The 47,549-nt window shown below is 63.8% G+C and carries 37 protein-coding genes and 3 pseudogenes; 18 read left to right on the top strand and 22 right to left on the bottom strand.

Annotated features, from left to right (window positions below):
• Nucleotides 1-13 precede the first annotated feature (13 nt).
• Both MSIMFI_RS16660 and MSIMFI_RS29740 read right to left on the bottom strand, forming a co-directional pair.
• A complete protein-coding gene (locus tag MSIMFI_RS16660) occupies nucleotides 14-1,189 on the bottom strand; it encodes a PPE family protein (RefSeq protein ID WP_191498304.1) in 1,176 nt (391 codons plus the stop codon).
• A gap of 436 nt (nucleotides 1,190-1,625) precedes the next feature.
• Nucleotides 1,626-1,934: a hypothetical protein gene (locus MSIMFI_RS29740; RefSeq protein ID WP_191498303.1), complete on the bottom strand. Its 309-nt coding sequence runs from the start codon at nucleotides 1,932-1,934 to the stop codon at nucleotides 1,626-1,628.
• Between the two features lie 101 nt (nucleotides 1,935-2,035).
• Between MSIMFI_RS29740 and MSIMFI_RS28990 the strand changes: the two genes are divergently transcribed.
• From MSIMFI_RS28990 to MSIMFI_RS16640, 3 genes and pseudogenes are all read left to right on the top strand, one after another.
• Complete coding sequence (locus tag MSIMFI_RS28990) at nucleotides 2,036-2,317, top strand: hypothetical protein (protein WP_191498608.1); 282 nt, start codon at nucleotides 2,036-2,038, stop codon at nucleotides 2,315-2,317.
• Between the two features lie 353 nt (nucleotides 2,318-2,670).
• Nucleotides 2,671-2,793: pseudogene (locus MSIMFI_RS28255) on the top strand (PE domain-containing protein); the annotation flags it as partial.
• Between the two features lie 135 nt (nucleotides 2,794-2,928).
• On the top strand, nucleotides 2,929-5,901 hold the full coding sequence (locus MSIMFI_RS16640; RefSeq protein WP_224770287.1) for an FAD-binding and (Fe-S)-binding domain-containing protein: 2,973 nt from the start codon (nucleotides 2,929-2,931) through the stop codon (nucleotides 5,899-5,901).
• Here MSIMFI_RS16640 and MSIMFI_RS16635 read toward each other — a convergent pair.
• The 8 genes from MSIMFI_RS16635 to MSIMFI_RS16600 form a co-directional block, all read right to left on the bottom strand.
• A complete protein-coding gene (locus MSIMFI_RS16635) occupies nucleotides 5,883-7,010 on the bottom strand; it encodes an enolase C-terminal domain-like protein (RefSeq protein ID WP_191498300.1) in 1,128 nt (375 codons plus the stop codon). The two genes, MSIMFI_RS16640 and MSIMFI_RS16635, sit on opposite strands and share 19 nt — an antisense overlap.
• Complete coding sequence (locus tag MSIMFI_RS16630) at nucleotides 7,007-8,803, bottom strand: thiamine pyrophosphate-requiring protein (protein ID WP_191498299.1); 1,797 nt, start codon at nucleotides 8,801-8,803, stop codon at nucleotides 7,007-7,009. The genes MSIMFI_RS16635 and MSIMFI_RS16630 overlap by 4 nt, the downstream gene beginning before the upstream one ends.
• A gap of 54 nt (nucleotides 8,804-8,857) precedes the next feature.
• A complete protein-coding gene (locus MSIMFI_RS16625) occupies nucleotides 8,858-9,865 on the bottom strand; it encodes a fumarylacetoacetate hydrolase family protein (RefSeq protein ID WP_191498298.1) in 1,008 nt (335 codons plus the stop codon).
• A 295-nt stretch (nucleotides 9,866-10,160) separates the two neighbouring features.
• On the bottom strand, nucleotides 10,161-11,486 hold the full coding sequence (locus tag MSIMFI_RS16620; RefSeq protein ID WP_191498297.1) for an acyltransferase family protein: 1,326 nt from the start codon (nucleotides 11,484-11,486) through the stop codon (nucleotides 10,161-10,163).
• 41 nt (nucleotides 11,487-11,527) lie between these two features.
• Nucleotides 11,528-12,943, bottom strand: a complete 1,416-nt coding sequence (locus MSIMFI_RS30050) for a GH12 family glycosyl hydrolase domain-containing protein (protein ID WP_191498296.1) — start codon at nucleotides 12,941-12,943, stop codon at nucleotides 11,528-11,530.
• Between the two features lie 152 nt (nucleotides 12,944-13,095).
• On the bottom strand, nucleotides 13,096-14,097 hold the full coding sequence (locus MSIMFI_RS16610) for a cation diffusion facilitator family transporter (RefSeq protein WP_191498295.1): 1,002 nt from the start codon (nucleotides 14,095-14,097) through the stop codon (nucleotides 13,096-13,098).
• Nucleotides 14,098-14,203: 106 nt separating this feature from the next.
• Complete coding sequence (locus tag MSIMFI_RS16605; RefSeq protein WP_191498565.1) at nucleotides 14,204-14,935, bottom strand: acyl-[acyl-carrier-protein] thioesterase; 732 nt, start codon at nucleotides 14,933-14,935, stop codon at nucleotides 14,204-14,206.
• A gap of 33 nt (nucleotides 14,936-14,968) precedes the next feature.
• On the bottom strand, nucleotides 14,969-16,390 hold the full coding sequence (locus tag MSIMFI_RS16600) for an NAD(P)-binding protein (protein ID WP_191498294.1): 1,422 nt from the start codon (nucleotides 16,388-16,390) through the stop codon (nucleotides 14,969-14,971).
• 126 nt (nucleotides 16,391-16,516) lie between these two features.
• Between MSIMFI_RS16600 and MSIMFI_RS16595 the strand changes: the two genes are divergently transcribed.
• Both MSIMFI_RS16595 and MSIMFI_RS16590 read left to right on the top strand, forming a co-directional pair.
• Nucleotides 16,517-17,419 carry an alpha/beta hydrolase fold domain-containing protein gene (locus MSIMFI_RS16595; protein ID WP_191498293.1) on the top strand — a complete coding sequence of 301 codons (903 nt, stop codon included), beginning with the start codon at nucleotides 16,517-16,519 and terminating at the stop codon, nucleotides 17,417-17,419.
• Nucleotides 17,420-17,621: 202 nt separating this feature from the next.
• Complete coding sequence (locus MSIMFI_RS16590; RefSeq protein ID WP_191498292.1) at nucleotides 17,622-19,292, top strand: tetratricopeptide repeat protein; 1,671 nt, start codon at nucleotides 17,622-17,624, stop codon at nucleotides 19,290-19,292.
• On the opposite strand, the gene MSIMFI_RS16585 is transcribed toward MSIMFI_RS16590, so the two are convergent.
• The gene (locus MSIMFI_RS16585) at nucleotides 19,270-21,546 is read right to left on the bottom strand and encodes a molybdopterin-containing oxidoreductase family protein (RefSeq protein ID WP_191498291.1); all 2,277 of its coding nucleotides are present in this window, start codon (nucleotides 21,544-21,546) and stop codon (nucleotides 19,270-19,272) included. The genes MSIMFI_RS16590 and MSIMFI_RS16585 overlap by 23 nt on opposite strands.
• Nucleotides 21,547-21,781: 235 nt before the next feature.
• Here MSIMFI_RS16585 and MSIMFI_RS16580 point away from each other — a divergent pair, with 235 nt between their 5' ends.
• Both MSIMFI_RS16580 and MSIMFI_RS16575 read left to right on the top strand, forming a co-directional pair.
• Nucleotides 21,782-22,654, top strand: a complete 873-nt coding sequence (locus MSIMFI_RS16580) for a GNAT family N-acetyltransferase (RefSeq protein WP_224770318.1) — start codon at nucleotides 21,782-21,784, stop codon at nucleotides 22,652-22,654.
• Nucleotides 22,655-22,718: 64 nt separating this feature from the next.
• A complete protein-coding gene (locus MSIMFI_RS16575; protein WP_191498290.1) occupies nucleotides 22,719-23,585 on the top strand; it encodes a hypothetical protein in 867 nt (288 codons plus the stop codon).
• A gap of 1,390 nt (nucleotides 23,586-24,975) precedes the next feature.
• Here the strand turns inward: MSIMFI_RS16575 and MSIMFI_RS30045 are convergent.
• The 4 genes and pseudogenes from MSIMFI_RS30045 to MSIMFI_RS16555 all read right to left on the bottom strand — a co-directional run.
• Nucleotides 24,976-25,590 (bottom strand): annotated as a pseudogene (locus tag MSIMFI_RS30045) (PPE family protein); the annotation flags it as partial.
• A 211-nt stretch (nucleotides 25,591-25,801) separates the two neighbouring features.
• On the bottom strand, nucleotides 25,802-28,711 hold the full coding sequence (locus MSIMFI_RS16565) for an MMPL/RND family transporter (RefSeq protein ID WP_191498288.1): 2,910 nt from the start codon (nucleotides 28,709-28,711) through the stop codon (nucleotides 25,802-25,804).
• Nucleotides 28,708-29,142 (bottom strand): MmpS family transport accessory protein, encoded by a 435-nt coding sequence (locus tag MSIMFI_RS16560; RefSeq protein ID WP_186243440.1) that lies wholly within the window; start codon nucleotides 29,140-29,142, stop codon nucleotides 28,708-28,710. The genes MSIMFI_RS16565 and MSIMFI_RS16560 overlap by 4 nt, the downstream gene beginning before the upstream one ends.
• A gap of 184 nt (nucleotides 29,143-29,326) precedes the next feature.
• Complete coding sequence (locus tag MSIMFI_RS16555) at nucleotides 29,327-29,935, bottom strand: TetR family transcriptional regulator (protein ID WP_186243439.1); 609 nt, start codon at nucleotides 29,933-29,935, stop codon at nucleotides 29,327-29,329.
• Nucleotides 29,936-30,482: 547 nt separating this feature from the next.
• On the opposite strand from MSIMFI_RS16555, the gene MSIMFI_RS29290 reads away from it, so the two are divergent.
• From MSIMFI_RS29290 to MSIMFI_RS29720, 3 genes and pseudogenes are all read left to right on the top strand, one after another.
• Nucleotides 30,483-31,100 (top strand): PE family protein, encoded by a 618-nt coding sequence (locus MSIMFI_RS29290; RefSeq protein ID WP_191498287.1) that lies wholly within the window; start codon nucleotides 30,483-30,485, stop codon nucleotides 31,098-31,100.
• Nucleotides 31,101-31,473: 373 nt separating this feature from the next.
• Nucleotides 31,474-31,557: pseudogene (locus MSIMFI_RS29725) on the top strand (DUF2182 domain-containing protein); the annotation flags it as partial.
• Nucleotides 31,558-31,606: 49 nt separating this feature from the next.
• Complete coding sequence (locus MSIMFI_RS29720) at nucleotides 31,607-31,834, top strand: copper chaperone (RefSeq protein ID WP_396820270.1); 228 nt, start codon at nucleotides 31,607-31,609, stop codon at nucleotides 31,832-31,834.
• Here the strand turns inward: MSIMFI_RS29720 and arsB are convergent.
• The 3 genes from arsB to MSIMFI_RS16530 all read right to left on the bottom strand — a co-directional run bounded on the left by arsB (nucleotide 31,800) and on the right by MSIMFI_RS16530 (nucleotide 34,273).
• Complete coding sequence (arsB, locus tag MSIMFI_RS16540) at nucleotides 31,800-33,308, bottom strand: ACR3 family arsenite efflux transporter (RefSeq protein WP_191498286.1); 1,509 nt, start codon at nucleotides 33,306-33,308, stop codon at nucleotides 31,800-31,802. The two genes, MSIMFI_RS29720 and arsB, sit on opposite strands and share 35 nt — an antisense overlap.
• On the bottom strand, nucleotides 33,305-33,679 hold the full coding sequence (locus tag MSIMFI_RS16535) for an ArsR/SmtB family transcription factor (RefSeq protein WP_191498285.1): 375 nt from the start codon (nucleotides 33,677-33,679) through the stop codon (nucleotides 33,305-33,307). The genes arsB and MSIMFI_RS16535 overlap by 4 nt, the downstream gene beginning before the upstream one ends.
• 138 nt (nucleotides 33,680-33,817) lie before the next feature.
• On the bottom strand, nucleotides 33,818-34,273 hold the full coding sequence (locus MSIMFI_RS16530; RefSeq protein ID WP_191498284.1) for an ArsI/CadI family heavy metal resistance metalloenzyme: 456 nt from the start codon (nucleotides 34,271-34,273) through the stop codon (nucleotides 33,818-33,820).
• Between the two features lie 102 nt (nucleotides 34,274-34,375).
• Here MSIMFI_RS16530 and MSIMFI_RS16525 point away from each other — a divergent pair, with 102 nt between their 5' ends.
• Nucleotides 34,376-34,735, top strand: coding sequence for an Rv2640c family ArsR-like transcriptional regulator (locus MSIMFI_RS16525; protein WP_191498283.1), 360 nt, complete (start codon nucleotides 34,376-34,378; stop codon nucleotides 34,733-34,735).
• A gap of 49 nt (nucleotides 34,736-34,784) precedes the next feature.
• Nucleotides 34,785-35,075, top strand: a complete 291-nt coding sequence (locus tag MSIMFI_RS16520; RefSeq protein ID WP_191498282.1) for a hypothetical protein — start codon at nucleotides 34,785-34,787, stop codon at nucleotides 35,073-35,075.
• Nucleotides 35,076-35,080: 5 nt separating this feature from the next.
• On the opposite strand, the gene MSIMFI_RS16515 is transcribed toward MSIMFI_RS16520, so the two are convergent.
• Entirely contained in the window at nucleotides 35,081-36,196 is a 1,116-nt protein-coding gene (locus MSIMFI_RS16515; RefSeq protein ID WP_191498281.1) for a glutamate--cysteine ligase 2, read from the bottom strand.
• Between the two features lie 89 nt (nucleotides 36,197-36,285).
• Here MSIMFI_RS16515 and MSIMFI_RS16510 point away from each other — a divergent pair, with 89 nt between their 5' ends.
• The 4 genes from MSIMFI_RS16510 to MSIMFI_RS16495 all read left to right on the top strand — a co-directional run bounded on the left by MSIMFI_RS16510 (nucleotide 36,286) and on the right by MSIMFI_RS16495 (nucleotide 43,835).
• Entirely contained in the window at nucleotides 36,286-39,483 is a 3,198-nt protein-coding gene (locus MSIMFI_RS16510; protein ID WP_449870815.1) for a BTAD domain-containing putative transcriptional regulator, read from the top strand.
• 207 nt (nucleotides 39,484-39,690) lie between these two features.
• Nucleotides 39,691-42,624 carry a BTAD domain-containing putative transcriptional regulator gene (locus tag MSIMFI_RS16505; protein ID WP_191498280.1) on the top strand — a complete coding sequence of 978 codons (2,934 nt, stop codon included), beginning with the start codon at nucleotides 39,691-39,693 and terminating at the stop codon, nucleotides 42,622-42,624.
• A gap of 112 nt (nucleotides 42,625-42,736) precedes the next feature.
• Nucleotides 42,737-43,075 carry a hypothetical protein gene (locus tag MSIMFI_RS16500; RefSeq protein WP_191498279.1) on the top strand — a complete coding sequence of 113 codons (339 nt, stop codon included), beginning with the start codon at nucleotides 42,737-42,739 and terminating at the stop codon, nucleotides 43,073-43,075.
• Nucleotides 43,076-43,172: 97 nt separating this feature from the next.
• Nucleotides 43,173-43,835, top strand: a complete 663-nt coding sequence (locus tag MSIMFI_RS16495) for a TetR/AcrR family transcriptional regulator (RefSeq protein WP_191498278.1) — start codon at nucleotides 43,173-43,175, stop codon at nucleotides 43,833-43,835.
• A gap of 12 nt (nucleotides 43,836-43,847) precedes the next feature.
• Here the strand turns inward: MSIMFI_RS16495 and MSIMFI_RS16490 are convergent, their stop codons facing one another.
• Nucleotides 43,848-44,279, bottom strand: a complete 432-nt coding sequence (locus MSIMFI_RS16490) for an anti-sigma factor antagonist (RefSeq protein ID WP_191498277.1) — start codon at nucleotides 44,277-44,279, stop codon at nucleotides 43,848-43,850.
• A gap of 153 nt (nucleotides 44,280-44,432) precedes the next feature.
• Here MSIMFI_RS16490 and MSIMFI_RS16485 point away from each other — a divergent pair, with 153 nt between their 5' ends.
• Nucleotides 44,433-45,050 carry a TetR/AcrR family transcriptional regulator gene (locus MSIMFI_RS16485; protein WP_191498276.1) on the top strand — a complete coding sequence of 206 codons (618 nt, stop codon included), beginning with the start codon at nucleotides 44,433-44,435 and terminating at the stop codon, nucleotides 45,048-45,050.
• Between the two features lies 1 nt (nucleotide 45,051).
• Here the strand turns inward: MSIMFI_RS16485 and MSIMFI_RS16480 are convergent, their stop codons facing one another.
• The gene (locus MSIMFI_RS16480; RefSeq protein WP_191498275.1) at nucleotides 45,052-45,708 is read right to left on the bottom strand and encodes a DedA family protein; all 657 of its coding nucleotides are present in this window, start codon (nucleotides 45,706-45,708) and stop codon (nucleotides 45,052-45,054) included.
• Nucleotides 45,709-45,820: 112 nt separating this feature from the next.
• Nucleotides 45,821-46,450, bottom strand: coding sequence for a phosphotransferase-like protein (locus tag MSIMFI_RS16475; protein ID WP_186242644.1), 630 nt, complete (start codon nucleotides 46,448-46,450; stop codon nucleotides 45,821-45,823).
• A 254-nt stretch (nucleotides 46,451-46,704) separates the two neighbouring features.
• On the opposite strand from MSIMFI_RS16475, the gene MSIMFI_RS16470 reads away from it, so the two are divergent.
• Nucleotides 46,705-47,549, top strand: an 845-nt coding sequence (locus tag MSIMFI_RS16470) for a PE family protein (protein WP_191498274.1), incomplete at its 3' end; no start/stop codon positions are given.

Here is a 47,549-nt window from a genome sequence, read left to right as displayed (position 1 = left end):
ACCACCCCCTGCTCTATCCGACCCCAACCCGCGGAATCACACTGGGCTGGGCCACCGCCGAGGGGGCGGTTCCCGCACCACCACGAGCGCCCACTGCCGCCAGCGGCGCGGTACTCGCAGCACTTGACCCCATCGGCATAGGCGGAATCATCGGCATACCCTCAGCAGCCGCCATAGCCTGACCAACAGGTGCCGCGCTCGACCCCAGCCCGGATACCCCCGAGCTGGTCAACCCTGCAGGAAGCGATCCTTGCCAGCTTTGCGGCACCGACATCGGACCCACCAAATTCGCTTGACCCAATCTCGCTGACATCGCGCCACCGGCAAGGCCGCCACCGGCAAGACCGCCATTACCTGCCCCAGCTAAGGACGAACTGGCGAATTGAGGTCCACCCATGGCTATCCCGGTACCGGTCAAACCCGCTGCTGCGCCACCCAATCCGGTCGTGGCGCCACGGGCGCCCTGCAACGCCATCATCAACGGGGACATCATCATGCTGGCTGGATACAACGCAAACTGAGCCATCGACAACATCGAAGAAACCGGCACGTCGTCGACCACCGAAATCAGCCCCGCCAACGGCGCGAAAACGGTCAATATATCGGTCGGAAACCAGGGCGGCGCCACCGCCGCACCGGCTTGCGCGGCTAGTCCCGTTAACTGCGCCGGAGGCGCGCTGAACGGCGTTAACGACGCCGCAATAGAGACCGAGTTGGCATGATAGGTGATCATCGCGGCGACATCTTGGGCCCACATCTCGGCGTATGAGCCCTCGAAAGCAGCGATCGCGGGAGTGTTTTGACCTAGGAAATTCGTTGCCACTAAAGACATAAACGACGCCCGGTTGGCTGTGACCGCCGCGGGGTGCACCGTCGCCGATAACGCCGCTTCAAACGCCGCCGCGGCTGCCTGAACCTGGCCCGAGGCTAACTGAGCCTGCTCAGCGGCCGCGCTTAACCACGCCACAAACGGTGTAGCCGCCGCTGCCATCGCCACTGACGCCGGACCCGACCACGATCCATTAACTAATCCCGTGACCACCGAATCAAACGACGACGCCGAGGCCTGCAGGTCCTGAGCTAACCGCTGCCAAGCCGTCGCTGCTCCATACAGCGGCCCCGAACCTGCACCCGAGTAGATCCGCCCGGAGTTAATCTCCGGCGGCAACCACGAAAAATGAATAACCATCCCAACCTCCGACCAAGCAGCCGAATTAACGGCTCCGACAATCACATTCCCGAACAACCATCACGCCAGCGGTCATGCGCCGCAGCCGAGTGCCTGAAGAATGACATCAAAAATCACCACACAGAACAACCCCGCGCTGGAATCACTCAGCTAACCCCAAGCTTCGATGCACCGACCGACATATGCTGAATTATCAAGAGCTGCATGCGATGTCAGCGTCGGCAAGTCGCTAGCCCACCAATGACCGCACTGTAGTGCGTATAAGCAGCCCAACGCTGCTCGCTCGGAACGGCCCGAATAGCGTTATGTTGCACTGGGTTTACCTGCTCGTCCCGATCCTGACACCGGCAGATAACGTGGTCGATTCGAACCGATCCAACCTCGCAACACACCAGGCTGTCGAATATCTTGACACACAACTGTTCGGGTAGCGGCTCTACCCCCCATTGCCCGGTTGCGCCGTAATCGGCAAATCAATTTCTTCGGCGACGTCGCCGAGAGCGTTGGGGTTCTCGCGGACAACCTCCGCCTGAACTGCGTTATGTGCATGGAGAGGTCGAATTTGTCTGTGACGGCCGCTAATTCTACGGTGAGTAATGGTGCTCAACTCGTTGTTGGCCCACATGACCGTCACCAACGCGACATCGTCGCGGCTTTGCAGTGCCTCCCGCACAGTGGCCGCTGACATCGAGCCATCGGAGCCGGCGGGCAGCCGAGTCACCTGGGCGGGCGATCCGATCGCCACGCTCGCAGCGTAGTGACGCGTCGTTTGTGGGTAGGTGGTGGTTAGCGGCGTCTGCCGAGTGCTGCGCACCCCATGCCGAGGTTTGGGCGGGGTCGGCCGCGATGACACTGATCGCGGCTTCGATATTAGAAACGTTCATTGAGCGTAAAAGAGCTCACGCAAACGGAAGTCAGGGTGCGGGCGGGGCCGGGTGCGCCGGAGTCGGGCCCGCCCACGGCGGCAACGGCGGCAACGTCGGGATAATTGGCACCAACGGCTCCTTCACGCCGACGCTCGTCGGCTTCGGCGGTAACGGCGGTAACGGCGGTAACGGTGGCGGCGGCGGCACCGGTGGCAGTGGCGGCACAATTATCGGCGCTAACGGGACGAACGGAGCTTCCTAACCGCAGACGGCCGGCACTGCCGTCCACTGATCCGTCCCCGCCCGCGCCGGCGTTCGCAATGTGGCCGGCGCGCGCGGAAACCGGACACGCTCATATCCCGGGTGTCGGCATGATCGCTTCCAAAGCCGCCAATGGGGCGGCCCAGCAGCACTGCGGTGGTGCTCCAACCGCGGCCGGGGTCTGGTTGGTTGGCCGCTATCGGAAAACTTGGGAGCCGAGAAACGGTATTGGAGTTGATCGATCTAGATATCTCGGCCCTAATCAAGTGGTTCGGATCGAAGTCGAATCTGATGACTAGCCGACTGTCTCGAAGCACGGCCCAAACACCTTGGATAACATCTGCTTTGACGTAAGTGGAGCGCCCTAGAGCCATTCACGCAGTCGCGCTGCCAGCTAGGTTGGCGGCCGCCCAAGCTGGTACGACGCCGGTGATTACGGCGGTGGTGCCGCCGGCGGCTGATCCGGTGTCGTTTAAGCATGTTGGCCTGTGTCGCCGCCGCGCGATGTCGAGGCCGAACGGACGTACGGCACATGGCGAATCGCCAGGTTAGGCCAGCGCGCAGCGGGTAGTCCTGGGTCGGTGGAGAACGAAAGGGTAAATGCGCGTGGTGATGGCTATATCAACGCGCTTCGCAGCGCGGCATGAGATCGACACGGCGCGGCTGAAAGCGATGCTGGCCGAACGAGTCGACGGAGAGGTCCGTTTCGACGACGGCAGCCGGGCGGCGTATTCGACTGACGCCTCCAACTTCCGACAGGTGCCCATTGGCGTCGTAATGCCCCGAACACCCGAGGCCGCGGTCGAGGCGGTGGCCGTCGCCCGCGAGTACGGAGCGCCGGTGCTGTCCCGCGGTGGCGGAACCAGTTTGGCAGGCCAATGCACCAATACTGCGGTGGTACTGGACTGGTCGAAGTATTGCGACAAACTGGAATCAGTGGATGCGAAGGCCAAACGATGCGTCGTACAGCCCGGAATCGTCCTCGACGAACTCAACCGCCGACTGGAATCCACCGGTCTGCGCTTCGGGCCGGAGCCGTCAACGCATTCAAACTGCACGCTGGGCGGAATGATCGGCAACAACTCCTGTGGGTCCACGGCGCAGCGTTGCGGCAAGGTGGTCGACAACATCGCGAGGCTGGAGGTCCTGTGCTACGACGGAACCCGGTTCTGGTGCGGAGAGACCAGCGACGAGGAGTATGCCCAGATTGAGGCCCATGGTGACCTGAGGGCTGCGATTTACCGACGGCTGCGACGATTGCGTGACAAGTTCGCCGACGACATTCGCGAGGGGTTTCCCGAGATTCCCCGGCGGGTGTCCGGATACAACCTGGATTCGCTTCTTCCGGAACACAATTTCGATGTGGCCGGTCTGCTGGTTGGCAGCGAATCCACGCTTGTCACCGTGCTGCGAGCGGAACTGGAGCTGATCGAGGTATGGCCTAAGCGCGCATTGGTGGTTCTGGGTTACCCCAGTATCGACCGAGCCGGCGATGCGGTGTGCTCGGTACTGCCCTACAAGCCGATCGCGTTGGAGGCCATGGACGACAAGCTGATCAGGGATGAACGGCTGCACCATCTCAACGCCGAAGCTATCAAGAAGCTGCCGGAAGGGGCGGCGTTCTTGTTGGCACAGTTCGGCGGCAATGACCAGGACACGGTCGACGCGCAGGCGAAGCGGATGCTCGACGGGCTGCACGAAAGCGAGCACGATCCCACGGTGTCGTTCCTCGACGACCCCGCTCGCGAGGACGAACTATGGCAGGTACGCGAGGCTGGCCTAGGTGCCACCGCTCACGTACCAGGACACGCGGAAACCTTCGAAGGATGGGAAGATTCGGCGGTACCTCCGGAACGGCTCGGCGACTACCTGCGTCGGCTGCAGGCGCTCTACGAGGAATTCGGCTACAGCAGCGCGGCCGGCCCCAGTTTGTATGGGCATTTCGGCCAGGGTTGTGTTCATACCCGCATCCCATTCGACTTGTTCACAGCCGAAGGTGTCTCGGAGTATCGCCGCTTTCTGGAGCGCGCCGCCGATCTGGTGTCCGAATTCGGTGGGTCGCTGTCGGGTGAGCATGGTGATGGCCAGACTCGGGGCGAACTGCTCCCGCGGATGTTCGGCGACCGGCTGGTGTCGGCGTTCGCGGAACTGAAAGACATTTTCGACCCACAGAACCGGATGAACCCTGGCAAGGTCGTAGCGCCGCAACCGCTGGACGCCAACCTGCGCCTCGGGGCGACCTGGGCACCGATCACGCCGCAAGACTTACATTTCCACTACCCGCACGACGGTGGATCGTTCATCCATGCGGCGAATCGCTGTGTGGGAGTGGGCAAGTGCCGTCAACTTGATACCAGCTCCGGACAAGTGATGTGCCCGTCGTATCAGGTCACCCGGGAGGAAGAACATTCCACCCGCGGACGGGCCCGGTTGCTGTTCGAGATGCTCGACGGTCACGGCGACAGTCCGATTCAGGACGGGTGGCGATCGACGGATGTCAAAGGGGCGCTGGATCTGTGCCTGGCGTGCAAGGGCTGCAAGTCCGACTGCCCGGCAGATGTCGACATGGCCACCTACAAAGCCGAGTTCCTGGCCCACCACTACGAAGGCCGGCAGTGGCGCCGGCCCCGCTCCGACTTGTCGATGGGGTGGTTGCCAGTCGCGGCGCGTGTGGTCACCGACGCGCGAATGGGCTGGTTGGCCAACGCACTGACGCATACGCCGGGGCTGCGCCGCGCCGCCATCGCTGCGGCCGGGGTTGCCGATCGGGAGATTCCGCGCTTCGCCAAGCAGACACTGCGACAGTGGTTCGATAAGCGCACCACACGCGCCGGCGGCGAGCGTGGCACGGTCATGCTGTGGCCCGATACTTTCACCAACTGCTTCCACCCCCAAGTCGGCCGCGCGGCGGTGGCTGTGCTCGAAGAGGCCGGGTGGCGGGTGACGCTGCCGCGACCGCGGCTGTGTTGCGGGTTGACATGGATCTCTACCGGCCAGCTGCGAACCGCAAAGAAGGTACTCGCCCGCACGGTGACAACATTGGCGCCCCACGTGCGCGCCGGCGGGTTGGTGGTGGGCCTGGAACCCAGCTGCACCACGGTGTTTCGCGCTGACGCAGCCGAGCTGTTCCCGGACAATCACGACGTGCTGCGGCTGCGCGACCAGACCGTCACCCTCGCCGAGGTGCTAACCGAGCACTCGCCCGGCTACCAGCCGCCGAGGCCAGTTGGCAGAAAGCTCTCCGCGCTGGCCCAAGTGCATTGCCACCAGCACGCCGTACTGGGGTGGGACGCCGATGCGCAGCTGCTGGAGAATGCCGGGGTTGGCGTGGCACAGCTGGGCGCCGGATGCTGCGGCCTTGCCGGAAATTTCGGCTTCGAACGCGGCCACCTTGGCGTCAGCGAAGCGTCCGCCGAGCGGGTCATGTTGCCGAAAATTCGCGCCGCCGATCGCGGCACGGTGGTGCTCGCTGATGGGTTCAGCTGTCGCACACAGATCCACGAACTCGACAGTGGCGGAAGAGAAGCGGTGCACCTAGCCGTACTGCTGGCTGCTATGTACAAGACTCAGCCGCAGCGGAATTGAGCCAGATCGGCGAATCGGGCGGCCAGACCGTGGCCGGGTAGGTCCGGGTGAGGACGAACGTTGCCTCCCGCCGGATTCAGCATGCCGTCAAACGCTATGGACTCGATGCGCACGTGGTCGTGGAACCATTCCAGATGACGCAGATTGGGGGTCGCCGCCGCAACGTGGGCGTGTAAGTGCGGCGCACAGTGGGCCGAAATCTCCAGGCAGTGTGCCGCCGCGATGGCCGCCACCCGCAGCCATTCGGTGATGCCCCCACAGCGTGACGCACCGGCTTGTAAACAGTCGACGGCGCCGGCCTGGCACATCCGCCGGAAATAAACGATGTCGCTTCCGTATTCGCCCGCCGTCACGTCGGCGTCGACGGCGTCGCGAACCTGCCGCAGCCCGTCCAAATCGTCAGAGGAAACCGGCTCCTCGAACCACACGATGGCCAGGTCCGCCGCATCGCGCATGACTCGGATAGCCTGCTTGCGGGTATAGCCGCCGTTGGCGTCGACGAACAATTCCGCGGCAGGCCCAATGACATGGCGCGCCAACCGCATTCGGTAAGCGTCGCGGCCGGGGCGGCGGCCCCATGATTCCCCGATCTTGATCTTGACCCGCGGGATCCGTTGCTCGTGCACCCAATGGCTTAGCTGTTCGCGCAGCTGGGTGTCGTCGTAGGTGGTGAATCCGCCGCTGCCATACACCGGAACCCGGTCGCGGACCGCGCCGAGCAGCCGGTGCAGCGGCAACTGCAGCAGACGAGCCTTGAGATCCCCCAGCGCGACATCCACCGCCGAGATCGCATACCCGGCAACGCCCGGCCTGCCGGCATTGCGGACCGCCTTGACCATCGCGTCAAATGCCCCGCCCACGTCAAGCGCGTCGCGCCCGCGGACGGTCGGTGCCAACTCGTCAACAACGAACCGGGCGCACGCCGGCGGGCCGTAGGTCCACCCGAGCCCCACGAAGTCGCCCGCGCGAACCGTCACGATAACGACCGTGGTCGAGTCCCACGCCAAAGTGCCGTCAGCTTCGGGTGCGTCAGCGCGGATGGTGTACGCGGCGGCCTGCAGGTCCCGGACGGCGGTGTCATCTCGACTCGCGCCGCCGGGTGTGCTCATCGTCGGCTAGGTTCCCGGTGCGGCAAGAATTCCTGCGCCTTGATCTTGATGCCTTCCTTGATGATGCCGAAAGCGTCCTCGTCGCCGTGCAGCACCGCACTGGCCGCGGCCTTCATCTGGTCGAAGGTGGCGTGCGGCGGCACCGGGGGGATATTCGGGTCGCAATGCACGTCAAGCAGCGTTGGCCGGTCGGCTGCCAGCGCCCGATCCCACGCCGACGAAATCTGATCGGGACCCGTCAGGGTTGCCGACCCGAAGCCCAGGCTGGCCGCAAAACCCGCATAGTCCACGTCGGGAAGTGTTTGGGATTCGACGAATTTTGGTGCGCCGCCCATGGCTCGCATCTCCCAGGTCACCTGGTTCAGGTCGTTGTTGTGCAAGACCGCAACGACAAGTCGCGGATCCGTCCACTCTTGCCAGTAGTGCGCGATGGTGATCAGTTCGGCCAAGCCGTTCATCTGCATTGCGCCGTCACCGGCGAAAACGATGACGGGTCGGTCCGAATGAGCGAACTTCGCGCCAATTCCGTACGGGACACCCGGGCCCATCGTGGCTAGGGTGCCTGACAACGAACCGCGAACATTGCCGCGGAACTTCAGTTGGCGGGCATACCAATTCGCAGCTGAACCCGAGTCGGCGGTGACGATCGCATTCTCGGGCAGCTTTGGCGACAACTCGGTGAACAGCCGCATCGGGTTGATCGGATCGGCGGACACATCGGCTTCCATCGCCATGGTTTCCCACCAACGGCGCACGTTGTGTTCAATCGTCTCCCGCCACGTCCGGTCGGTCTTGCGTCGCAACAGCGGCAACAATGCGCGCACCGTCATGGCCGCGTCGCCAACCAGGTTCACCTCGTTGGGATAACGCATGCCGATAACTGTGGGATCGATATCGATCTGCACACCGCGGGCCGCGCCGAACGGCGGCAGGAACTGCGTATAGGGAAAACTTGACCCGATGGTGAGCAAGGTGTCGCAGTCGCGCATCAACTCATAGCTGGGCCGCGTGCCCAACAATCCGATCGATCCTGTCACCCACGGCAGTTCATCGGACAGCACGTCCTTGCCCAGCAGCGCTTTGGCTACCCCCGCGCCCAGGACGTCGGCGAGCTCGGTGATCTCCTTGACGGCGGCGCGCGCGCCGGATCCGACAAGCATCGCGACGCGTTCACCCGCGTTGAGTACGTCGGCGGCCCGCTGTAGCCCGCTGGCAGAGGGTTCAACGGCGGGTTGCTCGAACCCCAGACTGGACGGCACCATCTTGAATTCGTGTGCGGGAGCGGAATATTCGAGCTCTTGTACGTCCTCGGGGATGATAAGCGCCGTCGGTCCACGTCGGGTCAGCGCGGTGCGAATGGCGCGGTCGAGCACGTTGGGCAGTTGCTCGGGCACCGTGACCATCTGAACGTAGTCGCTGGCCACGTCCTTGAACAGACTTAACAGGTCGACCTCTTGCTGGTACCAGCCGCCCATTGCTGTGCGGTCGGTTTGCCCCACGATCGCTACCACCGGTACCCGGTCGAGTTTCGCGTCGTAGAGGCCGTTGAGCAGGTGGATCGCGCCCGGGCCGGAGGTCGCCGCGCACACCCCGAGACGACCACTGAATTTCGCATAGCCTACCGCTTCGAAGGCCGCCATTTCCTCGTGTCGCGCCTGGACGAACATCGGCCTGTTGTCGGCGCGACCCCACGCCGCGAGCAGCCCGTTGATGCCGTCGCCGGGGTAGGCGAACACATGTGTGATTCCCCAGTCGCGGAGTCTTTCCAGCACAAAGTCGCTGACTTCAGCCATTGCACACCTCTTTCCCGTCTCGTGTCCCATTCCAGTGGTTGTCCCCGAGACGGGTTACCCACTTGGTCGGTGGTTAGACGTCGGGGATGTGTACGGGTGACGAGTTTGCGGTCCTGACCACGTTTGCGCGTACCGCACCGCTGTGCGCTGGGTTCCCAGGTCGATCTGCCCGTCGTCGGTGGCCACCGACGCTTCGACAATGTCGCCTTGCCGCAGATATTTCGGATTGCCCGCCTGACGTTTGAAGAAGGCCTTCCATTTGACGGCCGGTGGCAATAGGTTTCCGATGATTTCCACCGGCTTCGCCGGGGCACTCAGGGCGGTGCCGACAGGGGTGCCGGTGAGTATGAGGTCGCCGGGAGCGAGCTCCTGGAATTGGGTGAGCGACTGCAGCGCCTGCAGTGGCCGGTAGAGCATGTCGCCGTCGACGAGCGCGTTCTGTCGCTCCTCGCCGTTGACGCTGAGGCGCAGCCGTAGATCGCCAAAACGCTGGAGTTCGTCGGAATTCAGCAACACCAACTTTGGCCCGACCGGGGTGAACGTCGGGTAGGACTTGGCTTCGTAGAACTGTGTCTGTGGAAGCTGTATATCCCGCGCAGACACATCGTTGGCGACGACCAGGCCCGCGATGAAGTCGGGGAGGGTCGCGTCGGAAATGGTTGTGCCGACCGGGATTGAACGTCCGATCACCAAGCCGATCTCGACCTCGTAGTCCAGCAGTTGGACGTGGCCAGGTTTGACGACGTCGTCGAACGGCCCGCTGATCGACGCAGAAGCCTTGCGGAAGAAGGTCAGCGGAATCGATGTCGGGTCCATGCCCGCATCCTTGACATGCGATTCGAAGTTGGTCATCTGGGCGACCACACGGCATGGCCGCGTCACCGGTGAGATCAAGTTGAGGCTTGCTAAGGGGACGGTGCCGGTCTCGCGGAGAGCCGCCGCGATCGCGGGACGGTCGGCCAGCAGTGCAGCGGTGGTGGCCGCGGCGGTGGCGATCTTCGCTGGGCCACTTGGGGGTTCGACCCACCAGGCGTCGACAGTGTGCAGGACGGAGACGCTCATGCGGGGAGCACCTTCGGATGGCCTATGATTCTCCCCGATCTAATTGGCGAAATCGTCACATAGACGTAGCACGCGGTCAAGGGTTCGGCCTGATTCATGAATACTGCCCGCGAAACACCCTTGGTTCCACGTAAGAATTTCCGCGAAATGGTGACTGTCGTTAGGCATGGCAGACGGTTGTCGATGACGTCTTGCGCGGGCATCACCACCAACGACCCGAGGGTAGCCCAAGCTGTCGCGCAACGGAATCCTGAAGATTCACAACAACTTCCCCTAGGACATCCGGCGCGTCGGTTCATTCGGTTGTGGGCGGGGCATGCACCCCCGCGCTGACCTGCGCCGGACGAACCGCCACCAGAACCACCCCGACGCCGAAGATCAGCGCCGTCGCCCATGGGAAACTGCCGTATGGCGCGAACCCTTCGACAGCGAAAAACGCCAGGCCGTATGTTGCCATCGCCGCGCCAGCGACCAGGAGGGGTTCGGTCCAGCGATCGGCGAGCGAGAGACCGATGATGGGCAGCGGGGCTGAAGCAATGCGACGCAACAGCCACAACAGCGACAGCTCTACCGCCGTCACGAGGCAGAGTATTAGGACCCACTGCAACCGGGCCAGCCACCACTGTGCCGTTCCCTCGACCGGTTGCGGCAACAGCCCCGTCGGATAACCGACGACAGCCACGATCACCACGGGCAGCATGTGCCACAGGTAGAGAGCCATCACGTTGCTATTGGCGACGGAGAGCACCCGCTGCACCAGATGAGGGCGTAGGGCACGGTTAAGCATCGGCGCGAGCACCATCGCCACGCCGGCCTGCGCGCATCCGAACGCCAACATCGCCACCGAGGGCGGCGCCGAATTCTGGATCACTTGGCCTGGAATGCCGATCATGCTGACCGGATAGGGGCCCAGCCCGATCAGCAATGCGAGTGCGAGCGCCGAACCGGCGGCGAGCAGCAACGGCCTGTAGCGGGCCAACTGGCCGTCGTGCCAAGCGATTCCGATCTGGTAGAGCGTTGCCCAGCAGAACACGTAATTCAACCAGCCGAGATATGCCACGTGTGCACCCAGCGAGACAGCATCAACTGCCGCGACAGCCAGCACCAGGACACCCGGGGCCAATAGCCCCCAACGCTGTTGTGCGGCAATAGCAATGGGAGTCAGCGACACCACCACGACGTAGACTGCGAGAAACCACAAGTGCATTGCCACTGCCCAACCGGCGTACTCCAGCACGTAACCGGCCACATCACTGAACTCCAGAATTACGACAACCACCGATGCCAGTCCGATGTACACCGCGGTCGGTCCGAGAACTCGCGCCAGTCGATGCCGAAGCCACGTCGGCCGCGACGCACCGCCGGGCCCGTAACGGTGTGTCCAAGACACCGCGCCTGCGTAGCCGGCCACCAGGAAGAACACCGGGACCGCCTGGAAAGGCCAAGTCAGCCACTGCGTCCAGGGTTGGTCGACGAGCGGGTTTTGCCGACCGAATGATCCGTCGCGATAGGTCACCGACGCGGCCGCCCAATGCCCCAACACAATGAGGACGACACCCGATGCGCGGTAGAAGTCCACCGCCAGATCGCGGGCCGGCCGAGATGTGGGTGCGTGGTTCATCGTCCGCGAGGGTACGCGAGCCTCGATCCGGGAATGCGTCGTTAGTTGACGTTTGCCGAGAACGAATCGACCCCGAGACCGACGCCGCCGTCCCATGGCTCAAAGCCGGCTTGGATGCTGGTGAGGTACCACGAGTCGGTGATCGGCTCCATGGTGCTCGTATGGTCCACGAAACTCATGACATCGAAATCCCAAACTTCGATCGGTGACGTTGCGACGTATGACATCACGTTGTTCTGACCGTTGGTACCGTCCCAGACCACAAAGCTCTTTCCGTCGATCGTGGCATTGCCTACCGGAGAGCCGACGGGCTGAATGGGGCCCTGGTGGTTGAACCAGATCATGATCTCCTGCTGGTTGACACTGGTGGTTTTGGGTGTGGGATCCAGCCAGATGTCGTAGGAGGCGTTCCAGGTGCCGGTGGCGGGGTAGTTGTAATCGATGCTGCTGGTTGCGGTTTGGATCTGGCCCAATTGCATGGGCAGCGTGGTCCCCACCGAACCGGTGCCGTAGTGCCAGCCCGTGTAGATCGAGGGGTATCCCAGTGGGGCGCCGTTGGTCGGGGCGGAGCCATTTATCGAGGTGATGGTGAAACCTCCGGTGGGGCTGACGTCGATGGTCTGCCCGGCGGGGTTGTTCCATGCGTTGTTCTGAACCACGTAGCCATCCGCGGTCGTCGTCGTTCCGAACTGGGCGGAGATGAGAGTGCCGCCAGTCGGGGGTGTCGTGGGTGGCGTGGTTGTTGGGCCACCGGTGCCCATCTGCCCGTCTGTTCCGGCGTGGCCGAACAAACCGGCTTTGCCTCCAGTGCCTCCCAGTCCGGGGTTGCCGCCGTTGACGTCCACCGCCGCCCAGCCACCGGCGCCGCCGTCGCCGCCGTTGCCTACCAGCAGACCACCGTTGCCGCCGCTGCCGCCGCGCGCGCCGGCACCACCAGCACCGCCAGCTCCGCCGTTTCCGAACCATCCGGCGTTGCCGCCGGCACCGCCGGCCTGGCCGGTCCCGCCGGCGGCGCCATTGCCACCGTTCCCGTACAGCAACCCGCCGTCCGCGCCACGCCCGCCGGACGCCGTCGCATTGGCTCCGTCGCCGATCAGCGGGCGACCCAGCAACGCCTCGCTAGGCGCGTTAACGCTGTTGAGCGCCTGCTGCGCGATTGTCTGTAGGGGCGATACGTTGGCGGCCTCTGCGCTCGCATAAAACGCGGCGCCTGAGGTCAATGACCGCACAAACTGGGCATGAAATGCCGCCGCTTGGGCGCTCACGGCGTGATATTCCTGCGCGTGCGCGTTGAACAACCCGGCGATGGCCGCCGACACCTCGTCGGCAGCGGCCGCCAGTACCTCCGTCGTCTGGGCCGCTGCCGCGGCGTTCGCGGCGCTGAGCGTCGAGCCGATCCAGGCGACATCCGTCGCCGTCACCGCCACTGCTTGCGGCGCAGCAATCACATATGACATGCACGACCCTCCGACCCGACTTATCACGTGCTTATCACGGTCGTATCACGACTTTATTAAGCCTATCCAAATCGCGACGATTATGACCTTTTTACGAAACTATCACCACCGGTTCGTGACCTGGCTCTTTTGCCCAAGATCGAGGGTGTTTCTTAGCCGTGCGGATAGGCGTGGATGAGCACGGTGTCGAGTCTCGGTACGGCGTGGGTCAGTTCGTGCTCGGCTTCATGGGCGATTCGATGTGCATCGTTCAGGCTCAAAGTCGGGTCGACATCGAGTTCGGCATCAGCGTGCAGCCGGTGTCCGATCCAGCGCATCCGGACGCTACGGACGGCTCGCACCCCTGGTTGCGTTGCCAACGCCGTCTCGGCGCGAGTGACAAGTTCGGGGTCGACGGCGTCCAATAGGCGCCGGAACACGTCGCGCACTGCGGTGCGCAGCACTGCCAAGATGGCCACGGTAATGAGAAGCCCAATGATGGGGTCGGCAATTGGATACCCCAGTGCGACACCCGCGGCGCCGAACACCACCGCGAGCGAGGTGAATCCGTCGGTGCGGGCGTGCAGTCCGTCGGCAACGAGCGCTGCTGAACCGATCCGTCGCCCGACCCGGATGCGATACAGCGCGACAAGTTCGTTACCTACAAATCCGACCGCGCCCGCTGCTGCGACCCAGCCGAGATTTCCAATCTCCACCGGATGGATCAGGCGCATCACAGCCTCGTAGCCAGCGATGGCTGCTGACAAGGCGATCATCGCGATGACGAACAATCCGGCGAGGTCTTCTGCACGGCCGAACCCGTAGGTGTATCGCTTTGTGGCAGCGCGTGTTCCGAGAGAGAACGCGATCCACAGCGGCACCGCGGTTAGTGCATCGGAGAAGTTGTGAATGGTGTCCGCGGCTAACGCTACCGACCCTGAGATCGCGACTATCGCAACTTGAAATGCTGCGGTGACGCCAAGGGCGGCGAGGCTGAGTTTCACCGCACGGATGCCGGACGCGCTCGACGACAGCGCATCGTCGATGCTGTCGGTCGCGTCATGACTGTGCGGCGAGAAGATCTCGGCGAGCAGACCACGAACACCGGCCGGATGGTCGTGATCGTGATCGTGTTCGTGTTCGTGGCCGTGGGACAGGGCTCGGGTGTCCGTCATTGGCGCGTAACCCCCATCGCGAGCGGACCTCGCCCTGACTGATTAACTGCATACATACGCAGATAATAGACATAGGTGGCCGATTCCTGCCACTGGGCGAGCGGGACTAGATCGCGCGCAGTAGAGCTGCCGCGCGTACGTCGTCACCGACGGTGAAGTGCATGCGCACACTGCCGTCGCGATGTTCGGAACGGATTGTCACCGGTTCACCCAACTTAATTGGGCTGCGGTATTCGAGCACCGCCCGATAAGGGGCTCGCTCCAATTCGGGTACCTGTCCCAGAATTTCGTGCACACCATGCCAGTAGACGGTGTTGTTGACATGCTCAAAGGGATCAATATCGGTGCGGCGCAGGGGAAATGGCGCCTCGGCGCCGTCTTGCACCGGCTCGGTGAGCCAAGGGCGCCACTTGAGCCGGTGGTTGTCGGTGGTGCTGCCGAAACGCGCGATGCAGTCGTCGACAAGGCGGGAAGGTGTCAGCGTGTCTTTGTTGACGCAGATCCAGAAGCCTTCGGTTTCGATTCGTCCGCCGTCTGAACCCTCGAGTCGGACGCGCATGGAACACCACCTAGTTGACAGGGCTGCGCACCAACGGCGGAAGGTGATGTCGCTGGGCAGCGCGATCGGCTCGATGACGTCGATCACCGTGCGCAGGACGATCCAGTGGGGGTGGACTGCTGCCAGTCCGGCATCGGCAAGATGCTCGGCTCCGACCTCCTGGATATAGCGCGCAACTCCGTCGAGGCGCAGTCTTCGGCGTTCGTCGATGTCCGATGTGGCTACGCGCCAACCGGTTTGGTAGACGTACCCGGAGCCGGGCACGCCGACAAGCGGCATGTCCACCTCAGTTGGCTGCGACACGGCCTCTCCTTACCGTCGTTCGCTTGTTGGCGTGACGCATTGGCTGCGCAGCGTCTCCAAATGCGCGACGGCGGTGTCCAATCTTTTTTGGAACATCGACACCACCCGTTCACGCACCCGCGGCTTGTGCGACAGCGGCGGAAGCAGATCCGCGAGGAGGTTCAACCGTGCCGAACTCAGCCAGTCCGTCAGGTCCGGGTCGTACAGCCAGCGCCGGAAGTTACGCAGGTCGGATTGGGTAAGACGCAGCCAGTCCAGATCGGAGTCCGGGTGTGGAATCGGTTCGCAGAGTTCGTTTTTCACCGCATCGTCGTCGTAGGCGAATTCAACGTGGGCGATGAATGCGGCACTGAACACCTGTTGGCATCCGCGCACCGCCTGCAGGGTGATGCGGCCCTCGTCGAAAACCGGCGTTGCGGGTCGTTGTGGCGCTCCGTCGGCCGTGCAGTCAATGTAGATGGCCGAAGGGGAGGAGGGCACGGAACCGCCGTCGAGCACGACCGCGTCGGCCTCGATGCGCTGGACGTGGCCCATCCTGATGATGTCGTTGATCCGGCGTAGTTGACCGAATTCGGCGTGGGACACCGTCGCACATCGATACATGGCCGGACGTACCGACGGATCGATGCGCAGCAAGGTTCCGGCGGCCTCCAGCCGATCAAACAAGTCCTCGGCAGACGTCGCTTCGCCGATTGCCTCAAGCGTCGTACCGAAACTGGCGCGGAACTGGTCGATGAACGTCGGCCCCGGCTGCAGCGTTGCCCGGTCGATCAGCCAAGAGTCGCGCGGCATGATCCAGGTCAGCTTGTCGGGGCTGATGTCGTGTCGGAGCAACCACAGACAGACGTCCATGCCGGTTTTGCCGGCCCCGACGATCACATACCGGTCGCGCGCACCGAATTTCGGTAGTTCGTTTGGGGCTATGCAGTCGACGCCGGGTGCGACGCAGTACGGCGCGGGCCGCATCGAGGGCACGACGGCACGCAGATAGGTGGCGTCGACAATTCGCTGCTTGACGGTGACTGCTTGTTCGGAGCCTGCCAGCGTTCGGATACGGCCGTCGCCGAGATACTCGCTCATCGGGAAGTAGGAAACGCGCCCAGTCGGAAGAAATTGTTGCTGCATGACGCCGTCGAAGTACGCGCATATCTCGCCGACTGGGGCGAGCTCGTTGAGCCCTTGGTTCCACCCGACTTGATCAATGGTGTTGTTGCCCAGTGCTCTTGAGTTGACGCCGTAGTAAGCCGACGGCTGGTGTAGCCGCACGAATGGGTAAGCGGTGGTCCAATGTCCACCAGGTTGACACGCACGGTCAACGATGACGACTGTTGCTTCCGATTCGGTGATCAGCGTGTCAGTGAACGCCATGCCCATGGCTCCGGCGCCGATCACCAGGTAGTCGGCCTCGATGGGCTTTATCGGCCCTGCCATAGGCCCTCCTTCACGCACGCAAACAACCGTTGCGACACGATAGCGCCTGACCCGGTCGACCGGATGCGGCGGGGACTGCCACTATCCCGCTTGCGGGGGGGATGTTTGCCGAGATGAGGGCGCAAAATGGCTGACATCAGCTGGGCGAGCCGGGCATTACCCGCAATCCTGCGCATCACGGGCAGGAGCCGCCCTTACGTGAGCGCTCAATCCGCGCGGGCGCATATCGATCGGCGCGCGCTGCGTCCGCTACCGTACGGCCCGCCGCCGCGGTTGCGATCCGACGTAGCGGTGACGGTCCAGCGTCGATTGGGTTGGCCGATCTACACCGTCACGGCCAAGATCGGGGCGCCCGAGCGCATCGTCTGGTATCTGCATGGCGGCGCATGGGTAAACGAAATCACGCCACAGCATTGGCAATTGGCCGCTCAAATCGCGGCCGAGGCGCGCGCCACGGTGATCGTCCCGATATATCCATTGGTGCCGTTCGCCGGCGCGACGGACGTCATGCCCGTGATCGTCGAACTCATCGCAGACAACGTGTCACGCGACGGCAGCGTATGTCTGGCTGGGGATTCCGCCGGCGCCCAGATCGCATTGTCGGCGGCACTACTGCTGCGCGATGAGCATGGCGTGGTGATACCTCGGACCATTTTGATCTCGCCCGTCTTGGATGTGTCGCTGACCAATCCGCTGATCGGTGCGGCCGAATCCGACGATCCGTGGTTGGGACGCGAGGCGCTGCGCGTATTCGCGGATCGGTGGCGCGGTGACCTGCCGCTGACGGATCCGCGTGTTAGTCCACTCGCGGGTGATCTCAGTGGTTTAGGGCCTTTGACGGTCTTCACCGGCACTCGAGACATTCTCAACCCCGACGCACGAGCCTTGGTTCAAAAGGTCACTGCTGCAGGCGTAGACATCGATTACCACGAGCAGCCGGGCTTGTTGCATGTGTACCCCCTGACCCCGACGCCCGAAGGCCGCGCGGCGCGGGCGGTTATCGTCGAGCGGCTGCGAGGTCGGCGCTGATGACCCGAGGTCCTATGCCACACCAGTCTCTTGTCCGGCAGGCGTGCTTTGTGCCCTCCTCGCAGCGGCGAGTTGCCCGGCCGCACGCCCAACCGGCGGGCAGTCGCTCCGAGCTGGGCGCAGCGACCATCCCGCCTCGTGGAAACGCATGTGGCAGGTGTGACGTTTGTTCGGCCAATGCTGCCCCACTGGGAGAGCGAGCATGACTGTCGAGAAGTATTTCGATCTCGGCTCCTCCCACCGGCCGGTCGAAACCACTTGCGCGCAAGCACAGACTTGGTTCGACCGCGGACTGGTGTGGGCGTACGCGTTCAATCATGAAGAGGCAATCCGCTGCTTCCAGCGGGCCCTGGAACTGGACCCAGACCTGGCCATCGCGCGTTGGGGAATCGCCTATTCGGTCGGGCCCAACTACAACAAGGCATGGGAGGCATTTGACCCGATCGACCTGACCGCTTCGCTGGCCCGTGCGCACACGGAACTCCAACTGGCCGCACAGGGCCGGGTCAGCCCAGTCGAGCAAGGCCTCATTGCCGCACTTGCGGCGCGCTTTCCCACCGACGACCCAGCCGACACGGATGCGCTACACACCGGGCTAGCCGCTTACGCCGACGCAATGACGGCGCTGGCCGAGGCTTATCCGGAAGACGTAGATGTGCAAGCGCTCGCTGCCGACGCGCTGGTCAACGTGACGGCGTGGGCGCTGTGGGACACCGCGACCGGCGAGCCAGCCGCGGGCTCGCGCGTGCTCGAGGCCAAGCGGATCCTCGAAGCCGCGCTGGCCGGGAAAGCGGGTCGTGAACACCCCGGCATCCTGCATTTGTATCTGCACACCATGGAGATGTCGGCGACTCCGGAGGACGCCCTACCGGCAGCGGACTTGTTACGCGGCTTGGTGCCCGACGCCGGGCATCTGCAGCACATGCCGAGCCACATCGACGTGCTGTGCGGCGACTACCGCAGCTCGATACTGGCGAATCTTGCAGCGGTGCAAGCGGATCGGCGCTTTGTAAGCCGCGAGGGCCCGTTGAACTATTACTCGCTCTACCGTGCGCACGATCTGCACTTCATCGTGTATTCGGCGATGTTCGAAGGACAATCGCAAATCGCCTTGCAGGCCGCTGACGAGCTCGCCGATCAGCTGACAGCCGAGCTGCTGTCGATCGAATCGCCGCCGATGGCCGACTGGCTCGAGGCGTTCGTGCCGCTGCGTACCCACGTGTTGGTGCGGTTCGGCCGGTGGGACGAGCTGATTGCGCAACCGCTTCCGGAGGACCGAGATCTCTACTGCACCACCGCAGCGACGATTCACTACGGACGCGGCGTCGCGCTGGCGGCCACCGGTCACCTCGCGCGGGCAAACGCCGAGCGCGCGGCGTTCAGTGAGGCATACGACCGGATACCGAACTCCCGATACCTGTTCAACAACACCAGCCGAGACATCCTCGCGGTGGCCGCGGCGATGTTCGACGGTGAGATCGCCTACCGCGAAAAGCGTTTCGACGAGGCGTTCGGTCATCTGAGGCGCGCGGTCGAGCTCGACGACGCGTTGCCTTACGACGAGCCATGGGGCTGGATGCAACCCGCGCGGCACGCGTACGGGGCATTGCTGCTCGAGCAGGGCCATGTCGCGGAGGCGGCTGCCGTGTATGCCGCCGACCTCGGTCTGGACCCCACGTTGGCCAGGGCCTGTCAGCACCCCAGGAACGTGTGGAGCCTGCACGGCTATCACGAATGCCTGCAGCGGCTCGGACGTACCGCCGAGGCCAGGATCATTGGCCAGCAGCTCGCGCTGGCGACTGCCCGCGCCGACGTACCGATTCATGCGTCCTGTGCCTGCCGACTCGACGTCATGTCCTGTTGCGAGGACTGAGGGCGCGCGGTGGCGATGGTTCGGCGACGGTGGGGTCCGCGCCACGGCGAGCAACGCCGACATAGGTGGAATTCATTGCGGGCGTTTGCGACAACGGATCTACCGGTTCGGCGTCAATCAGGAGGTTGCGGTTCACCCCGAATGACTGCGGTGCAGATCCGGTGTGCGGGTCGAAGATTCGCGAACCCCAGCCGTGGTCGATCACGATGACGCCGCGCCGGGGTCGATCGCTCAGTGACGCATTCGCCTCGATTTCGCCAACCGGCGAATACACGCGCACCGGGTCCCCATCACCGATGCCGAGCGTGGCGGCATCCGCGGGATGAATGAGAACGACGCTGCCTTTGCCGCCGGGGTGCAGGCCGGGCAGCTCGTTGAGAAACGAATTCATGGAATGGCGGTGACGGCGGTTGCCGATCTGGAAGGGGTAGCCAGGGGGAGCCTCAGAAGGCGCCGCGGCGAGCAATTCACGCGCCCGCGCGACCAGCTCGGTGGGCGCGATATGCACGCGCTTGTCGGCAGTCCGCAACGCTGCGGCGAAGTGGCCATACTCCCGCGGGCCAAGCACCATGCCGTGTGGGTTGGCAAGCAGCTCACGCCATTTCAACTTGTGTCCGTTCACTTTGCGCGACGTGGCCACGATGATGCGGTTGATCCAGTGCGGCGTGAATTCCAGCGTGGGTCGACGGGTCAGCCGCGCAAGGCGCCGGCTGGTCCTGATGAACCCGTTGACACCCTTGATGCCGAACAGCGGAACGTCCATCGCCAGCGCCAGGTCGACGAAGATGCGCCATTCTTCGCGTGCGGTCGCCGGCGGGTTGACTGCACGCACGCCGTACTGCACATACGGCTCGTCGTGCAGGTTACTTGTCAGCGCGAGCAGGTCGTCACGTTCGAGCCAGTGCACGGCGGGCAACAGCCAGTGCGCGTGGCGATGACTCTCGCGCTGCACAAAGTCGATGGCCACCAACAGATCCAGTTGTGCAAGCGCACTGTCCAGGGCCGCGCCGTTGGGACCGGAGACCACCGGGTTTCCGGCGTTGATCACCAGGGCCCGGATCTGCCCGGGGCCCGGTGTGGTGATCTCGGCGGGCAGTTCGCTCAACGCGTGCGCGCCGGCAACCATCGCCCGGCCGGTCAGTCGGCTTCGGTGCTCCGGGGGCTTGGTTGCGGCCGCCAGGCGCAGCGAGTCGACATAACCGGGTTCGAAGCGACGGCCACCGGGACGGTCCATTCGCCCGGTGATCACGTTGAGTACGTGGCCAAGCCATTCGCCCACGCTGCCCGAGACGTGCAGTGAGATCCCGGTTCGCGTGATTGCCATCGCGGATCTGGAGGTCGCGAATTCCCTTGCAGTGGACTCGATCTGGGGGCGCGGGACACCGCACCGTTGAGTGAGGTCGTCCAGCTCGGCTTCGGTCAAGAGCTGGCGTAGCGCCGGCATGCCGGTGACGAGTTGCGCACAGTCGGCGCGGTGTTCGAGTCGTTCGTCGAGGATCACCTTGACCATCGCCAGCAGCAGCGCCCAGTCCTGGCCGGGACGCACCGCGATGTGCACGTCGGCTTTGTCGGCGGACTCGGTGCGTAGCGGGTCGACGACCACGATCTTGGCCCCCTGCTTTTGCCGGGCGAGCGCGCGCTGCCACCCACCGGGCGCACTTTCTACCCAATTCCATGCACTGACAGCGGGATTGGTGCCGACCAGCAGAAAGTAGTCGCAGTTGTCGATATCGGAGACGGGCACCATGATCGCCGAGCCGTACATGGCCTCCGCTACGACATGCAGCGCGTTCTGGTCGACCGAGCCCACCGCATACCGGTTGTGGGTGCCGACCGCGTCCAGCCAGGCGTTCATAAAGATCAGATTCGACAACGAGAATCCGGCCGGATTGCCGTAATAGGCGGCTATCGCGTCCGGGCCGTCGGCCTCGATCAGTCCTGTCAGTCGGGTGGCAATATCCGCGATGGCCTCTTCCCACGTCGCTTCCACATAGCGGTCGCCCACCCGTCGCATCGGGGCAAGGATCCGGCGCGGATGTTCGACCAGCTGGGCGGCGGTGCGGCCTTTCGCGCAGAAATCCCGCCAACTGTGCGGGTTTTGCTTGTCGGCCGATATTTTGCGCACCCGATTGCCCTCGACGCTGACCTCGACACCACACGAGGCCAGGCAGTATCGGCAGAAGGTATAGATCGTCCGCGCGCCGTCGGGTGTGGCCGGTACGTCTCTGGGTTGCACCTGTTGGTGTTGTCCCATTTTCAGAGCGTGACACCGCAGCATCTATTTGTAAAGTTTGCCCAGTTGTCACGGGGTGTTGTTTTGTGCGGCCACAGTGCTAGTATCTCGCAATCGAGATTCGTTATGCGAGTCTATTAGATCCGTATGTCGGATCATATCGGCGAATCGGTTCCGGAAGGAGGTGCCAGATGTCCCATGAACTTCTGTTTGGCGAGATCGAGGCCGCGTACACGCAGCCCGCGTTCCAGCCCGACTGCATCGCGGAGTAACCAGGGTGGACGTGCGACGGGTGTCGGTGGTCCATGATGCTGCGGCGGTGAGCCGGCTATTTGATCGGGATCCGGTGGGATCCTGCATGGTTGCCGAGGAGGTCGCCGACCATGGCATCGGCACGAACGCTGTCGGCGCGGAACTATGGACCTGCGCTGCCGCTGATGAGTCGCTGTGCTACGCCGGGGTCAACCTAATCCCGCTGCGCGGCGATGCCGGCGACCTGCACGCCTTTGCCGACAAAGCGTTGAGTGAGTCTCGCCGGTATACCTGGTTGATCGGTGGGTCCGAGCTGGTGATGCCCATGTGGCAGCGGCTTGCGCCCGTTTGGGGCCCAGCCCGCTACGTCCGCTCCGATCAGCCGTTGCTGGCCATCGCCGGGCTGCCCCGTTGCGCGATCGATCCCACCGTGCGCCAGGTCCGCCCCGACGAACTCGACGCCTACCTGACGGCAACCGCTACGGAGATAATCGCCGAATTCGGCGTCGATCCACGCCTCGGTGAGCGCGGCAGCAAGTTTCGCGGGCGGCTGGCCAACCTCATAGCGGTTGGCCGCGCCTGGGCCCGCTTCGAGCGCGGCGAGGTCGTCTTCAAGGCCGAATTGGGAGTGCAGTCGTCGAGTGTTGGCCTGATTCAAGGGGTTTGGGTGCATCCCGAACGGCGCGGACAGGGCCTATGTGTCCCAGGCACTGCAACGGTAGTCAATGCGATCGTCGCTACCGGTCGCATTGCCTGCGGGTATGTGAACCACTCAAACGTGGCGGCCCGCGCCGCTTACGCGCGCGTCGGTTTCAGGCAAGTTGGCAGCATCGCTTCAGTGCTGTTGGGTGAATCGCACCAGGTCGTCGATCGATAAATGTGGGCTTGATAGATGTCGGACAATGTAGACAAACTTTGAGCAACGGCAAAGGCGGCTGAAATTGAACGACCAACCGCGAGACATCCGCGAGTTGACCACAGATGCCGATGCCTACCGAGACGAGCTATTCCGGCGCTGGACCGGATTGCTGAGCTACCGCTACATCGGCCGCAAGCACGCGTCGATGAACCTGGGCGAAGTCGATAACACCGTCGCCATCCGGCGCGACATGCGTAATGCGGCCGGCGGAATCATGGTTGCGCCGCTGGCCATCTCGTCGCCGGAAGGCTGCCAGACCGATCTTGTCGCGGTTCCCAACCCGGTGATCGCCTCGGTACAGATCGTTGACCCTGGCTACGACGTCACCAGAATCGAGATCGTCGGATCCGGCATTGTGCACCAGGGCCGGACGATGGGCTACGGGAGGTGCAAGATCGTCGACGCACACAACCCGGATCGGGTGATCGCCTTCAACGAAGGGCAGGGAGCGATCATCGGCACGCCACCGGAAGGCTTGGACAGAATGGACGTTTCGGGCACCGAACTCGTAATCGAGGACGCTCCGGACCTGCCGCCGCTGTGGCAAGCATTCGGTGCCACCAAACGCGGCGATGGCCACTGGATGTTGCCGGCGTTGAGCGCCGAATTCGCCTCGCCGGACGCAGCGTTGCACATCGGACCGCAACATGTCGTCCTCGAGACCGCGGCGACGGACCTTGCCGCCGACGTCGCCGGGACCCGCAAGGTCCAAGTCATCAGCTGGCACGTGATGTTCATGTCACGCGGGAAGGTGGGCCCGTTCCGCGTGGACGCCACCGCGTACGCCGGCGAAGCCGGACGCGTCGGCGTGCGAATGCTTCTGCACGACGAGGGAAACGCAGACAAGGCCATCACCTCCGCCGCGGCGATTTTCGACATCGTGGGCTGACCCGTGGGATCGGAGAAACCCGCAAACACTGTCTCGGTCTGCGGCCCGGAATCACGTTGAGTAGTTGCGTTGCTCCACTTCGACGCTGCGACGCCACCGTGTCGCGTTGAAACGTGAAGTAACCGACAACGTCGCATTGGCGACCACCGCGTTGACGATGAGTGTGCAACCGAAACATGCTCAACGCCAACGCAACGCGTAGCTGATGACAACTCGATTCGGCTGGCCGTGGGTAGGCCCGTCGAGGCGGCTACCAACGGATCCACGTCTAACGGTTGATGTGGAATGGGCCGATGCCGATGAGGTTGTCGCCGGCGAGGAAGGCGCCCAGGTTGTGGTTGCCGGTGTTGAAGAAGCCTTGGTTGAAGTTTCCGTGGTTGCCCACGCCCAAGAGTGCCAACGGGCCCAGGGGTAGGCCGCTGTTGTTGGTGCCGATGTTGGCGATGCCGGCGTTGTTGATCCCGTTGTTGAACAGGCCGAAGCCGCCGAATTGGGTGATGGGGTTGGTGGGGGTGAAGTTGGGGCTGGTGTTGCCGATGCCGATATTGGCGGTGCCGGTGTTCCAGGCGCCGACGTTGTCGAGGCCGTTGTTGGCGATGCCGATCCCGCCGAACAGGGTGATGGGGTTGGTGGGGGTGAAGTTGGGGCTGATGTTGTTGATGCCGACGTTGAGGGTGCCGTTGTTGAAGAAGCCGATGTTGCCTTGCCCGACGTTGCCGTAGCCGAAGTTGGGCAGTTCGCCCGCGCCAGGCAGCAGCGCTGAGAGGGCACCGTTGGTGATGTGGAATGGGCCGATGCCGATGAGGTTGTCGCCGGTGAGGAAGGCGCCCAGGTTGTGGTTGCCGGTGTTGAAGAAGCCTTGGTTGAAGGTTCCGTGGTTGCCCACGCCGAGCAGCTGCAACGGGCCCAGGGGTAGGCCGCTGTTGTTGGTGCCGATGTTGGCGATGCCGGCGTTGTTGATGCCGTTGTTGAACAGGCCGAGGCCGCCGAATTGGGTGATGGGGTTGGTGGGGGTGAAGTTGGGGCTGGTGTTGCCGATGCCGATATTGGCGGTGCCGGTGTTCCAGGCGCCGATGTTGTAGAGGCCGTTGTTGGCGATGCCGATCCCGCCGAACAGGGTGATGGGGTTCGTGGGGGGGAAGGTGGGGCTGGTGTTGTTGATGCCGACGTTGAGGGTGCCGTTGTTGAAGAAGCCGATGGTGCCTTGCCCGACGTTGCCGTAGCCGAAGTTGGGCAGTTCGCCCGCGCCAGGCAGCAGCGCTGAGAGGGCACCGTTGGTGATGTGGAATGGGCCGATGCCGATGAGGTTGTCGCCGGTGAGGAAGGCGCCCAGGTTGTGGTTGCCGGTGTTGAAGANGGTGGGGGTGAAGTTGGGGCTGATGTTGTTGATGCCGACGTTGAGGGTGCCGTTGTTGAGGAAGCCGATGTTGCCTTGCCCGACGTTGCCGTAGCCGAAGTTGGGCAGTTCGCCCGCGCCAGGCAGCTTCTGCAGCGCCTGTGCGGGCGAGACCAACTGAGCCGCGGCCGCCGCGGCTCCAGCGTGGTATTCCACCATCGCGGCGACGTCCTGAGCCCACATCTCCTCGTAGATGCCTTCGGCGGCCGCAATCGCCGGCGCGTTCTGCCCGAACAGATTCGACAGCACCAGGGACACCAAGTCAGAACGATTGGCCGCCACCATCGCCGGGTGCACGGTGGCCGCCAGCGCTGACTCAAATGCACCCGCGACCGCTTGCGCCTGTGCGGAGGCGCCAAACGCCTGAGTCGCCGCGGTACTCAGCCAGCCCGCATACGGCGCGGCCGCAGCCAGCATCGCCTTAGACGCGGCACCCTGCCATGCCTCGGCGGCCAACCCCGATGTCAGTGCGGAAAACGAACCCGCCGCCGAATCGAGCTCGGAGGCCAGCGCATTCCATGCGGCCGCGGCATCCAACAACGGTGCCGAGCCTGCGCCAGAAAACATCCGCACCGAATTGATCTCCGGAGGCAACACGAAGAAGCTCATCGCCGACCACCTCTCTAGCCCGATTTCCGTCCGTGGTTTGACGCTGTGGCGCTACGGTACATGGCAATATCTGATCCCGATGGAGATTGAATCCAATCTCAAAATATGATCCGAACGCCGATGCGGTGTGATAACGTCGCCTACTTTTCCGGCGCGAGCCTGCGGCGCCCGCTTATCTATGTGTGCCGACGGATTGCAACGCGCCCATTGGTCAAGCGGGGGTTAATGATTCGGCTGTCTGGGCCGGCTTCTCACTTGGATCAGGCCAGGGCGACGGCACCGGTCGCTGCCGGACCCGTTGGGGCCACCAGAACCACTTACCCAGCAGCGCGGCAATGGAGGGCGTCATCAGCGACCGCACGACCAGCGTGTCAAAGAGCAGGCCGAGGCCGATGGTGGTGCCCACCTGACCGATGACAGTCAACTGGCTGACCGCCATCGTCATCATCGTGAAGGCGAATACCAACCCCGCCGACGTAACCACCGACCCGGTGCCACCCATCGACCGAATGATGCCGGTATTTAAGCCCGCGTGGATCTCCTCCTTGAATCGGGACACCAAGAGTAGGTTGTAATCGGCGCCGACGGCGAGCAGGATGATGACCGACATTGCGAGCACCATCCAGTGCAGTTCGATGCCGATCAGATGCTGCCAAATCAGCACCGAAAGCCCGAACGATGCGCCCAGCGAGAGCAAGACGGTGCCCACGATGACTGCCGAAGCCACGACGCTTCGCGTGATGATCAGCATGATGATGAAAATCAAACACATGGAAGCGATTCCGGCGATCAACAAGTCATAGTTGCTACCGTCCTGCATGTCCTTATAGGTTGCCGCGGTCCCACCGAGGTAGATCTTCGAGCCCTCTAGGGGCGTGCCCTTAAGCGCTTCGTAAGCGGCCTTCTTGATCGCATCGATGTGCGAAATGCCTTCTGGTGTCATCGGATCGCCGTCGTGGCTGATGATGAACCGCACGGCGTGGCCGTCGGGGGAGAGGAAGTTCTTCATGCCCCGCTTGAATTCGGGATTGTCGAAGGTTTCCGGGGGTAGGTAGAACGAGTCGTCGTTCTTGGATGCGTCGAATGCCTTGCCCATGGCGGTGGAATTTCGCTGCGCTGCCTGTTGCTGATCCAGCAACCCTTTCTGGGTCGCATACATGGTCAGCATCGTCGTTTTCATGTTCTTCATGTTCTGAATCATTTCGGGCATCAGCGCCGTCATCCGAGGCATCAGGGTGTCGAGGTGCTCCATGATCGGTATCAGGCTCTGGATGTCGTCGGTCATGGTGTCAACGCCGTCGAGGGCGTCGAAGATCGACCGCAATGACCAGCACACGGGTATGTCGAAGCAGTGCTTTTCCCAGTAGAAGTAGCTGCGGATGGGTCGGAAGAAGTCATCGAAATCCGCCATGTGGTCACGCAATTCGGCGACGTCGAGAGTCATGTCTTTCATTTTCGTGACCATGACATGCATGTCGTCGGCCATCTGTTGGGTGATGCTCTGCATCTGGACCATGCTGTCGATGGTCGTCTGCATCTCGTCGGCCTGGCGGAGCATGTCGGCCATCTGATCTTCTTGATACTTCTGGTTCATCTGCTGGGTGACGCCCTGCATGCTGATCTGGAAGGGGATCGAGGTGTGTTCGATCGGCGTGCCCTCGGGTCGGGTGATGGCCTGCACGCGACTGATCCCGGGCACGCGGAAGATCGTCTTGGCGATTTTGTCGATCACCAGGAAGTCCGCGGAGTTACGCAGATCATGGTCACTTTCGATCATTAGCAGCTCGGGATTCATCCGCGCCTTCGAGAAGTGCCGATCCGCGGCCGCATAGCCCGCGTTGGCCGGGAGATCGGCGGGCAGGTAGTTGCGGTCGTTGTAGTTGGTCCGATAGCCGGGCAGGGTGAGCAGTCCGACGAGTGCCACGCCGATCGTCATGATCAGGATCGGGCCTGGCCACCGGACCACGACAGCGCCTACCTTGCGCCAGCCCCGAATGCGCTGTGCCCGTTTGGGTTCCAGTAACTGACGGAAGCGCGATGCTACTGAGATCACCGCGGGGCCAAGTGTCAATGCCGCCACCACCACGACGACCATGCCAATGGCCAACGGGATACCTAGCGTCTGGAAATAGGGCAGGTTGGTGAAGTGCAGGCAGAACGTTGCACCGGCGATCGTCAAGCCCGACCCGAGGACAACGTGTGCGGTACCGCCAAACATGGTGTAGTAGGCGTCTTCTCGGGACTGGCCGATCGACCGGGCTTCCTGATATCGACCTATCAGGAAGATCGCGTAGTCGGTCGCGGCCGCGATCGCCAACGTAACCAACAGGTTGGTGGCGAACGTCGAGAGCCCGATGATATTGTGGTAGCCCAGGAAGGCAACCACTCCGCGGGCGGCTGCGAGCTCGAAGACGACCATTGCCAAGGTGAGCAGGACCGTGACGATCGACCGGTAGACCAACAGCAGCATCGCGATAATCACCGCGAATGTCACGGTTTCGATCACTTGCAAGCTGCGGTCACCGGCGATGTTCTGGTCGGCTGACAATGCGGCAGGCCCGGTGACGTAGGCCTTGACCCCGGTGGGCGCGGGCACGCTCTTGACGATCTGCTGTACAGCCTCGACCGACTCGTTGGCGAGTGCTTCGCCCTGGTTACCGGCAAGGTAGACCTGTACGTAGGCAGCCTTGGCGTCGTTGCTCTGCGCACCCGATCCGGTTAGTGGATCACTCCAGAAATCTTGCACGTGTTCAACGTGTTTGGTGTCGGCGTCGAGCTTCTTGACGATCTGGTCGTAGTACGCATGCGCCTCGTTGCCGAGGGTGTTTTGGCCCTCCAACACGATCATGACCGAGCTGTTGGACTTGTACTCGTGGAACAGCTCACCGACCCGCTTTGTTGCGATCACTGACTGCGCATCGTCGGGGCTCATCGACACCGAGCGCATCTTCCCGACCTCGTCGAGCTGCGGGACGATGACGTTCAGCACCGCGATTAGAGCGATCCAGCCGAGGATGATGGGTACGGCGAACGTCCGGATGAATCGTGGGATCGCCGGCCGCGCTGCGTGTTTGGCGACGGGAATGGTGTCGGTCTGGGCGTCGTGTGTGGTCGCGCTCATGCTGATTTCACCAAGCAGAAGGTCAGGGCGTGCACGCCGTTGGAAATCTTCTCGTCCTTGATTTCGTCGTCGACGGTGATTCGGCAGCCGAGGTAGTCACCGTCGCTTTGCGCCACGATGTTCGGGAAGACCGACGGGGCGGTCGTGCTGAGAACCAACGTCCAGGGCAACGGCGCGCCGTCCACCCGCTGTGGCTCCGCGCTGAGATCCAAGTAGTTCACGTTGGCGTGGCTTGCCGAGCCAAATATCTCGTACTTGACGACCTTGGGCTTAAACGGCTTCGAGTCGTCGACCCGTGCACTCGTCAATGCGGCGGAGTTCTCGGCGCCGAAGAACGACTTGACTCGCGCTACAGTGGAGCCGCCGACAACCACGACCGCCACGATCAACAGCGGCAACCACGCGTTGCGCACAAGCTTGGATACCTGCACCGGTGATTCCCCTACCGCCACAACAGATTTAGCCGATTGCCCTGCGTTTCAGACCCGCGATCGTCCCAAGCGCTGGCACCTGCTTCGTATTCGGGAAGCGTTCTCGAGCACCGCTGCCAGCGCATTAGTACATGATGTGCATATTTTGCAGATTATGCAACTTCTTGTGTTGCTGGTCACGCCGTCACTTCGTGAAGATGCTGTTGACCAGCGTGGCAGCTCGCTCGACATAAGGCATCGGCGTGTCGTCGGCATCCGCCGGCTCAGCGCTTGTCCAGCGTTCAATGCCGGAACGCACGGCGGTCAATGCCAGTGCCGAGATCAACGCGGGTATCTCGTCGTCTGACCGCATCGCTTGGCGTCGCGCAACAATGTCGGCTAGCTGAGTCTGGAATCGCTCCAGATCGGCGAGGAATGCGGCCAACACCGCTGGCGACGTTTTGGCTAGTTCAAGCATGCAGGCGGCCTGGTCGCGTTCCGGTGGCATGTCACGGAGATGGTGCGCTGCCAGGGTGATCAACTCTGCCAGGACAACCGAGTATGGGGCGGGCCCGGCGGCGACGAATTCCTCGGCGAGCTCGGCGGGTATATCCGAGGGACCATAGGCGATCGCGGACTCTTTGTTGGCGAAGTAGTTGAAGAACGTGCGGGTCGATACTCCGGCTTCCGAGCAGATTTCCTCGATGGTCACCTTGTCGAAGCCGCGTTTTTGGGTCAGGCGGATGGCGGCACCGCGGATGTCGGCGCTGGTCTGTCGACGGCGTCGCTCGCGTAGACCCATTTGATTCGCCATAGCCCCATAGTTGCACGGAATGCACACTTTGCAGTCAAACGGCGAAGAGGCTCGGGTTCCGATCACCGCCCCGATAGAAGAACGCGCTAATAATGCGGATGCCGGGTAGCTCATTTGGACCGCCCGAGCATCGGCGTTGTGCCCACCCGCCAACAGGCCGGAGCTGGCGCGACCCAGTTCGCCGTTCATGGGAATCTGTACCAAGCCGCCAGCGCTGAAGCTGCGGCGATTCGCCAACCGTTCGCGGCCTGGATACCCGAGCCCGTTGTACGGCCAGCAGGATGGAACAGTTCACCGATACGCTTCGCCGTCTTTCGGTTGCTGACACCGGACAAACCGCAAAGTGGGCGCGAAATGCCCCCCACGTTTCCGACCTGGAACTCATGCCGAGAAACATCCAATGGGATTGGCCGAAACCGCTACTGCACTGACATCTAGCGCTACTCTGTCGACTTGTCACTAGTTCTGACAGATGTCAAGACGACTGTCAGATACTCATCCGGCGCTATAGACGGGGACGTCTTTGCACCTGAGATAGGGGTTCGCGATGTCGTACTTGGTGGTCGGGCCAGATTTGATTGCCGTGGCGGCGCGGGAGTTGGCGGGCATTGGATCCGCGGTGAGTGCGGCCAACGCGGCGGCCGTATCAGCGACGACAGTAATGGCGCCGGCGGCCGCCGATGAAGTGTCGGCGGCGATTACCGCGTTGTTCTCTGAGCACGGCCAGCAGTATCAGGCGATCAGCGCGCACGCGGCAGGCTTTCATCAGCGGTTCGTGCACGTGCTGAATGCCGGCGCGGGATCCTATCTGGCCGCCGAGGTGGCCAACGCCGAATCGAATCTGCTGGGCGCGATCAACGCGCCGGCAATGGCTTTGTTTGGTCGTCCGATTATCGGTGACGGTGCCAACGCCACCACTCCGGGTGGGGCCGGCGGGGATGGTGCCACCAATCACGGCACCGCCGCCACCAAAACAATCGCCGCCACCACCACAGGAGCCGCCGCCACCGCCACCAATCACGGCACCGCCGCCACCAAAACAATCGCCGCCACCACCGCAAGAGCCGCCGCCACCGCCACAAGTGCCGCCGCCACTACCGCAAGAGCCGCCGCCACTACCGCAAGAGCCGCCGCCACTACCGCAAGACGCGAAGCCTCCGGCTGATGCTCCTCAACCGGGGGGCGCGGCTGGCAGTGGCGGCACTGGCGGCAGCGGCACTGGCGGCGGTGGCATCGGCGGTGGCGGCGGTGGTGGCAACGATGGTGGTGGTCCGGTGAAGCCGCCTCCGGCGCGACCCAATCCGCCGGGCGTTATCAGGCTCGCACCGTGAGATAGGAACCGAGCCATCGGCTGCTGCCAAAGCCTGGCGCTGATCGCTTCGCGACGATCGTATGATCTCGGCGCAGGCCGCGCGGCAGGTCGCCGCCACTCGCCGCCGGAAACGCCGGCGCAGTGGGCATCTTCGTCGCCGGATACCTGGCCCTGTGGAGCGCGGCGGGCATTCCCGCCTTTCTGGCTGTGGAGCCGTCTCAATCCGATGGACCACGCTTGTGTTTGGGCCGGCCGCGTGGCCGCTGCTGTGGCGGTGATTGCGGGGCTGTATCAGCTCACGCCGCTAAAGGCGGTGTGCCTGCGGCACTGCCGCTCGCGCATGCCCTGTTTCCTCCCCCATGACAACCAGCCTGACCGTCCGGCCCCGAGCATTTCTTGCCGGCGGCCGCTACGGCATGTCTTGTATAGGCTCCTGTTGGATGCTGATGGTACTGCTGATCGCCTTCGGCACAATGCAATTGGCATGGATGCTGGCGTCTACTGTTCTGATCTGGCTGGAGAAGGTAGCTTTTGTACGCGAATTGGCGAGTCTTACAAAGTCTTTGCGGTGGACAACAGTTCGGTGATCAGTGTTTGGACGCGGTCGGCGATATCGTCGCGGATCGAGCGGACTATGTCGAGAGGTTGGCCGTCAGGGTCGGGTAGTTTCCAGTCGCGATAGGTCACGCCAGGGAAGAAGGGGCAGCTGTCGCCGCAGCCCATGGTGATCACGACGTCGCTGGTCTTTACCTGTTCGCCGGTAAGCATTTTCGGAGTGTTGGCGGTGATGTCGATGCCTAGTTCGGCCATCGCGGCGACGACAACCGGGTTGATCTGGTCGGCGGGTTCGGTTCCGGCGGAACGGACTTCGATGCGGTCACCGGCCAGGTGGGTCAGTAGCCCGGCCGCCATTTGGGATCGGCCGGCGTTATGCACACAGACGAATAAGACACTGGGCTTGTCGATATCAAGCGGCAGTTGCTGATTGGTCGTAGGACGGGAAAGCCGAGTTCGCAGCGCCAGAGAGACATAGACCAGTCCCACCAGGACGGGTACCTCGATCAGGGGGCCGACAACTCCGGCCAGAGCCTGGCCAGAGCTGGCGCCGTAGGTGGCGATGGCTACCGCTATGGCCAGTTCAAAGTTGTTGCTCGCGGCGGTGAACGCCAGGGTGGTGGTTCGCTGGTAGCCCAGTTGCAGGGCCGCACCGACCAGGTAGCCGCCGGCCCACATGATGGCAAAGTAAGCCAGCAGCGGTAGCGCAATGCGTGCCACATCCTGCGGCCGGCAGATGATCTGATCTCCTTGCAACGCAAAGAGAATCACGATGGTGAACAGCAAACCGTAGAGCGCCCACGGCCCCACCTTGGGCAGGAAGCGGGATTCATACCAGTTGCGGCCGTTGGCTTTTTCGCCGATCCGGCGCGACAGGTATCCGGCTAGCAGCGGGAGTCCGAGGAATATCAGCACCGACTTGGCGATCTGCCATGGGGAGGTGGCGATGGTGGTCCGCTCCAGGCCCAGCCAGCCCGGTAGCACCGACAGATAGAACCAGCCCAGCACGGCGAACATGGCCACCTGAAAGATCGAGTTCAACGCGACCAGCACGGCGGCGGCTTCGCGATCCCCGCAGGCCAGGTCGTTCCAGATGATCACCATGGCGATACAGCGAGCCAGGCCGACGATGATCAACCCGGTGCGGTACTCCGGCAGATCCGGCAGCAACAGCCAAGCCAGCACGAACATCAACGCCGGACCGAACACCCAGTTCAGCAGCAACGAAGTGAGCAGCAGCTTGCGGTCACGTGTGACGGTGTCGAGGCGGTCGTAGCGCACTTTGGCCAGCACCGGATACATCATGATCAGCAAGCCCAGGGCGATCGGCATCGAGATCCCGTCGACCTGAACCTTTTCCACCGCGGTGTGCAGACCGGCGATCCACCGACCCAGCAGCAGCCCGGCGGCCATCGCCAACCCGATCCACACCGGCAAGAACCGGTCGAGCGTGGAAAGCTTGCCCACCACCGCCGGCGCGGTAGCAGGGGTGACCGTCTCTGTCATGCCGGTGCCCCCACGGCAGGCGCCGCATTGGCATGGACACTGAGCAGCGTCGACAACGCGCTTAGCGTCTCGGGAACCACGGCGTAGTACACCCACGAGGCCCGGCGCCGCGAGGTGAGCAAACCCGCGTCACGCAGCACCTTGAGATGATGCGAAATCGTCGGCTGGCTCACCTCGACTCCCGCGGAAATATCGCAGACGCAAGCCTCGCCGCCGGCGTGACTGGCCACCGAGCTCAGTAGCTGCAATCGCACCGGATCGGCCAGTGCCTTGAACCGGGCCGCCATTTCGGCCGCGGCCGGTGGATTGAGCGATTCGCGCACCAATGGCGCAACGACGCAGCACGCCGCACCTGGGAATTGATTCGACATCTATCAATATTGACGACTATCGAATCGGTCCGCAAGCGGGATGGCCATCATCCGTAGGGAACGGGGCGACACGGGATTGCGGGACGCGCGACAAGGTGGGGCACCCGGCTGGGCTGCCCCACCTCGCCTGGTCGGCGGTTAGCAGCACGCCGCCGCGCCGGATTGGCCGCCACAGCACACGCCCGTATCGTCTCCGCTATTCGCACGCTCGGGACTGCTGCCAAAGGTCGCGGAGTCGGCCAGCACGGTATACACCTCCCAGCGCTCCCCGCCGGGCCCGGTAACCCACACCTTGTCCTGGGTGGCAAAACAACAGGTCGTGCCGATCTCCTCTTCGGTGAACATCCCCTCCTCGCTCAACCGGGCGATCTCGGCATGCACGGTGTCGCTGGAGCCGACCTCCACGCCGAGATGGTTGAGGGTGCCGCCCGAGCCGGGGTTCTCCAGCAAGACCAACTTCAGCGGTGGATCGGCGATCGCGAAGTTGGCGTATCCAGGCTTGCGTTTGGCCGGTTCGGCGTTAAAAAGCGTGGAGTAGAACGTAATTGCGGTCTCGAGATTATCGACGTTGAGTGCGAGCTGAACACGGGACATCAGAAGACACCTCCCACTAGTTAGACATATATCAAAGTGGCGCCACTACATCACTCTGGCTACCTTTTTGATATATGTCAAGGTATCTGCCAGACTGGGTTCATGCCGAAGTCGCTGCCCGTAATCGACATCTCCGCGCCGGTGTGCTGTGCACCGGTAGCCGCCGGACCGATGAGCGACGACGACGCCCTCGCCGTGGCACTGCGGCTCAAGGCCCTCGCCGACCCGGCACGTGTCAAGATCATGTCCTACCTGTTCAGCTCGTCTGCTGGCGAGGAGATCAGCGGCGAGCTGGCGGCGGTACTCGACCTCAGCGACGGCACCGTCAGCCACCACCTAGCCCAACTACGCAAGGCCGGCCTGGTCATGTCCGAACGCCGTGGCATGAACGTCTTTCACCGCGTACACCCCGAAGCTCTACAAGCATTGTGCGCTGTACTCAACCCCGACTGCTGCACCTGAACTCACATACCTTTGGGTGCAGACAACAACACACAAAGGGTGACGAACGATGAGCTATAACGAAGGCATCGGCTACTTGAAACTCGAATGCCCGCAAGGCCATCCCGTGGGCAGGATCCTCAAGCAGGTTCCGCATCAGGCCGTCCAATACGACCCCGGCGCCCAGGTTGGCCCACGCAGATTCTGGCCGGAGGAAGACGATCAGCCGCAATTCAAGGCACAGTGCCGGTTCTGTGACAAACCCGTAGCGGATGCCACGGTCGCGTTGCAGAACAAGCTAAGTCAGTTGCTCGCTGACGCATCCGAGACCTCTGCAACTGCCACCTTGCCCTACGTGTAGCCGCCTTACCCGGTGAGCGTGGTGACGGCGGCTTCGTCGATCACGTCCATCACCTCGCCGCGACGCCGCCATGCCCGCAGCTGTCGCATCGCGCCGTTGCCTTGTGCGGCGATGCGTTCGAATTCCTCTACGACGCGGTCGTATTCACCCAGCGCCTCCAACGCTGGGCGCACCCGTCGCACCAGCGCGCACAGCTGCGCACGCGCCGGCACCGACTCGCACTCATTGATCAAATCCAGCGTCCGCCCCGACAGCCCCTCGTGCGCGGCCATCCAGTACGCCGCTCGCAACGCACCGGGCGGCAGGCGACCGACATCATCGCCTTGGGTGTGCTCATGAAGCGCCATGATCACCGCGGCCCTGATCAGCGTGGCAATCAGCACCGTTTCGGCGACCGTCGCCGGCACGTCGGCCACTCGGACCTCGACGGTCGGGAAGTTCGCCGACGGGCGCACGTCCCAATAGATCATGTTCGGATCCAGAATCACGCCGGCATCGATCAGCATCCGCACCGCGCGGTCGTACTCCTCGGCTGAGGGGAAGAACGGCGGCGCCCCGGCAGCAGGCCAGCGACGCCACAGCACGCTGCGCCAGCTCGCGAAGCCCGTGTCGGTGTTGCGATACAGCGCCGAATTCGCCGACAGCGCAAGCAGTGTCGGCAGCCACGGCCGCAGCCAGTTGCTGACATGGATCGCGGCCCCACGGTGGGGCACCTGCACGTGCACGTGGCATCCGCAGATGCCTTGCTCGTGCGCGATCATCCCAAAACGGGCTCCGATCTGGCGGTACCGCGGGGTATCGGTGACCGGGAACTCATGCGGGGTGGCCGGCGGCAACCCCAGGGCCAGCAGCCGTACCCCGCAAGCCTGCGCGGCCTGAGCCGCGGTGCGCCGCAGCCCGAGGAGCTCCTTGCCGAGTTGCGCACTCGTCGTCGCGATGCTGGAGGTCGTTTCGACCTGGCAACTGCTCAGCTCCAATTGCAGTGTGACGCCACGGTGTCCGGCCTCGGCGGCCACCGCGGTATTGCGCGCTGCCGGTTCTCCGGTTCGCGGGTCGGCCAAGAGGAATTCCTCCTCCACGCCGACGGTCGGAAGGTCGCTACCCGAGCACCGCGGGCCCATACTGTGCAAGCTACCCGCGGGCATTCACAAAGTCTCGATATGTAGCCGCAAAGGGTGCTCCGACCGACGTATGCTACGGACCACCAGACATGCTGCATTCGCTGCACTCTGCAGAGAGGGTTTGCTGGATGACGGTCGAGTTCGGCTTGCTCGGCGACATCGAAGCCCGAATCGATGGGCGGCGATTGGACATTGGTCATGCCCGCCAGCGGTGCGTTCTGCTGGCTTTTCTTATCGATGTCAATCGTGCGATCCCGGTGGATCAGCTCGTTGATCGGGTGTGGTCGGACCGGCCGCCGAATCATGCGCGCAATTCCCTTGCCGGTTATGTCTCTCGGCTGCGGAACNTTTGCTGGATGACGGTCGAGTTCGGCTTGCTCGGCGACATCGAAGCCCGAATCGATGGGCGGCGATTGGACATTGGTCATGCCCGCCAGCGGTGCGTTCTGCTGGCTTTTCTTATCGATGTCAATCGTGCGATCCCGGTGGATCAGCTCGTTGATCGGGTGTGGTCGGACCGGCCGCCGAATCATGCGCGCAATTCCCTTGCCGGTTATGTCTCTCGGCTGCGGAACCTTCTTGCTGACACCGAGGACGCGTGCATTTCACGGGAGCCCGGTGGATATGTCCTCACCGCGGACCCGTTGTCAGTAGACCTGCATCGCTTTCGGTCCGTGGTGTCACAGGCGCGGGCCAGCGACGACCCGCGCGAAGCCGCGGCGTTGTTCGATCGGGCGTTGGGGATTTGGTCCGATGAGCCGTTTGTGGCCCTGGACACGCCGTGGGTAAACGATCTGCGAAGTGGCTTAGAGGCCGAGCGGTTTTCGGTCCAATTGGACCGCAACGACGCCGTGTTGCGTGTCGGCAGACATGGCGAGCTGCTTGTCGAACTGTCCACGGCGCAGGCCGCCCACCCGCTGGACGAACGTCTTGCCGGCCAGTTGATGCTGGCCCTGTACCGCAACGGCCGGCAGGCCGATGCGCTGGACACCTACCGCGGGATCCGTGAGCGGCTCGTCGAGGCGCTTGGCGTTGATCCTGGTTTGGCGTTGCGCCGGGTGCATCAGCAGATTCTTACCGGCGAGGTCGAGGAGCCAACGGCCAACAAGGTTGGGGCGCCGCACTCGACGCCGGCGCATCCGCGTGTGTTCCAACGGTCACAGTCGGGACTATTGCGGCGTGCCACCAGTTTTGTTGGCCACGAACGCGAATTGGATCGGGCGACCGATGCGCTGCGTGCCGGTCCGCTGGTGACTCTGACCGGGGGTGGTGGCGTCGGTGAGACGAGGCTGGCTCTTGAGGTCGCACGGCGCGAGCAGGAGCGCTTCGGCGACGGTGTGTGGGTCTGCGAACTGGGGCCTTTGGAGCATGCGGATGCGGTGGTGCACACTGTCGCGGCCAGCGTGTGGTTGCGTCAACAGCAGGGCATGGATATCGAGGAAAGTGTCATCGAGTACCTGCGGGTGCGCGAGGTGTTGTTGGTGTTTGACAACTGCGAGCATGTGCTCGAGGCTGCCGCGCGGTTGATCGACCAGATCGTGCAGCATTGCCCACGGGTGTCGGTGTTGGCAACCAGTCGGCAACCGCTCGGTGTTGAGGGTGAACGGATCGTCGACGTCCCGCCGTTGCGGGTGGAGGATGCCACGCGTTTGTTCGCCGATCGGGCTCGGGCCAGCCGACCGGACTTTACGCTCGATGACCAACCGCCGGGTGCGGTGGCTGAGATTTGTCGCCGCGTTGACTGCCTGCCGCTGGGCGTTGAGTTGGCAGCGGCGCGGATGCGGGTGATGAGCAGCCTTGACGTGGCCCGCCGCCCGGACTACTTGGTGTTGTTGCGTGGCGGGGCGCGGGGTGTATTACCCCGGCAGCAGAGTCTGGCCGAGACGATCGCGTGGTCGTATCGGTTGCTCACCGAGCGTGAGCAAGCGTTGTTCGCGCGGGTTTCTGCGTTCGCGGGGTGTTTCGACCTCGAAGCCGCGCACGGCGTGTGTGGAGCGGACGGGGTCAGTGAGGCCGACACCCTCGAGTTGCTCACCGGTCTGGTCGATAAGTCGATGGTGGTTGTCAGCAGTGTGAGTCAACGGACTCGCTACGTCGTTTTGGAAACCCTGCGTGGCTACGGGCGGAAGCTGTTGGCGGAGAATGGGATTGACAAGCAGATTGCGCTGCGGCATGCGGTGTATTTCACCGCGCTGGCCGAGCGTGCCGGTGCCGCGATGCACACAGCCGAGGAGGGGGAATGGGTCGAGCGGATGCTGCCCGACTACGACAATCTGCGCGCGGCGTTCGAGCATGCGATGGACGTAGACAACGTCGATCTGGCACTGCGACTTGTCACCTCGATACCGGAGGCTGTCGGACTGCGCATCTATGAGCTTGCCGAGTGGGCCGAACGGGTGATCGTCGTTGCCGATCCTGACCATCGGTTGTTTCCCGCCGCGGTTGGGACCGCCGCCCGGGTCGCGTGGAATCACGCCGACTATGCACGCGCGAAATCCCTTGCGGCCCTGGCACAGGGCCGAGTTCCCGGCCGTGGCACCGCACGCGTCTCCTACCCGTCAGACGTGGTCGCCGACGCGGCCCTGTTTGAGGGCGAACCAATGAAAGCACTGGCGTATTGGGAAGCCGAAGCGGCGCGCGCCCGCGGTGACGACGACCCAATCAGGCTGGGGTGGGCGCTCGCTGTGGTCGCGATCTGTCACGGCGTCCTGGGCACCCCCGACATCGCCCTCCCCGCCGCGCAGGAGGCGGTGGCCGTCGCGGAAAAAACGGGGAACCCGACGGCACGGTCGATGGCCTACTTTGCGCTGGGGTACCTGCTCAGAAAGTCCGAAACGGAGCGCGCGCTGGCACTGTTCGGCGACGCGGCGCGGCTAGCTGCGGATGTGCAGAACTTCTGGTCCTACGGGAATGCGTTGATGGAAGCCGCGGCGACCCGTGCCGTGCACGGAGATCCGGCAGCCGCGGCGCAGATGTTCATTGGGGTACTTGACCACTGGGACCAGGTCGGAGACTGGCCCGCCCAGTGGTTGAACCTGCGCTATATCACCCGGTTGCTGGTCCGCGTCAGCGCCGACGACGATGCCGCCTTCCTTTACTGGGCGTTTGTGAACGCGGGTAAGCCGTCGCCGTTGACCCCGGCTCAATTGGACGCACTCGCCGATCGTCTGGGCCCAGCCCGCCTCGACGCTCTCAGTGCCCCGCCCGCCTGCGATGCCGCAGTCGTCGCGCGGGCGCGCTCGAGCCTGGAGCGATACATCAAACACACCGCCGTGTTGGCGATGTGATTGACGTCGCTACGCAACGAAAACCACAGGCGGTGTGGCGATCAATGATCGGAAACACCTCGCAGACTGGGCCGAGGCGCTTTGGAACCGTCTACCCGGCTCTCGTCGCGGGAGCAGACGCACCAAGTCGCCGCCGCCCGCCACCGTGCGACGTATGCTTCGGACCACCAGACATGCTGCATTCGCTGTGCGGAGAGGGTTTGCTGGATGACGGTCGAGTTCGGCTTGCTCGGCGACATCGAAGCCCGAATCGATGGGCGGCGATTGGACATTGGTCATGCCCGCCAGCGGTGTGTTCTGCTGGCTTTTCTTATCGATGTCAATCGTGCGATCCCGGTGGATCAGCTCGTTGATCGGGTGTGGTCGGACCGGCCGCCGAATCATGCGCGCAATTCCCTTGCCGGTTATGTCTCTCGGCTGCGGAACCTTCTTGCTGACACCGAGGATGCGGGCATTTCACGGGAGCCTGGGGGATATGTGCTTACTGCGGACCCGTTGTCAGTAGACCTGCATCGCTTTCGGTCGGTGGTGTCACAGGCGCGGGCCAGCGACGACGCGCAGGAGGCTGCGGCGTTGTTCGATCGGGCGTTGGGGATTTGGTCCGATGAGCCGTTTGTGGCCCTGGACACGCCGTGGGTAAACGATCTGCGAAGTGGCTTAGAGGCCGAGCGGTTTTCGGTCCAATTGGACCGCAATGACGCCGTGTTGCGTGTTGGCAGACATGGCGAGCTGCTTGTCGAACTGTCCGCGGCGCAGGCCGCCCACCCGCTGGATGAACGTCTTGCCGGCCAGTTGATGCTGGCCTTGTACCGCAACGGCCGGCAGGCCGATGCGCTAGACACCTACCGCGGGATCCGTGAGCGGCTCGTCGAGGCGCTTGGCGTTGATCCTGGTTTGGCGTTGCGCCGGGTGCATCAGCAGATTCTTACCGGCGAGGTCGAGGAGCCAACGGCCAACAAGGTTGGGGCGCCGCACTCGACGCCGGCGCATCCGCGTGTGTTCCAACGGTCACAGTCGGGACTATTGCGGCGTGCCACCAGTTTTGTTGGCCACGAACGCGAATTGGATCGGGTGACCGATGCGCTGCGTGCCGGTCCGCTGGTGACTCTGACCGGGGTTGGTGGCGTCGGTAAGACGAGGCTGGCTCTTGAGGTCGCACGGCGCGAGCAGGAGCGCTTCGGCGACGGTGTGTGGGTCTGCGAACTGGGGCCTTTGGAGCATGCGGATGCGGTGGTGCACACTGTCGCGGCCAGCGTGTGGTTGCGTCAACAGCAGGGCATGGATATCGAGGAAAGTGTCATCGAGTACCTGCGGGGGCGCGAGGGGTTGTTGGTGTTTGACAACTGCGAGCATGTGCTCGAGGCTGCCGCGCGGTTGATCGACCAGATCGTGCAGCATTGCCCACGGGTGTCGGTGTTGGCAACCAGTCGGCAACCGCTCGGTGTTGAGGGTGAACGGATCGTCGACGTCCCGCCGTTGCGGGTGGAGGATGCCACGCGTTTGTTCGCCGATCGGGCTCGGGCCAGCCGACCGGACTTTACGCTCGATGACCAACCGCCGGGTGCGGTGGCTGAGATTTGTCGCCGCGTTGACTGCCTGCCGCTGGGCGTTGAGTTGGCAGCGGCGCGGATGCGGGTGATGAGCAGCCTTGACGTGGCCCGCCGCCCGGACTACTTGGTGTTGTTGCGTGGCGGGGCGCGGGGTGTATTACCCCGGCAGCAGAGTCTGGCCGAGACGATCGCGTGGTCGTATCGGTTGCTCACCGAGCGTGAGCAAGCGTTGTTCGCGCGGGTTTCTGCGTTCGCGGGGTGTTTCGACCTCGAAGCCGCGCACGGCGTGTGTGGAGCGGACGGGGCCAGTGAGGCCGACACCCTCGAGTTGCTCACCGGTCTGGTCGACAAGTCGATAGTCGTAGTGCTCAGCGTCGACGAACGGACCCGCTACTCCTTCTTGGAGACGCTACGTACATACGGACGAGAACGCTTGCAGGAGAATGGGATTGACAAGCAGATCGCGCTGCGGCATGCGGTGTATTTCACCGCGCTGGCCGAGCGTGCCGGTGCCGCGATGCACACAGCACAGGAGCGGGAATGGGTCGAGCGGATGCTGCCCGACTACGACAATCTGCGCGCGGCGTTCGAGCATGCGATGGACGTAGACAACGTGGACCTGGCACTGCGATTGGTTGCGGCCGTGCCGGAGTTGATCGGCTGGCGCATCGGCTACGAGGTGGCCGAGTGGGCCGAACGCGTGATCGCCGTTGCCGATGCCGACCATCGGTTGTTTCCCGCCGCGGTTGGGACCGCCGCCCGGGTCGCGTGGAATCACGCCGACTATGCACGCGCGAAATCCCTTGCGGCCCTTGTGCAGGGGCGGGTTCCGGGACGTGGCAGCGCGCGCGTCGTATATCCCGCAGACGTGATGGCCGACGTCGCCCTGTTTGAGGGCGAACCAATGAAAGCACTGGCGTATTGGGAAGCCGAAGCGGCGCGCGCCCGCGGTGACGACGACCCAATCAGGCTGGGGTGGGCGCTTTTTGTGGTCGCCATCTGTCAGGGCGTCATGCGCAACGACGACGTCGCCGTGCCCACTGCCCAGGAGGCGGTGGCCGTCGCGGAACAGACGGGCAACCCGACAGCGCAGGCAATGGCCTACTTTGCGCTGGGGTACCTGCTCAGAAAGTCCGAACCAGAGCGTGCGTTGGCCTTGTTCGACGATGCGGCGCGGCTGGCCGCGGATGTGCAGAACTTCTGGGTGTACGGAAGTGCGTTGATGGAAGCCGCCGCGACCCGTTCGTTGTATGGTGACCCCAGGGCCGCGGCCCAGATGTTCATTTCGGTGCTTGAACACTGGGACCGGTTCGGCGACATGACCCAACAGTGGCTCGCGCTGCGCTACATCGCACGGTTGTTGATCCGGCTCGGCGGCCACGACGATGCCGCTTTCCTTTACTGGGCGTTTGTGAACGCGGGTAAGCCGCCGCCCCTCACGACGGCCCAAATCGATGTTCTCGTCGGCTCTTTGGGCCCGGCGCGCCTCGATGCGTTTCGGGCACCGGCCGTCGGCGATGCCGCGGTCGTCGCGCGAGCGCGCACCAGCCTGCAGTGGTACTACGAACACACGGCAGTGCCCGTCTCTTGATTTCTGCAGAGCTGTGACCAGCTCATTTCACGATTCACGAACACTTTCCGCATCTCCGCCCGGCACAGTTGGCGGTGTCCGCGCCAACGTCACTGGGGGCCGAGGAGCGCAAGTGAAGTCATCGACGATGGTCGGCGGCGGTCTCGTGCTGCTGTCGGGGCTCGGCGTCGCGGTTGTCGGCGTGAATGTGTTGCTGGACGCCGGACAGGTGGCGTTGTGCTGGCTCCGCTCGGTATTCACGCTGACTGGTCCGGCCGTGTGGCTGGAGCAGACGTCAGCATCAAGCGTGCAGTTATCGTGGATCGTGTGGTCCGGCTGGGTCGACCGATTCGATTTGCGCACTGTGACCAGCGCATTTCACGATTCACCAGCGCTGTCCGGATGCTGGTGTGGAACAGTTTGGCCATGTCAGCGATTTGCTTGTCGCAACCAGATCTCTTGGGGACAATGACCGTGATGAGAAGCCGAGACGATGTCGGGCAGGCACGGAATTTCGGTGATTTCTGCGTGCGCCGTAATGCACGTGTCTATAAAGGAGCGGTTTAGCTGTGTTGAGGCCTCAGTTACACGAACCCGACTTTGTCCTCGACTCTGCGGAAGAGCTGGTTGCGCAGGACGGCATGGATGCAGTGACGATTCGAGCACTCACCAAAGCCACCGGTGTATCCAACGGCGCGATCTATCGGACGTTCGAATCTCGCGGCGGGCTGCTGGGCAGGGTATGGGTCCGTGCGGAGCGGCGTTTTCTCGACCTGATGACCAGTCGGGTGGAGGACGCGAAGAGCCAACCAGATGCTGATCCCCTGGATGCGGTGTATGCGGCGGCGGAGACATCGCTGCTCTACCCCGAGATGTATCCGGGGTCGTCGGCTTTGCTCATGACGGTGCGTCGCGAAGAGATTGCGAGCCAAGCGATGCCGCGCGCGATTGCCGATCAACTCCGTGCGTCGGAGCGTGAACTCGCCGAGGTCATGGCGCGGTTGGCGGAGGGTCTGTGGGATCGCAGCGATGTCAGCGCGGTGGACCTGATCTCAACCTGCATTGTCGATCTCCCGAAGTGGATTGCTGCGCGGGACCAGCGATACAGCATGCCGATCTTGCGCGACTACCTTCGCGCTGCTGTGCGATCAGTGCTGGAAGTGGGGCCGCCGCCGGCCGGAACGGGACAGGAGTTGAAGACGCCGAAGGCTGCCGCCCACGGGGCGGCGTAGCTGGCGCGCCCGCTAGCGAACGCGAGCCGCCAACGCGGCGTCCACGGTCGGATAAGTGGACAGGACGCCGCGTAATCCGCAGGCACTTACGATTCGGGAGACGATCTGTTGGCGGCTCACCAGACGCAGTTCAATCCCGCGGCGCCGACACCGTTCCGCCGCGTCGGCTAGCACCGCGAAGGCGCAGCAGCCCATGAAATCGACATCGGTGATGTCGACGATGAAAGGCCCGGGCGGAGTGGTGCTGGCGGCCGCCTCACCCACCAACTGGCGCCAGGTGTCTTCGTTGCAGGCGTCGATCTCGCCGCCAGTATGGATTAGCACCGCTTCGCCGTTGCGGTCGGTGGTGGCCCGCAGGGTACTGCGCGGATCACCGAGCTCGTAAACGAGCCGGGTGCTCAGCGCCAGGGGGGTGGCGACAGATTCTGCAATCACCAGGCTCATCGTGCACTCCTAATCGGCGGGCGCGACAGCGCTGCCATGGATGCCCGTCCTGCGCGTCTGAAGACAGACCGACCGGGGATGTAGGTCTCATTTGTATAACGAGACAGGGCGGTCTGTCTATACGCCGGACATAAGAGTATGGTAAGGCCCGCTATGCCAGGCCCCGATTCCGTGTCGCCCATGTCGGCCCGTGAACGAATCTTGATTGCGGCATACGAACTCTTCAGTCGTCGCGGTATCCGGGCGGTGGGCACCGACGAGGTGATCGAGCGGGCAAGGGTAGCCCGGGCGACGCTCTACCGCCATTTCGCGACCAAGAACGACCTTGTGCTGGCGGTGCTGGAGCGCCGAGAAGAACTCTGGACGCGCGGTCTGATCGAGGAGCAGTCGCGCCAGCGCGGCGACACGCCCGAGGAACAGCTGCTGGCGATGTTCGACGTCCTGCACGACTGGTTCCAACGGCGCGACGGCTACGAGGGCTGCTCGTTTATCAACGTGTTGCTCGAGTTGGGAGCCGACCATCCTGCCGGACAGGCCTGCATCGCTCATATCGCCAACGTTCGTGACATCGTGCGCAAACGTGCCGCAGCCGCCGGGTTCGATGACGTCGACGACTTCGCGTGGTCGTGGCATCTTTTGATGAAGGGCGCCATCATCCTCGCGACGGTGGGCGACCCGAATGCCGCCCACCGCGCCCAGAAGATGGCGCGTGCCCTCATCGAGCAGCACCGCCCGGAACTGGCGGAAGACGGCGACGAGGCGGTCGGTTGAATCAGGCCGCGGTGGTCCCGGTTTTCCGGTGGTGCTCAGCCTCGAGTTCGGCGATAGCGCGAGATGTGCGTTCGCGCAGCAAGATTGCGGCGACGATGCCGCAGATGAGGGCGATGACGAGTGCGATCCAGGAGAACCGCTGCAGCCAGCGTTCGGCGGCTACCCCGGCGAAGTAGACGAGCGCGGTCGTGCCGCCGGCCCAGCAGATGCCTCCGGAGACATTGGCTGCCAGGAACCGTGGGTAGGGCATCTTCAACGCGCCGGCCAGTGGACCGGCGAGGATCCGCAGCAACGCGATGAAGCGTCCGAAGAACACCGCGCGGATGCCCCAGCGGTTGAATGTTCGTTCGGCGAGCGCGACGTGTCCAGGACCGAAGTGCCTGGGGAACCGCCGGCCCAGCCGGTCGAACAGCGGCATGCCGAACCTGCGGCCTATCGAGTAGCCGATGGAGTCGCCGATCACCGCTCCGATCACCGCGGCGGCGCCTACGCCGATTGGGTTGACCGCCAGCTCGTGATGCGATGACATCAGCGCCGCGCTGACCAGCACGATCTCCCCAGGAAGCGGGATACCCAGGCTTTCCATCCCCACCACACCGCCGACCACCAGGTAGACCGCGAGCGGCGGGATTGACTGCAGAAGGGCCTCCACATCCATGGGACAAGCATGCCTGACGGGTGCTCGAGGCGCCTCGCGAAAGCGCCCAAACGGATGCGGCGCGGCGTCAGACCATAAGTAGGGGCAACGGAGTTCAATCCCTCTTCGAATCTCACACGAGGTCGGGGCAGAAGCGCTTGCGCAGCCGATTGAATGCCGTGGGTTCCCGGCAGGCCTGATAGCACTCGTCAAGTCGTCGCGCCAGCACCGGTACCGGAGTGGCCGTGGTGTCCAGTTCGAAGTCGTACTCGGCGTCGGCGTGCGCGGCGCGCGCGCTTCCGCGGTTCCACCCGGGGTGGCGGTCGGCGCGTTCGTCCTCCCGGCGCGCCCCTTCCTCGTCGGACACGTGGACTCCTACCATCCAGACCTGACAGCCGTCGAAGGTCCGCAACGCTTCCACCAGCCACTCACGCTTCCAGATCACGTCGTCGGCAATGACGTTCATGCCGACGTCGAGGTAGGCCCTGATGGCTAGGTAGCGGGCATGCATGGCCTTGTCCAGGAGCGGACCGGGGTGGACGGTGAACCACGGAAGGCCGTCGGCCTCGACCACGCTGTCCCAGGTGTAGTACTCGGGCCGTACCCGCGCCAGATCCAGCTGCTCGGGCGGCAGCGCTAACCAGAACAGGTCGATCCCGATGTGCATCCAACATTCGGCGGCCAGATCCTGAAACGCCAGGGCGAGCGACGTCTTTCCCGCGCTGGATCCGCCGTTGAGGAGGATGAGCTTGCCGCTTGCCATACGCGGATGAGGTTATCGCACCCGCGGGGCGCCCGCGAGATGTTTGCTGGGCGTGATGGTTCACGGTTGCGTCTAGGTCGTTGCCCCAGCCGTCTATTCGGAACCAGAATTCGGACGTCAATCACGGGATCTGCTTGGGGTATCAAGACCGACGCGTCGTCAGCCAAATGCCCTTTGTGGTGTTCGCTGTGGGGATAGGATTTGTTGCTGCTGGGTGCTCCAAGGTCAATCGTTATCCCGCTGGGAGGTCGCGGATGTCGTTTGTGATTGCGGTGCCGGAATCGGTGGCAGCCGCGGCTTCGAGCTTGGCGGGCATCGGTTCGACGATCACCGCTGCTAACGCGGCGGCGGCGCTGCCGACGACGGCGATAGTGGCGGCGGCCGCCGATCAGGTGTCGGCCGCGGTGGCCGCGCTATTCGGCTCGCACGCTCAGGCCTACCAGACGCTCGGCGCGCAGGCCGTGGCATTCCACGAGCAGTTTGTGCGGTCCCTCACCGCGGGTGCGGGCGCCTATGCCGCCGCTGAAGCCGCCGCCGCATCGCCGATGCAGGACCTGCTGGGCGCGGTGAACGCCCCTGCACAGGCGCTGTTCGGGCGCCCGCTCATCGGCAACGGCGCGAACGGGGCCGACGGGACCGGGGCTCCCGGCGGAGACGGCGGGATCTTGCTCGGTAACGGCGGCAATGGCGGGTCGGGTGCACCCGGTCAGGTCGGGGGCGCCGGCGGTGCCGCCGGGCTATTCGGCAATGGCGGCGCCGGTGGCAAGGGTGGGGACGGGATAGCCGGCTCCGGTGCTGCCGGTGGGCCCGGTGGTCGTGGCGGGTGGTTGCTGGGCAACGGCGGAACCGGTGGTGCCGGCGGCGCCGCGACGGCGGCGGGTGCGACCGGAGGCGCCGGCGGGGTCGGTGGGACGACGGGGCTCATTGGCAACGGTGGCATTGGCGGTGCCGGGGGGGGCCGCGGGCTCGGCGACACCCGCGGCGGCGGCGGGGCCGGCGGGGGGGGGGGGGGGGGTTGGGGAGGGGGGGGTTGGGGGGTCCGGGGGGGGGGGGGGGGACGGGGGGGGGGGGGGGGGGGGGGGGGGGGGGGGGGGGGGCG

The organism is Mycobacterium simulans, assembly GCF_900232995.1.
In the GTDB taxonomy this organism is placed as follows: domain Bacteria; phylum Actinomycetota; class Actinomycetes; order Mycobacteriales; family Mycobacteriaceae; genus Mycobacterium; species Mycobacterium simulans.
Note: the sequence above shows the minus strand (reverse complement) of the source record. Positions and strands in the feature narration are given on the sequence as shown.

Excerpts from the sequence above, each read along its gene's own strand:
- MSIMFI_RS16475 (WP_186242644.1), bottom strand. The coding sequence starts at position 46,450 with ATGGCAAGCGGCAAGCTCATCCTCCTCAACGGCGGATCCAGCGCGGGA.
- MSIMFI_RS28990 (WP_191498608.1), top strand. The coding sequence starts at position 2,036 with ATGACACTGATCGCGGCTTCGATATTAGAAACGTTCATTGAGCGTAAA.
- arsB (WP_191498286.1), bottom strand. The coding sequence starts at position 33,308 with ATGACAGAGACGGTCACCCCTGCTACCGCGCCGGCGGTGGTGGGCAAG.
- MSIMFI_RS16620 (WP_191498297.1), bottom strand. The coding sequence starts at position 11,486 with ATGAACCACGCACCCACATCTCGGCCGGCCCGCGATCTGGCGGTGGAC.
- MSIMFI_RS16640 (WP_224770287.1), top strand. The coding sequence starts at position 2,929 with ATGGCTATATCAACGCGCTTCGCAGCGCGGCATGAGATCGACACGGCG.
- MSIMFI_RS16660 (WP_191498304.1), bottom strand. The coding sequence starts at position 1,189 with ATGGTTATTCATTTTTCGTGGTTGCCGCCGGAGATTAACTCCGGGCGG.
- MSIMFI_RS16520 (WP_191498282.1), top strand. The coding sequence starts at position 34,785 with ATGAGCTATAACGAAGGCATCGGCTACTTGAAACTCGAATGCCCGCAA.
- MSIMFI_RS16515 (WP_191498281.1), bottom strand. The coding sequence starts at position 36,196 with ATGGGCCCGCGGTGCTCGGGTAGCGACCTTCCGACCGTCGGCGTGGAG.
- MSIMFI_RS16585 (WP_191498291.1), bottom strand. The coding sequence starts at position 21,546 with ATGGGACAACACCAACAGGTGCAACCCAGAGACGTACCGGCCACACCC.
- MSIMFI_RS16625 (WP_191498298.1), bottom strand. The coding sequence starts at position 9,865 with ATGAGCGTCTCCGTCCTGCACACTGTCGACGCCTGGTGGGTCGAACCC.
- MSIMFI_RS16590 (WP_191498292.1), top strand. The coding sequence starts at position 17,622 with ATGACTGTCGAGAAGTATTTCGATCTCGGCTCCTCCCACCGGCCGGTC.
- MSIMFI_RS16610 (WP_191498295.1), bottom strand. The coding sequence starts at position 14,097 with ATGACGGACACCCGAGCCCTGTCCCACGGCCACGAACACGAACACGAT.
- MSIMFI_RS16480 (WP_191498275.1), bottom strand. The coding sequence starts at position 45,708 with ATGGATGTGGAGGCCCTTCTGCAGTCAATCCCGCCGCTCGCGGTCTAC.
- MSIMFI_RS16630 (WP_191498299.1), bottom strand. The coding sequence starts at position 8,803 with ATGGCTGAAGTCAGCGACTTTGTGCTGGAAAGACTCCGCGACTGGGGA.
- MSIMFI_RS16565 (WP_191498288.1), bottom strand. The coding sequence starts at position 28,711 with ATGAGCGCGACCACACACGACGCCCAGACCGACACCATTCCCGTCGCC.
- MSIMFI_RS30050 (WP_191498296.1), bottom strand. The coding sequence starts at position 12,943 with ATGTCATATGTGATTGCTGCGCCGCAAGCAGTGGCGGTGACGGCGACG.
- MSIMFI_RS16525 (WP_191498283.1), top strand. The coding sequence starts at position 34,376 with ATGCCGAAGTCGCTGCCCGTAATCGACATCTCCGCGCCGGTGTGCTGT.
- MSIMFI_RS16605 (WP_191498565.1), bottom strand. The coding sequence starts at position 14,935 with ATGCCGCTTGTCGGCGTGCCCGGCTCCGGGTACGTCTACCAAACCGGT.
- MSIMFI_RS16555 (WP_186243439.1), bottom strand. The coding sequence starts at position 29,935 with ATGGCGAATCAAATGGGTCTACGCGAGCGACGCCGTCGACAGACCAGC.
- MSIMFI_RS16485 (WP_191498276.1), top strand. The coding sequence starts at position 44,433 with ATGCCAGGCCCCGATTCCGTGTCGCCCATGTCGGCCCGTGAACGAATC.
- MSIMFI_RS16600 (WP_191498294.1), bottom strand. The coding sequence starts at position 16,390 with ATGGCAGGGCCGATAAAGCCCATCGAGGCCGACTACCTGGTGATCGGC.
- MSIMFI_RS16535 (WP_191498285.1), bottom strand. The coding sequence starts at position 33,679 with ATGTCGAATCAATTCCCAGGTGCGGCGTGCTGCGTCGTTGCGCCATTG.
- MSIMFI_RS16505 (WP_191498280.1), top strand. The coding sequence starts at position 39,691 with ATGACGGTCGAGTTCGGCTTGCTCGGCGACATCGAAGCCCGAATCGAT.
- MSIMFI_RS16595 (WP_191498293.1), top strand. The coding sequence starts at position 16,517 with ATGGCTGACATCAGCTGGGCGAGCCGGGCATTACCCGCAATCCTGCGC.
- MSIMFI_RS29720 (WP_396820270.1), top strand. The coding sequence starts at position 31,607 with ATGACAACCAGCCTGACCGTCCGGCCCCGAGCATTTCTTGCCGGCGGC.
- MSIMFI_RS29290 (WP_191498287.1), top strand. The coding sequence starts at position 30,483 with ATGTCGTACTTGGTGGTCGGGCCAGATTTGATTGCCGTGGCGGCGCGG.
- MSIMFI_RS16635 (WP_191498300.1), bottom strand. The coding sequence starts at position 7,010 with ATGAGCACACCCGGCGGCGCGAGTCGAGATGACACCGCCGTCCGGGAC.
- MSIMFI_RS16490 (WP_191498277.1), bottom strand. The coding sequence starts at position 44,279 with ATGAGCCTGGTGATTGCAGAATCTGTCGCCACCCCCCTGGCGCTGAGC.
- MSIMFI_RS16530 (WP_191498284.1), bottom strand. The coding sequence starts at position 34,273 with ATGTCCCGTGTTCAGCTCGCACTCAACGTCGATAATCTCGAGACCGCA.